General features: G+C 39.1%; 34 protein-coding genes. 18 read left to right on the forward strand and 16 right to left on the reverse strand.

The annotated features are described in order from the left end of the window. Positions 1-233: 233 nt before the first annotated feature. Entirely contained in the window at positions 234-2,885 is a 2,652-nt protein-coding gene (gene adhE, locus PVK62_RS14390) for a bifunctional acetaldehyde-CoA/alcohol dehydrogenase (RefSeq protein WP_274443389.1), read from the reverse strand. Between the two features lie 585 nt (positions 2,886-3,470). Here adhE and PVK62_RS14395 point away from each other — a divergent pair. Further along, a complete protein-coding gene (locus PVK62_RS14395) occupies positions 3,471-4,316 on the forward strand; it encodes an ion transporter (RefSeq protein WP_274443390.1) in 846 nt (281 codons plus the stop codon). Between the two features lie 23 nt (positions 4,317-4,339). Here PVK62_RS14395 and PVK62_RS14400 read toward each other — a convergent pair whose 3' ends face one another. Together PVK62_RS14400 and PVK62_RS14405 are read right to left on the reverse strand one after the other, a co-directional pair. Next, entirely contained in the window at positions 4,340-4,489 is a 150-nt protein-coding gene (locus PVK62_RS14400) for a hypothetical protein (protein ID WP_162922532.1), read from the reverse strand. A gap of 138 nt (positions 4,490-4,627) precedes the next feature. Then, a complete protein-coding gene (locus tag PVK62_RS14405) occupies positions 4,628-4,906 on the reverse strand; it encodes a YeaC family protein (RefSeq protein WP_274443391.1) in 279 nt (92 codons plus the stop codon). A gap of 119 nt (positions 4,907-5,025) precedes the next feature. Between PVK62_RS14405 and PVK62_RS14410 the strand changes: the two genes are divergently transcribed. After that, a complete protein-coding gene (locus PVK62_RS14410) occupies positions 5,026-5,862 on the forward strand; it encodes a DUF2989 domain-containing protein (RefSeq protein WP_274443393.1) in 837 nt (278 codons plus the stop codon). Between the two features lie 90 nt (positions 5,863-5,952). Here PVK62_RS14410 and msrB read toward each other — a convergent pair whose 3' ends face one another. Next, the gene (msrB, locus tag PVK62_RS14415) at positions 5,953-6,360 is read right to left on the reverse strand and encodes a peptide-methionine (R)-S-oxide reductase MsrB (protein ID WP_274443395.1); all 408 of its coding nucleotides are present in this window, start codon (positions 6,358-6,360) and stop codon (positions 5,953-5,955) included. A 335-nt stretch (positions 6,361-6,695) separates the two neighbouring features. Here msrB and gap point away from each other — a divergent pair, with 335 nt between their 5' ends. Next, complete coding sequence (gap, locus tag PVK62_RS14420) at positions 6,696-7,688, forward strand: type I glyceraldehyde-3-phosphate dehydrogenase (RefSeq protein ID WP_274443397.1); 993 nt, start codon at positions 6,696-6,698, stop codon at positions 7,686-7,688. Between the two features lie 194 nt (positions 7,689-7,882). Further along, entirely contained in the window at positions 7,883-8,758 is an 876-nt protein-coding gene (locus tag PVK62_RS14425; RefSeq protein ID WP_274443398.1) for a D-hexose-6-phosphate mutarotase, read from the forward strand. 76 nt (positions 8,759-8,834) lie between these two features. Here PVK62_RS14425 and PVK62_RS14430 read toward each other — a convergent pair whose 3' ends face one another. Then, positions 8,835-10,139, reverse strand: a complete 1,305-nt coding sequence (locus PVK62_RS14430) for an inosine/guanosine kinase (protein ID WP_274443399.1) — start codon at positions 10,137-10,139, stop codon at positions 8,835-8,837. A 183-nt stretch (positions 10,140-10,322) separates the two neighbouring features. On the opposite strand from PVK62_RS14430, the gene PVK62_RS14435 reads away from it, so the two are divergent. Together PVK62_RS14435 and trxC are read left to right on the forward strand one after the other, a co-directional pair. After that, positions 10,323-10,646: an HI1450 family dsDNA-mimic protein gene (locus PVK62_RS14435; protein ID WP_274443400.1), complete on the forward strand. Its 324-nt coding sequence runs from the start codon at positions 10,323-10,325 to the stop codon at positions 10,644-10,646. 144 nt (positions 10,647-10,790) lie between these two features. Further along, on the forward strand, positions 10,791-11,225 hold the full coding sequence (trxC, locus tag PVK62_RS14440; RefSeq protein ID WP_274443401.1) for a thioredoxin TrxC: 435 nt from the start codon (positions 10,791-10,793) through the stop codon (positions 11,223-11,225). 249 nt (positions 11,226-11,474) lie between these two features. Here trxC and serS read toward each other — a convergent pair whose 3' ends face one another. The 5 genes from serS to lrp all read right to left on the reverse strand — a co-directional run bounded on the left by serS (position 11,475) and on the right by lrp (position 19,022). Continuing rightward, positions 11,475-12,782, reverse strand: coding sequence for a serine--tRNA ligase (gene serS / locus PVK62_RS14445; protein WP_274443402.1), 1,308 nt, complete (start codon positions 12,780-12,782; stop codon positions 11,475-11,477). A 121-nt stretch (positions 12,783-12,903) separates the two neighbouring features. Beyond that, positions 12,904-14,250 (reverse strand): replication-associated recombination protein A, encoded by a 1,347-nt coding sequence (locus PVK62_RS14450; RefSeq protein ID WP_274443404.1) that lies wholly within the window; start codon positions 14,248-14,250, stop codon positions 12,904-12,906. A 19-nt stretch (positions 14,251-14,269) separates the two neighbouring features. Continuing rightward, positions 14,270-14,881: an outer membrane lipoprotein chaperone LolA gene (lolA, locus tag PVK62_RS14455; RefSeq protein ID WP_274443406.1), complete on the reverse strand. Its 612-nt coding sequence runs from the start codon at positions 14,879-14,881 to the stop codon at positions 14,270-14,272. Between the two features lie 41 nt (positions 14,882-14,922). Beyond that, positions 14,923-18,249, reverse strand: coding sequence for a DNA translocase FtsK 4TM domain-containing protein (locus tag PVK62_RS14460; protein ID WP_443111778.1), 3,327 nt, complete (start codon positions 18,247-18,249; stop codon positions 14,923-14,925). Positions 18,250-18,530: 281 nt separating this feature from the next. Continuing rightward, positions 18,531-19,022 carry a leucine-responsive transcriptional regulator Lrp gene (gene lrp / locus PVK62_RS14465; protein WP_045101653.1) on the reverse strand — a complete coding sequence of 164 codons (492 nt, stop codon included), beginning with the start codon at positions 19,020-19,022 and terminating at the stop codon, positions 18,531-18,533. A 156-nt stretch (positions 19,023-19,178) separates the two neighbouring features. On the opposite strand from lrp, the gene ald reads away from it, so the two are divergent. The 4 genes from ald to cydC all read left to right on the forward strand — a co-directional run bounded on the left by ald (position 19,179) and on the right by cydC (position 25,061). Further along, positions 19,179-20,297 carry an alanine dehydrogenase gene (ald, locus tag PVK62_RS14470; RefSeq protein WP_274443409.1) on the forward strand — a complete coding sequence of 373 codons (1,119 nt, stop codon included), beginning with the start codon at positions 19,179-19,181 and terminating at the stop codon, positions 20,295-20,297. Positions 20,298-20,457: 160 nt separating this feature from the next. After that, positions 20,458-21,423, forward strand: a complete 966-nt coding sequence (trxB, locus tag PVK62_RS14475; RefSeq protein WP_274443410.1) for a thioredoxin-disulfide reductase — start codon at positions 20,458-20,460, stop codon at positions 21,421-21,423. A gap of 151 nt (positions 21,424-21,574) precedes the next feature. Then, a complete protein-coding gene (gene cydD / locus PVK62_RS14480; protein WP_274443412.1) occupies positions 21,575-23,347 on the forward strand; it encodes a heme ABC transporter permease/ATP-binding protein CydD in 1,773 nt (590 codons plus the stop codon). Beyond that, entirely contained in the window at positions 23,340-25,061 is a 1,722-nt protein-coding gene (cydC, locus tag PVK62_RS14485; protein ID WP_274443413.1) for a heme ABC transporter ATP-binding protein/permease CydC, read from the forward strand. Before cydD ends, cydC begins: the two co-directional genes overlap by 8 nt. Positions 25,062-25,189: 128 nt before the next feature. On the opposite strand, the gene serC is transcribed toward cydC, so the two are convergent. Both serC and PVK62_RS14495 read right to left on the reverse strand, forming a co-directional pair. Continuing rightward, entirely contained in the window at positions 25,190-26,272 is a 1,083-nt protein-coding gene (serC, locus tag PVK62_RS14490; protein WP_274443415.1) for a 3-phosphoserine/phosphohydroxythreonine transaminase, read from the reverse strand. A gap of 182 nt (positions 26,273-26,454) precedes the next feature. Beyond that, positions 26,455-27,756, reverse strand: a complete 1,302-nt coding sequence (locus tag PVK62_RS14495) for a DUF945 family protein (protein WP_274443416.1) — start codon at positions 27,754-27,756, stop codon at positions 26,455-26,457. A gap of 279 nt (positions 27,757-28,035) precedes the next feature. Between PVK62_RS14495 and PVK62_RS14500 the strand changes: the two genes are divergently transcribed. Next, complete coding sequence (locus PVK62_RS14500) at positions 28,036-28,584, forward strand: hypothetical protein (protein ID WP_274443432.1); 549 nt, start codon at positions 28,036-28,038, stop codon at positions 28,582-28,584. Positions 28,585-28,682: 98 nt separating this feature from the next. Here PVK62_RS14500 and PVK62_RS14505 read toward each other — a convergent pair whose 3' ends face one another. Beyond that, a complete protein-coding gene (locus tag PVK62_RS14505; protein ID WP_274443417.1) occupies positions 28,683-29,312 on the reverse strand; it encodes a TfoX/Sxy family DNA transformation protein in 630 nt (209 codons plus the stop codon). A gap of 383 nt (positions 29,313-29,695) precedes the next feature. Here PVK62_RS14505 and PVK62_RS14510 point away from each other — a divergent pair, with 383 nt between their 5' ends. The 7 genes from PVK62_RS14510 to PVK62_RS14540 all read left to right on the forward strand — a co-directional run bounded on the left by PVK62_RS14510 (position 29,696) and on the right by PVK62_RS14540 (position 37,553). Beyond that, positions 29,696-30,622 carry an HDOD domain-containing protein gene (locus tag PVK62_RS14510; RefSeq protein WP_274443418.1) on the forward strand — a complete coding sequence of 309 codons (927 nt, stop codon included), beginning with the start codon at positions 29,696-29,698 and terminating at the stop codon, positions 30,620-30,622. Between the two features lie 87 nt (positions 30,623-30,709). After that, positions 30,710-31,609: a lysine exporter LysO family protein gene (locus tag PVK62_RS14515; protein ID WP_274443433.1), complete on the forward strand. Its 900-nt coding sequence runs from the start codon at positions 30,710-30,712 to the stop codon at positions 31,607-31,609. 122 nt (positions 31,610-31,731) lie between these two features. Beyond that, positions 31,732-32,244, forward strand: a complete 513-nt coding sequence (locus tag PVK62_RS14520) for a hypothetical protein (protein ID WP_274443419.1) — start codon at positions 31,732-31,734, stop codon at positions 32,242-32,244. 162 nt (positions 32,245-32,406) lie between these two features. Continuing rightward, entirely contained in the window at positions 32,407-34,050 is a 1,644-nt protein-coding gene (panP, locus tag PVK62_RS14525) for a pyridoxal-dependent aspartate 1-decarboxylase PanP (RefSeq protein ID WP_274443420.1), read from the forward strand. A gap of 328 nt (positions 34,051-34,378) precedes the next feature. Beyond that, complete coding sequence (locus tag PVK62_RS14530) at positions 34,379-35,233, forward strand: MurR/RpiR family transcriptional regulator (RefSeq protein WP_274443421.1); 855 nt, start codon at positions 34,379-34,381, stop codon at positions 35,231-35,233. A 228-nt stretch (positions 35,234-35,461) separates the two neighbouring features. Beyond that, positions 35,462-35,725, forward strand: a complete 264-nt coding sequence (locus PVK62_RS14535; protein ID WP_122035525.1) for a GrxA family glutaredoxin — start codon at positions 35,462-35,464, stop codon at positions 35,723-35,725. Between the two features lie 145 nt (positions 35,726-35,870). Then, entirely contained in the window at positions 35,871-37,553 is a 1,683-nt protein-coding gene (locus PVK62_RS14540) for an aspartate:alanine antiporter (RefSeq protein ID WP_274443422.1), read from the forward strand. A gap of 112 nt (positions 37,554-37,665) precedes the next feature. Here PVK62_RS14540 and fabV read toward each other — a convergent pair whose 3' ends face one another. The 3 genes from fabV to PVK62_RS14555 all read right to left on the reverse strand — a co-directional run. Next, positions 37,666-38,868: an enoyl-ACP reductase FabV gene (gene fabV / locus PVK62_RS14545; RefSeq protein ID WP_274443423.1), complete on the reverse strand. Its 1,203-nt coding sequence runs from the start codon at positions 38,866-38,868 to the stop codon at positions 37,666-37,668. A gap of 577 nt (positions 38,869-39,445) precedes the next feature. Beyond that, positions 39,446-40,603 (reverse strand): Na+/H+ antiporter NhaA, encoded by a 1,158-nt coding sequence (gene nhaA / locus PVK62_RS14550; RefSeq protein WP_274443424.1) that lies wholly within the window; start codon positions 40,601-40,603, stop codon positions 39,446-39,448. Positions 40,604-40,768: 165 nt separating this feature from the next. After that, positions 40,769-41,132, reverse strand: a 364-nt coding sequence (locus PVK62_RS14555) for a lipocalin family protein (protein WP_274443425.1), incomplete at its 5' end; no start/stop codon positions are given.

Here is a 41,132-nt window from a genome sequence, read left to right on the forward strand (position 1 = left end):
ATACATACTAAAGAATGACTATTTCAATGGCCGTATTATTGAGGCCACAGCGTAATACCTATCAAACACAACCTTGTGATATCTCTTCTTTTCATTTGGCTTATACCAACCACGGTCAGTAGTCGTGTTCAGAAATATCGCAGGCATAAAAAAACCACCTTGAGTAAGGTGGTTTTTATTGTTCTCATATTTTCAAAATACTAGTGAAAATACTTTAGCTTGTTAGCTTCGAATTATTTCTTTGCTTTTTTCGCTTTTACTTCTGCTTTCACTTCTGGTGCGTCGATTACGTCAGCGTAAGCCGTGCCATAGTAAGAAGCGATTAATACTTCTTTAAGCTCTTTGATCAATGGGTAACGTGGGTTAGCACCTGTACATTGGTCATCAAACGCATCTTCAGCAATTGAATCCACTTTTGCCATGAATTCAGCTTCGTTAACGCCAGCTGCTTGAATTGACATTGGAATATCCAGTGCAATTTTAAGCTCTTCTAACCAACCAAGTAATGCATTAACTTTCGTTTCAGTATTACCTTCACGGTAACCTAAATGCTCTGCAATTTCAGCGTAACGAGCACGTGCTTTAGGACGGTCGTACTGAGAGAACGCAGCTTGTTTAGTTGGGTTGTTAGTTGCATTAAAACGTACTGTGTTAGCAATTAATAACGCGTTAGCAAGACCGTGTGGAATGTGGAATTCTGCGCCTAATTTATGCGCCATTGAGTGACACACACCTAGGAAAGACTGCGCAAAAGACATACCAGCGATTGTTGCTGCATTGTGTACTTTCTCACGAGCGATTGGATCTTTCTTACCATTAGCGTAAGAGCTTGGTAAGTACTCTTTAAGCATCTTAAGTGATTGCAGAGCGTGACCGTCTGAGTATTCGTTTGCAAGAACAGAAACGTAAGCTTCTAATGCGTGAGTTACTGCATCGTAACCACCGAATGCACATAAAGACTTAGGCATATCCATTACAAGGTTAGCATCAACAACAGCCATGTTTGGCGTTAGTTCGTAATCAGCTAATGGGTATTTTTGACCCGTTTTTTCATCTGTTACAACAGCGAATGGTGTAACTTCAGAACCGGTACCAGAAGTCGTTGTGATACATACTAGTTCAGCTTTTTGACCCATTTTAGGGAACTTGTAAATACGTTTACGGATATCCATAAAGCGCATAGATAGGTCTTCGAAATCAGTTTCTGGGTGCTCGTACATAACCCACATGATTTTCGCAGCATCCATTGGTGAACCACCACCAACCGCTAAAATAACATCAGGTTGGTAGCTTGCACATGCTTCAGCACCAGCTTTAACTACTGCTAATGTTGGATCGGCTTCTACTTCATGGAACACTTCAACTTCCATGCCTTTCTCTTTTAAGATTGAGCGTAGGTCATCGATGTAACCGTTGTTGAATAAGAAACGGTCAGTAACGATTAATGCACGTTTTTTACCTTCAAGGTCAGTCATTGCAATTGGTAAACAACCGCGACGGAAGTAGATAGATTTTGGTAGTTTATGCCACAACATATTTTCTGCTCGCTTAGCTACAATTTTCTTGTTGATAAGGTGCTTAGGACCTACGTTTTCAGAGATAGCGTTACCACCCCAAGAACCACAACCTAACGTTAGTGAAGGTGCTAATTCAAAGTTGTAAAGGTCACCGATACCACCTTGAGATGCAGGTGTATTCACAAGAATACGAGCAGTTTTCATTTTGTCACCGAAGTACGCGATACGCTCTTCGTTGTTATCTTGGTCAGTGTAAAGTACTGAAGTATGACCTACACCACCTATGTCTAATACGATGCCCGCTTGACGTACTGCATCTTCAAAGTCTTTCGCTTTGAATAGACCTAATGTTGGAGATAATTTCTCATGAGCAAATTCGTCATCCCATGAAGCTTCTAAGCCTTCACCGATAAGAATTTTAGTCGACGTCGGTACTTTAACATTTGCTAACTCTGCAATTTTGTATGCTGGTTGGCCAACGATGTTAGCGTTAAGTGCGCCATCAATAAGCAGTACTTTACGTACTTTATTTGCGTCTTCTTTGTTTAGAACAACCGCGCCGTATTTAGCGAAACGAGCTTTAACTTCATCGTAAATAGATTCAACAACAATTGCCGCTTGCTCAGAAGCACAAATAACACCGTTATCGAATGTTTTAGACATTAGGATAGAAGAAACAGCACGTTTAATATCAGCAGTTTCGTCGATAACTACAGGTGTATTACCCGCGCCAACACCGATTGCAGGTTTACCTGAAGAGTAAGCCGCTTTAACCATGCCTGGACCGCCAGTAGCAAGGATCATGTTGATGTCGTCATGTTTCATTAATGTATTTGACAATTCAACAGATGGTTGGTCAATCCAACCAATGATGTCTTTTGGTGCACCCGCTTTAATTGCGGCATCTAATACGACTTTAGCAGCGTAGTTAGTTGCATTTTTAGCGCGTGGGTGTGGTGAGAAGATACAGCCATTACGAGTTTTAAGACAGATTAACGCTTTAAAGATTGCTGTTGAAGTAGGGTTTGTCGTTGGAACGATTGCACAAACAATACCTAGAGGTTCAGCAATAGTGATCGTGCCGCCTTCATCGTTGCGGTCGATGATGCCACACGTTAACTCGTCTTTGTATTTATTATAAATAAACTCAGAAGCAAAGTGGTTTTTGATAACTTTATCTTCCATGATACCCATGCCAGATTCAGTTGCTGCCATTTTTGCTAGTTCAATACGAGCTGTTGAAGCAGCTAGAGACGCTGCACGGAAGATTTCATCAACTTTCTCTTGTGGAAAGTTCGCAAATTCTTTTTGCGCCGCTTTAACGCGTGCTACTAGAGCATCAAGTTCAGCTAAATTAGTTACAGGCATATTGTTTCTCCTAAAAATAAAAACTATAAAATTCATTAAAAACTATTTAGTAAGGATTCTGCTTTTTCATCCTTTTTTAGCAGTTAAGCTCAACCAATTTTCTGGTAATCCTGCTTTAACTTCTTAGTAAATTGCTTTCAAAACTGATTATATTCTTTCACAATTTGAAAAGTATTGATTCAGATCAGTTATGAGAATTTATTTACCACTTTCGTCTTACCTCTTACGGGTATCTCACAATAAAGGTGATTTATATCACACACTTACAACCAACAAAGACATAGATCACAATCATAAATAATAATAAAACTATTAATATCAAGAAATTAAGTTGTAATAAAGTTACATAATAACGGCCAAAAATGACAAATTATGGTGAATTCTCCGTGCCACTAAAGAGTGTCATAACTCGTATTAAATTCACATCTTTTATCCGCTTAATAACTTGAGCTGGATCACTATATTATTAATATTCTTACTACTTAAGAGGGATAGCGCACGGAGCCCTATAAAGTTAAGGTGGAGAGTCACTATTTTTTTCATTATTCTTATCCAAGAGCAATGACTTGGACACTAACTACATTTATGAAAACGAAACGACTGAAGCACTATTTATATACCATCATTTTTGGTACTCATACTAAAGGAGGGAAAAGATTTGATATCGCCTTAATTGTGTTGATCCTGACTTCTCAAGCAACACTAATCTTAGACTCTATTAGTTCAGTCAACGCTGTCTATGGAGAACTACTGTGGCGTTTGGAATATATTTTTACCGTAATATTCACTCTCGAATATATTGTACGATTATATTGCTCTCCAAAACCAAGTTCATATGTGAAAAGTTTTTATGGGGTTATTGATTTACTCGCTATTTTACCTACGTATCTAGCCCTCTTCTTTCCAAGTGCTAGTTACATTGCAATCATCCGACTATTGCGAGTAATGAGGATCTTCAGAGTATTAAAACTTGTTCGCTACTTACAAGACTCAAATATGCTTCTACGTTCACTACTAATGGCAAAGCGAAAAATATTTATTTTCTTTAGTACCGTCGCTATTTTAGTCGCTGTATTTGGCTCGCTAATGTTTGTGATAGAAGGGCCTGAAAATGGTTTCACCAGTATTCCACAAAGTATTTATTGGGCAATTGTGACGATCACAACGGTGGGTTATGGTGATCTAGTGCCTCATACCGCATTAGGTAAAGCTATTGCTTCAATAACAATGTTACTTGGTTACTCAATTCTAGCTGTACCTACAGGGATAATTACCGCGGAATTAAATCAAGAGATGAATACTCATCGAGATCTAGTTCGGTGTCCGAACTGTATAAAGGGAGGGCATGAATCTGATGCAATGCATTGTAAGCACTGTGGTAGCGAACTTCCAGAACCTCATGAAAGAATCGTAATTACAAACTCACGTTAATTTTCTAACACACTGAAACTATTTTATTCAGTGTAAAGCGTTAATGAGCCTTGAGCTGTATTGCTTACAGGCTCATTACCTAAGAATTTTGGCGCAGCAATAACTGCAAGTAATATGAACACTGCAGTAATCGCAGCAAATTTAGTTAAAACCTGTCCTTTTGTTTTTTTCATCGTACTTGTTCTTCAACTTTATTGATATTGCCGACAACTTACGCGAGTAAACTCTTATCAACAATTTTATAGATTCTTTTTGGGACCAATGTGGCATTAGTATTCCTTACGATGAGACATTAAGCCAAAAAATCATTATTACGATACATTAACCCGAACAATATCTTGTTGTCCTTTTGAAAATTGCTTTTCTAATTCTGCTTTGGACTTAAGTTTGATTTCGCCACCTTGAGCGACCGTCATGTGTTGCGCTTCTTTATTATGTTTTGATTGGTACAACATCATCGCCTGCATACTAGTGCTTCTTTGCTCTGCCGATAATGCCGTTCCATTGTGCCACTTGCCAGTCTCTACTGCATATTGTAGATTTTTAAATACTTCCGGTGTCATCGACTCTAATAATTTATTAATATCCATTATTTACTCTCTAATATGAACAGCAAGTAAACCATATCTTTTAGTTAATGTTAGTCAATAAGCTGCCGATAAATTGGTGTAATGGATCACGTTTCCTTTTTTATTTCTACAGGATTATCATGTTTTTAACTATTCGACGATTCGCTCTGCTTATTCCCACTGCATTTTTATTATCAGCTTGCTTTGCTTCTAAGCCGACAACTGAACAACTGTGTGAAGATCATGAGGCTTTACAATGTGCTCAATTGAATATGAATGACGGTCAATGTCGCTCCCAACGTGATGATCTTATCCTAAATCGATTTGATGTATTAAAAAGTAATAATGACTTAGATAAGTTAAAAACGCTCAAAGCAACTCACCAATATCAGATTTGTTTAACATCAGCAGCACAAATAGAACCTATTACTGCCAAAGAAGTAAAATCAAAACGAACTGAAGCCTTACTAGATACGTATGACGCAATTGATGCTCTCACTGTAGAGCTAAAAGACTCAAAAGAACCAAAAGTACTTTTTTATCGTTGGATAACTGGTGATAAAGATGCCTTACGCTCTTTCTTACAGTTAGAAGGTACTAATGCACTTGAAACAACAGAGTTACAATATGCACTTGCGACCTTTTATACATTACGAAATGGTAATAAGACCATCCTGATACTTAATCATGCGTTAGAATTACTGACTGAACAAGATTATGACAATAATCAACATACGATTATTATTAAATCACTCGCTAGTATTAACCATAAAGAAAATAACAAAGATCACGCCTATGTTTGGGCACTTGTTGGAAAAGGGTATGAATTACAGGTCGCCTCTGAACAACAACTTGATTTGTTATATCAATTTACTGACGCTGAAAAAGAGAGACTGAAACAAGTGAGTGAGTTAATAAAAGAGAATATAGATAACTTAGCCTTTAAAGCTTCTTTATTACCCGCTGAAAATAAATAGTCACTTAAAAACTAAATAAAGGAGCACATTGCTCCTTTATTTATCTTCAATTAGTTCTAACTTACGCTTAAATTGAACAATAGAAACTAATTACTCTTTCTCACCGAAAAATAAAGAAACTGAATTGACACAAAAACGCTCGCCTGTTGTTTTTGGCCCATCATTAAAAACATGACCTAAATGACTGTCGCACTGACGACAACGGATCTCTGTTCTTTGCATACCATGACTATTATCTTCTATATATAAAATAGCCTGATCATTCACTGGTGCATCAAAACTTGGCCAACCACACCCTGAGTCATATTTGTTTTCAGAAGAAAATAGCACAGCCTGACAACAGGTACATGCATAAATACCTGTCGATTTATTATGCAATAACTTGCCAGAAAAAGGGGCTTCAGTCCCTTGCTTTCTACAAATGTCAAACTCGTCTTGAGTCAATTTATCTCGCCAATCTGCCTCTGTCATATCTGAAAACGATTTTAATTTGTCCATCAGTCTACCTACCCCCTAATACTTATTTAAATTAAACCTTGCTTATAATCACCTTTGTAGCACATAATTTGCTGAGGTAATTTTACAGCAACCCAGCAAAATGACATTAACAGTTATGTCACTATTTTTCATAACATGTCGCCAAGGTTATTAAACAACCAGATTTCTTATAAATTACGTAAGAATTTTTCTTTATGTTAACAGAATATGGTCTTTTTTTTGATTTTAAACAAGATAAATGGCATTTTCGCTTGCAGGTTGGCTCAGGATTTTGTAATTTTACTACCAGTTAATTTAAACCTGAAAATCAAATTTACGTTGTGGAGCAACATATAATGACTATCAAAGTAGGTATTAACGGTTTTGGCCGTATTGGACGTTTTGTTTTCCGTGCATCTGTAGAGCGCAATGACATCGAAGTTGTTGGTATTAACGATCTTATCGACGTTGAATACATGGCTTACATGCTTAAATACGATTCAACTCACGGCCGTTTCAACGGTACTGTTGAAGTAGTTGACGGTAACCTAGTAGTTAACGGCAAAACTGTACGTGTTACAGCTGAACGTAACCCAGAAGAACTTAAGTGGGATGCAATCAACGTTGACGTTGTTGCTGAAGCTACTGGTCTTTTCCTTACTGACGAGACTGCTCGTAAACACATCACAGCTGGCGCTAAGAAAGTAGTTCTTACTGGCCCTTCTGGTGACGTTCCAATGTTCGTTATGGGCGTTAACGCTGCAGATTACGCTGGTCAAGATATCGTTTCTAACGCTTCTTGTACTACTAACTGTCTTGCGCCAATGGCTAAAGTACTTAACGACAAGTGGGGCATCGAATCTGGTCTTATGACTACAGTTCACGCAACTACAGCAACTCAAAAAACTGTAGATGGTCCTTCAGCGAAAGACTGGCGTGGTGGCCGTGGTGCTTCTCAAAACATCATCCCATCTTCAACTGGTGCAGCTAAAGCAGTAGGTAAAGTAATTCCTGAGCTTAACGGCCTTCTAACTGGTATGGCTTTCCGCGTACCAACTGCAAACGTTTCTGTTGTTGACCTTACAGTTAACCTAAAAACTGCTGCAACTTACGAAGAAATCTGTGCTGAAATGAAGCGTGCTTCTGAAAACGAATACGCTGGCGTTCTAGGTTACACAGACGAAGCTGTTGTTTCTCAAGACTTCATCGGCGAAACACAAACTTCAGTATTTGATGCTGCAGCTGGTGTTGCTCTAACTGACAAATTCGTTAAGCTTGTATCTTGGTACGACAACGAAATCGGTTACTCAAACAAAGTTCTTGACCTAATCGCTCACGTTTCTAAATAAGCATTAGTTTAAACTTTCTTTGAAAGCTAACTTAAAAGGTTTTAGTATCTTTTAAGAATGAAAGGCGACTTAATTGTCGCCTTTTTTGTATCTGTAATTTAATGCCAATATAATAAGTACTTATTCTTTTTCTAGCCCAATTCAACCATTGCTATTTAAAAAAGAATACGTATTTACTATTTTAGGAGTCACCTATGAATCTTACTCACCTTCCAACCATCAGTGTGTTATCTGATTGCGTTACCATTGCTCAATTAGACGATGTAAAAGTGGTTCGTGTACTTCATGAGAAAGCAGAAGCTGCCATTTCATTACACGGTGGTCATGTATTATCTTTCACTCCAAAAGGGCAAGACGACCTGATTTGGATGAGCAAAGACGCCATTTTTAACCCTGATAACGCAATTCGTGGGGGCGTACCTGTATGTTGGCCTTGGTTTGGCCGTATCGCAAATCCTGCTCACGGTTTTGCTCGCAATAGCTCTTGGTCGCTAATTGAGCATCGTGAAAATGATAACGGCGTTATTGTGGTTCTTGGTTTAAAAGCATCAGAAGAAACCAAAGCTATTTGGCCTTTTGAGTTTGAAGCTCGCTTAACAGTAGAAATTGGCGATGAGTTACTTATTACTCTTGATGTAAAAAACACAGATGATAAAGCGTGGAACTGCTCAGGAGCATTACACTCATACCTAAATATTTCTGATATTAGCACCACAACAATTACGGGTATGGGTTCAAGCTATATTGATGGCTTACTGGAAGGGAAAGTAGGTTCGGGCAGTGATACATTATCGATTGATGCCGCGGTTGATCGTGTTTACACTCAGCCAGAAAATACCGTCCTAATCTCTGATACACAACGTACATTGTCTGTTACTAATTCAGGGCACAATGCCGCGGTGATTTGGAATCCGTGGGTTGAGGGCGCTGAATCTATGGGTGACATGAACAATGATGGTTATCAAACTATGGTGTGTGTTGAATCAACCTATCATGCAGCAAGTCTAGAAGCCGCTAAAGTAATTCGACCTAATGAGTCGTTTGTACTAGCAACTAGCATCAAGGCTTAATTACAAAGTTTAGAGACCAAAAAATAAAAACGGAAGCATCTCTGCTTCCGTTTTTTATTTCATAAAAGACAAAAAATTATCTTTCCCAGTACGACTCTTCTAACGAATCTTCACGCTCTGGTAAACCACGAGATAAACGTGGTGAATGTTGTGCTAACACTTCAAAGCTTACACGGTTTGAATACTTACATACTTGAGAGAACGAAGAGTACGTTAAGTATGAGTGCTGGTGCTTACTTGAGTTAGGTACATTATTACGGTGATAATGGTTTGCTGCCATATCGTGTAATAAAGCCGATAAAGCGCCATCACCCGCTCCATTGGTATTCTTGATTTTTTCTGGTCCACCCATGTACGGTGAAATATGAGAATACACCTTTATTGGGTTTTCACAGCTGTCTTTAATTGCAGGACGACTAAATTCATATTGGTTAAATTCGGCAATAGTACCAGGAAGTAATGGCAAAGACGTTTCACGCTTTGCTTCATTTTCCGTATAACCTGCCATGTAAAGCCCTACAGGACCCGCAGTACACAATACAAGATCAACCCACTCAAGAGCCTTATCTGCTGCTTCTAGAGGGTCTGAAGCACCGGTAAGCGCTTCTCCTTCCTCTTCATTCATAGCAACCACTGATACATGATCCTTTAGGAAGTCACGCCAGTATTGTGGGTCATCTTGAACAACAAACTTGGTACCCATGGTTAATACTACTGGTACATCATATTTTTTTGCATACTCAATCGCTTTCATTGTCGCTTCTGGCATTGGATCGCCATCTTTACAACGAACTAGATAAGCAGTCAGTACTAATGCAGACGCATTTTTAAAGATTTTCTCTGGAATACTTTCAGCACGAAGCTGGTTCATATCGCCTTCACTGATCGCAAACGTACGTTCACCATCTTGGCTAATAAGCGCAAAACAGCGGCCAATTGCACCAGGAACAGGTTGAAGGTAGTTTAAATCCATTCGGCTAGATGTATTGCATAGGTAGCGGTATGAGTAGCTACCAATATGAATGTCTTCACTCATCACTCCTAGCAGAGTTGATTTATCATCAGCTAATACTGAATAGTTGTGAAGTGTATTACCGATCGTACCACCAGCGAACTCGTTGGTGATCATATTGTTATCTTTAAGCTCGTTATAAAGCATTTCCGCTTTATCATTATCGATAACCAGTGAGTGTCCTTTACTCAAGCCATACTTTTCAATAAAAGCATCATCAATTCGAGCTTCAATATCCACTAACGTTTGATCAATACCTACAATGTGCGTGCGCGACATTTTTTTGGTTTCTTGAGCTTGGCTAACTAATGGATCACGAGCGTGAACTGGAAAATAATGCTTGGATTTACGCTGACCTGGAAATTTCATAAAATAATCATTCAACTGGCTAATGGAAGAAGTGCGAAGTTTAGCCGCTCAGTAACTCTGCCGCAACTACTGATATTAGCCTCAACCAAAGGCAAACGATTGCTCTCTCTATTTGTTTATACTTCTAGCCTTACTAAGGCCATTCATGATAATTTATCAGCGTATTTTTTAAAGGTAACCACCATGACAACTGAACTAATTAGCTACGATGACGTAATCGAAGTCGCTTACGATATTTTCCTTGAAATGGCTCAAGACAACCTTGAACCAGCTGATGTTGCATTATTTACTCTACAATTTGATGATCGCGGCGCTGCTGAAGTTGTTGATACTCGTGATGATTGGGCAGAACACGTTGGCTTTGATGTTGATGGCGAAATCTACGCTGAAGTTCTCATTGGCTTAGTCAATGAAGAATCTGATGTTTTAGATGATGTCTTTGCTCGTATGCTAGTAAGCCGTGATCCTGAACACAAGTTCTGCCACATGTTATGGAAGCGTGATTAATTTCACCAGCCTTACCATTTCATACTAAGGAGCATCTATTTGCTCCTTTTTTATTGCTCTTTCTAATTGAATATCTCACTTAGCACCCCCATTATTTCTTTATGCTCACAAACTGCTTATTGCAGAAAATAATAAAGGAATACCATGTCTCAATTTCAGTCTCGATGCCCATCGTGTAATGGACTCAACCGCCTTCCTATTGAACGCATTAATGACACGGCTATGTGTGGTCGTTGTAAAGAACAACTATTAGATGGAAAGCCACTAGAGGGAACCTCTGATAATCTTGCCGCTTTAATGAATAGCGATACACCTATTGTTATCGACTTTTGGGCCCCGTGGTGTAATCCATGTGTTGGCTTTTCTCCCGTATTTGAAGACGTTGCTGCTGAACGTAATGGCCAAGTTCGTTGTATAAAAATAAATACGGAAGTTCAACAACAAATTGCTGCACAATATCAGATCCGCTCTATCCCTACGATTATGGTATTTAAGAACGGCCAGCGTGTAGATATGATTAATGGTGCATTACCAAAAGGTCAATTTGATCAATGGTTAAATCAAGCACTGCTTAAATAATACCATTCTGGATAAGCAGTTGTTCAGATAATTGCGTAGGAAAAATCGATTAGAGCAAGGCATAAATTACAGTAACTAGTGGTTCTAATTACAAAATTTATAACACAGATATAATCGATTTTAACAAGCAAGAATGATCAAATACTTATGTAGATTGGTATAATGTAAATAGCAGACAAACAAAAGCCGCTTTATGACTTAACATAAAGCGGCTTTTTAGTGTTTATCTAGTCTATGTTATAGAACAGATTAACCGATGAATTCTACACCGTTCATGTACTTACGTAGTACTTCAGGGATAGCAATCTTACCATCAGCTTGTTGGAAGTTCTCAAGGATAGCAACCATTGTACGACCTACTGCAAGACCTGAACCATTCAGTGTGTGAACTAATTCTGGTTTCTTCTCGCCTTGACGACGGAAACGCGCTTGCATACGACGAGCTTGGAAATCCCACATGTTTGAACAAGAAGAGATCTCACGGTACGTTTCTTGTGCAGGAACCCATACTTCTAAATCGTAAGTTTTACGAGAACCGAAGCCCATATCACCAGTACAAAGTACTACTTTACGGTATGGAAGCTCTAGTAGTTGAAGTACTTTTTCAGCATGCCCTGTTAGCTCTTCAAGAGCAGCCATTGAATCTTCTGGTTTCGTAATTTGAACTAATTCAACTTTGTCGAATTGGTGCATACGAATAAGACCACGAGTATCACGACCGTAAGAACCCGCTTCAGAACGGAAACATGGTGTATGAGCCGTCATTTTCAGAGGTAAATCAGCTTCTTCCGTAATTGTGTCACGAACCATGTTTGTAACTGGAACTTCAGCTGTTGGGATAAGTGATAGCATCTTAAGAGGAACATCACTCACTTGCTCTGTTAATGGGCTTGTGTGGAATAGATCTTCACCAAATTTTGGCAATTGACCTGTACCGTATAAGCTATCGTGGTTAACTAAGTAAGGAACGTACATTTCCATGTAGCCGTGTTCTTCTGTATGAAGATCAAGCATGAATTGCGATAATGCACGGTGTAGGCGTGCAAATTGGCCTTTCATTACAATGAAACGAGAACCAGAGATTTTAACTGCGCTAGCAAAATCAAGGCCGTCAGCCATCTCACCAAGTTCTACATGATCTTTAACTTCAAAGTCATACGCTAGAGGGTTACCCCAACGTAATACTTCTACGTTTTCTTCTTCATCTTTACCGTAAGGTACAGAATCATCAGGAAGGTTTGGTACAGATAAAGCGATAGTTTCGATTTGTTGTTGAAGATCTGCAAGTGCTACTTTTGCTTCATCTAATTCAGAGCCTAGATTTGCAACGTCAGCCATGATGCGATCGGCTTCTTCGTGATCGCCCTTCGCTTTTGCTTGACCAATGGACTTCGAACGGGAATTACGCTGCGCTTGAAGCTCTTCAGTTTTAACTTGAAGGGACTTACGTTGTTCTTCAAGGTTGCGAAGTGTCTCTACGTCTAGCTTAAAGCCACGACGTGCCAGTTTCTCTGCTGTTTCATCCAGCTCTGTACGAAGTAATTTTGAATCAAGCATTTGTAATCCTATGCCTTATGGTCATTGTGTATTCAAATAATACAGAACACACTGAGTAATAAAATTTTGTGCAATTTTCAGTTCCAAATTGCGATTTCAATAAGATACCGAAAATGATCTTTTATTGGTAGCGTTTTAAGGTGCTGTTTTGATCTAATTGGGCTAAATATTCTAGCTTTTCGCTAATTTTGGTTTCTAAGCCACGTTTTGTTGGAAAGTAGTACTTACGATCTTGCATTTCCGGTGGAAAATAATTCTCACCAGAGGCATACGCGTTTGGTTCATCGTGAGCATAACGATAGTCTGCGCCATACCCCATATCTTTCATTAATGATGTAGGTGCGTTGCGTAAATGGTTTGGTACGTCGTAATCTGGTGAGTTAATCGCGTCCATTTGTGCTTGTTTCCACGCGGTATAAACAGCATTACTTTTAGGAGCACATGCCAAATAAACCACCGCTTGAGCAATCGCTCTTTCCCCTTCAGCAGGGCCAATACGAGTAAAGCAATCCCACGCATTCATCGCAATTTCCATCGCTCGTGGATCTGCATTGCCTATATCTTCAGAAGCAATCGCTAACAAACGACGCGCAACATACAGAGGATCACCACCGGCTGCAATAATACGTGCCGTCCAATACAACGCCGCATCAGGATTAGAGCCCCGAATTGATTTATGAACCGCTGAGATTAAGTCGTACCACATATCCCCTTTATTATCGAAACGCGCCAGTTTTTCACCCGCCACTTCCGCTAATAAAGGCAAGTCCACCACTTTCTTACCTTGATGATCTTCTTCTGCCATATCATGCAGAAGCTCAAGGTAATTGAGTGACATACGAGCATCACCCGACACCAAATCAGCCAGTTGTAATTTCACATCATCAGGAAGTATAAAATTATCATCATTTAAACCACGATCTTTATCTAAAAGCGCTTGGTCTATTACCTGAACGATATCTTGTTTTTCTAATGATTTTAATTTGTAGACTCGCGCTCGCGATAACAATGCGTTATTAAGCTCAAAAGAAGGATTTTCCGTTGTCGCACCAATAAACGTAATCGTGCCATCTTCTATGTGCGGCAGAAAAGCATCTTGCTGGCTTTTATTAAAGCGATGGACCTCATCCACAAACATAATGGTTCTGCGGCCTGTGGTTTGGTTCTCTTTCGCTTTTTCTATTGCAGCACGAATGTCTTTTACGCCAGAAGTGACCGCCGATACTCGTTCAACCTCTGCGTTGGTGTAGTTAGCAGCCACTTCCGCTAACGTTGTTTTACCGGTACCAGGAGGCCCCCATAAAATCATTGAGTGGATCTGTCCGGCTTCTAGCGCCCGACGCAACGGCTTACCAACACCTAATAGATGTTGCTGACCAATGTATTGTTCAATATTTTGAGGGCGCATTCTAGCAGCAAGGGGACGAAAATCGTCCCCTGCTGAAAAATCTAAACTGAAGTTACTCACGTTTATCCTTTATCTTTCATTAGCGTTGATCATCGATATCAACACCTGCTGGCACAGTAAAACTGAAATTACTTTGCGCTGGTTTTTTCGCTTCAAATTTCGTAAAGCTAAAGTCACTACGCTGTCCATCTTGCTCTACAACAGAGAATCCAGTGACATTACCTGATGACTGTATATTGACAATAAAGTCGCTTTTTACTGCTGAATCAGACTTTGGCGACACCGTAAACGCATCACCATTTTGTGTCACAGAATAATTATCCCAATCAGAAGACTTATTACGGGTTAATAATACAAATGGGGTCTGTGTTGTGGCTTTTTCAAGTCCCATTAAGGTAACTTGTTCAACAAATGGATTGTAATACCATAGTGTTTCGCCATCAGTGACTAATAAATTCTCATCGGGAGTCTGTGTATGCCAACGAAACAAATTAGGACGTAGAATTTTCACATCCCCTTCGCCTTGCATTAATACATCGCCTTCTGGGCTTACTACTTTTTGAGTAAATACCGCTTCAAAACCTGCATTTTGATTTAAACGCTCAGTCAACTCACTTTGAGGAGTCGCCAAAACTGCTGCACTAAATACACTAGAACTTAATAAACACAGAGAAACTAAAAACTTTTTCATCAATAATTTTCACTTATCTAATAAAAATAATACCAATTCAATTAATCGCGACTGCCTACTGGAGGTGGCGCAATCACTTCACGGTTACCGTTATGGCCCGGAGTACTAACAATACCATGCGCTTCTAATTGTTCGACGATACGAGCAGCACGGTTATAACCAATTCTAAATTGACGTTGAACCCCAGATACAGAGCCTCTTCGAGACGTCGTTACAAACTCAACTACTTGGTCGAACAATTGATCAAGCTCTTCTTCGCTGTCCGATTTTTCACCAGGCAGTAATGATTCAGCGCCTTGCTCACTCTTAGTAATCGCTTCAATGTAATTTGGACGACCACGCGCTTTCCAATCATTTACGACGGCATGTACATCATCATCCGATGCAAACGCACCGTGAACACGAACGGTATGGTTAGAGCCCGGTGCTAAGTAAAGCATGTCACCCATACCAAGTAGAGATTCAGCACCACCTTGGTCAAGGATAGTTCGAGAATCGGTTTTAGTTGATACCGTAAACGCAACACGTGTTGGAATGTTTGCTTTAATCAAACCAGTAATAACATCCACCGATGGACGTTGGGTTGCCAAGATTAAGTGAATACCTGCTGCACGGGCTTTTTGAGCCAAACGAGCAATCAGTTCTTCTACTTTTTTACCAACAACCATCATCAAATCAGCAAATTCATCAACAATAACAATGATAGACGGCAGTTTTTCTAGCAATGGTGGCATTTCATCCATGCTGTCACCCGGTTTCCATAATGGATCATGAATTGGGTGCCCTGCTGCTGCTGCCATTTTCAATTTATCATTAAAGCCTTGTAGGTTACGAACCCCTAACGCTGACATTAATTTATAACGACGCTCCATTTCACCAACACACCAACGCAATGCATTACCTGCGTCTTTCATGTCAGTCACAACTTCAGTCAATAGATGTGGGATTCCTTCATAGATAGAAAGTTCCAACATTTTTGGATCGATCATGATAAAACGTACATCTTCTGGAGTTGCTTTATACAGCACACTCAAAATCATGACGTTTACACCAACCGATTTACCAGAACCCGTTGTACCAGCAACCAGTACGTGAGGCATTTTTGCTAAATCAGCAATAACCGCTTCACCTGCAATATCAAGTCCCATAACGACGGTTGTTGGCGATTTTGCATTTTTAAATGTATCACTGCCAACCACATCAGAGAAAAACACGGTTTGACGATTAAAGTTAGGCAACTCTAAACCCACATAAGGCTTACCCGGAATAACTTCAACAACACGCACCGCCATCGCCGATAAAGAACGCGCTAGATCGGTTGCAAGGCCTGAGATACGGCTTACCTTAACACCAGGTGCTAAATCCAATTCAAAACGAGTAATCACAGGGCCAGGGAAAATATCCACCACTCGCGCTTTAATTTTGTAATCCGCCAGTTTTGCTTCAACCAAACGAGCGGTATGCTCTAGAGATTCACGAGACTCCATTTCTGCGCGAGAGTCTGGAGAATACAATAACTCCAAAGTCGGCATTGGTGACGTTGGTTTTGGTAAATTAGGTTCAGAGTTAACCAAAAACGGATTTTGTAATGCCGCTTGTGTCGCTTTCTCTTTTGCAACTAACGCTTGGAATGCCGCTATATCCGCATCTGAATGCTCAGGTTTTTCTTCAGGAAATACTTCTTCAATGACAACATCATGAAGTGTCTCTTCAACCGTTTGTTCAACAACTTCTTCAATCTCTGTTTCTTGAGCTGGTTGCTCTACGGCGCTAAATGAAGAAAATGACTCTTCTTCTACTGCTTGAGACTCTTCATGTGCTGAGAAATGAATATGGTCTTCAACGGTTTCATCTTGCTCTAGAGTAGCCGTAAACGTGTCTTCATGATTAGCTGAAGTCTCTTGATATTCATTCTGCCATTCATTTAATGTTTCAACGCTTTCTTGATCCTCTACTACCATAGGTTCAACAAATTCATCAGAGGCACTAGAGAAAGCACTGATCTCTTGATATTCAGCTTGTTCATTATCTTGAGTATTTAATGAATCAACGTAGTTGCTTTCAGGCGTGATATCAGAAAAAGGAGTCAATTCATCTTCAGTGAGTAAAGACTCATCAATAATAGCAACCTCTTCTGCACCAACCGCCATTGCTGTCGAGCTTAATACTGCCGCGCTAGCAATAGGATTAAAGGCTTTCTCAGCATCAACTTGACTTAATAGAGGATCTTGAACTAGAGCTTCATTATCTAACTCAGCAATTGTCGCGTTACTGCGCGTGGATAAATTCAATCCATCTTCTAAAATGTCAGGATACGTCGGTTCATTTTGTTCAGTAGAATACAATGATGCTGCGACTGCACTATTCTCAAGAACACTATCCTCAATAACGTTATCTTCAACCGGCTCTATTTCTGTTAATGACGCATCAACTTGATGAACTACTGACTCAGAAGCATAATCGATTGGTGTCGAGAATAGAGGGTCATCTGAATAGCTACTATCTCTTTCAAACAGTTCTGCACGGTCCTCTTGAATTCCTTCAGAATAGCTTGCAAACATTGATACTTCACGAGCAGAAATTTTAGGTGTTTCAAATGGGTCAACATCTGTATTTTCGACAGCAGAAGAAATAGATGGTGCAGAGGTAAATGAATGAGACAACGTTGTATTAGTTACTTCTTGCTTATAATCATTCTCACTTTCGACTTCATACGTTTCGTCTTCCGTCTTTCTCATTTTATTTACAATCATCCTAACGCCTTCCAGCGCCATGAAACCAAGGTTATCAACAATCGTTAACCAAGAAACTCCCGTAAATAATGTTAAGCCCGCCCCCCACAAGAACATGAAAATAAGCGTTGAACCAAGCAAATTCAAAATAGGGGTGGTTAGGCTAGTAAGTACATCGCCAACCACGCCGCCAGATGAGAAATACCATAAGTCATCAAAACTAGTATCGGCTAAAGCACAACTGGTTAAAAATAGAATTAAAAGACCTAAGATGCGAGTACCTATCATCATTAGATCCAGCTCATGCGCTTCTTGCTCTTGATTCTTTTTACGAAAAATAATCCAAGTACACCCTAAAAGAATGACCGGTAATAGATAAGCTAAAGATCCAAAGGCAAAGAAAAGCGTATCCGCAATCCATGCACCAAATGAGCCGCCTGCATTTTCGACATTGCCATCCCACGCAGTTTGAGACCATGAAGGATCTGCGGGGTTAAAGCTGAATAAGGAGATGGCAATAAAAATAGTCGCAAGTAGACCGACAATAAATAGAGCTTCTTGCAAACGTTGGTTGCCATTTAATCGTTCTTTTTCTGGTTCGGCTACGGTTTCAACTTTTAAGGTTGTCAGCTGAATTTTTCTCTCAGAAATTTTTTCTTTAATCTTTGTAAACAAAATACTATCCAATATTACAGTGCTTAGATTTAGTCATCCCTCTTTAATGTGTAAATGCATTCGAAGAGAAAAAAGCAAGGATCACTAAATCTGTAGAAATTAAAAACAAGTCGAGCGGCATAACGCCGCTCGCCATTACTCAAAGGCATCTTAGGTAGAATATACCTAATAGCCTTTAAGCTCTTCAAGGTTTTGTAAATTAAAGAACAAAAAAATCTCTAAAATTTAGAACCTTGACTCCATTAGCGAGTTTTAATCACTAAATGGTTAGTCTGTTTTACCTCTTCCATGACTACGTAAGTACGCGTGTCATTTACTCCAGGAAGACGCAACAGTGTATCACCAAGTAATCGGCGATAAGCACTCATATCTGATACTCGAGTCTTTAAAAGATAATCAAAATCACCAGAAACAAGGTGACACTCTTGAATATCGTCTAATAACTGTACCGCTGTATTAAATTGTTCAAATACATCGGGTGCACCACGGTTCAGTGTGATCTCAACAAATACTAATAATGATGCATCTAAATATTGTGGATTCAACAAGGCAGTATAGCCATTGATGTACCCTTGACGCTCTAAACGACGAACACGCTCTAAACACGGAGTTGGTGATAAACCTACTCTCTTAGATAATTCAACATTTGAAATTCGTCCATCTTTTTGGAGTTCATTTAAAATATTGCGATCGATACGATCCAGTTCCTTGGACGGTTTCTTATTATCTACCATTTTTTATTCCACCTTATTACTTCCTTGCAAAAAAATATACTACAACTTTTTAATATTTAGCGTCAAATTTTGCCAATTACAATCTATACTAGTTTAACATTCGAAACAAAAACCCTACAAGCAGTCATAATAACCATAACATAAAAGGAAATCAGGATGATCATTGGCGTACCTAAGGAAATAAAAAATCATGAATACCGCGTTGGCATGATCCCAGCGAGTGTTCGAGAATTAATATCTCATGGCCATGACGTTTTTGTCGAAACAAAAGCAGGCTCTGGCATTGGTTTCACCGACGATGATTATATCGCGGTAGGCGCATCCATTCTTCCTACAGCTGAAAACATTTTTGCTCAAGCTGACATGATTGTTAAAGTTAAAGAGCCACAAGCGATTGAACGTACAATGCTACGTGAAGGGCAAATATTATTCACGTATTTACATCTTGCACCAGATTTTCCACAAACAGAAGACTTAATTAAAAGTAAAGCTGTCTGCATCGCATATGAGACTGTAACAGATTATATGGGTAGACTGCCACTATTAGCACCAATGTCTGAAGTTGCAGGACGAATGTCTATTCAAGCAGGCGCTCAAACTCTTGAAAAATCAAACGGCGGTCGTGGTCTACTTCTGGGTGGCGTACCTGGTGTTGAACCAGCAAAAGTGGTTATTGTTGGCGGCGGAGTTGTTGGAGCAAACGCAGCTCGTATGGCTGTTGGTATGCGTGCTGATGTGACTATTTTAGACCGTAACATCGATACACTTCGTGCTCTAGATGAAGAGTTCCAAGGGCGTGCTAAAGTGGTTTACTCAACCGTTAATGCTATTGAGAAGCACGTACTAGAAGCTGACCTTGTCATTGGTGCTGTTCTTATTCCTGGCGCTGCGGCACCTAAACTGGTTACCGCTGACCATATTAAGCGTATGAAGCCAGGCGCAGCGGTTGTTGATGTTGCGATTGACCAAGGTGGTTGTTTCGAGACCTCTCATGCAACAACACATGCAGACCCTACTTACATCGTAGATGACGTGGTTCACTACTGTGTTGCTAACATGCCAGGCGCCGTTGCTCGTACGTCTACTTTTGCGCTTAATAATGCAACCCTTCCATACATTATTAAATTAGCAGATAAAGGCTATAAAGCAGCACTTCTTGAAGATAAAGGCTTCTTAGATGGCTTAAACGTTATCCACGGTAAAGTCACATGCAAAGAAGTCGCAGAGAGCTTTGATTTAGAATATGTCTCTCCAGAAACAGCTCTTACCACTTAAAAGACATATCCTATAACAAAATCATTTGAGGGCACCTACTATGGCGCCCTTTCTTTACGCCAATAAATTCCATACAATCATCTGATAGTAAAGGATGATGAACACCTCTGTGCTCCCTACCCTTATTTTCTGTTTTCATTGATTTTAGCTCGGAGATCTTATGAGCAACGTAAAGCATTCTAAATTATTGATCCTTGGTTCTGGCCCTGCAGGCTACACTGCCGCAGTTTATGCCGCTCGAGCAAACCTTAATCCTGTGATGATCACAGGCATGCAGCAAGGTGGACAATTAACTACAACGACAGAAGTTGAAAACTGGCCAGGCGGCGCTGCTGATATGACGGGCCCAGGTTTAATGGAAGAGATGAAAGCTCACGCTGAACGCTTCAATACTGAAATGATTTTTGATCATATTAACGAAACTGATTTCAGCCAGCGTCCTTTCCGTTTAAAAGGCGATTCTGCTGAATATACGTGTGATGCTTTAATCATCTCAACAGGCGCTTCAGCTAAATACCTAGGCTTAGAATCTGAAGAAGCATTTAAAGGCCGTGGCGTTTCAGCTTGTGCTACGTGTGATGGTTTCTTCTACCGTAACCAAAAAGTAGCGGTTGTTGGTGGCGGTAATACCGCTGTTGAAGAAGCATTATACTTATCAAATATTGCGGCTGAAGTTCACCTAATTCATCGTCGTGATTCATTCCGCTCTGAGAAAATCCTAATTGACCGCTTAATGGATAAAGTTGAAAACGGAAATATCATTCTTCATACCGACCGTACATTAGAAGAAGTACTCGGTGATGATATGGGTGTAACTGGCGTAAGATTAAAAGACACAAAATCAGACGCGACTGAAGACTTAGAAGTAATGGGTGCATTCATTGCTATCGGTCATCAACCAAATACTGCTATTTTCAATGGCCAACTTGATATGGTGAACGGCTACATTAAGGTGAAATCAGGCCTTGACGGTAATGCAACTCAAACCAGTATTGAAGGTATCTTCGCTGCAGGAGACGTTATGGACCATAATTATCGTCAAGCAATTACCTCTGCAGGTACAGGTTGTATGGCCGCATTAGATGCAGAGCGCTTTTTAGATGCGTTAGAAGCAAAAGAAAGTTAAACTATCCAAGTTAACGTTAAACCCGAAGTGAATTCTTCGGGTTTCTTTTGCTCATCTTATTTTACTGATGTACATATGGTTTCTTATATTCTAATTATTAAAATAGATACTGTACGTATGTAAAATAATACAAAACGTAAGCCTTCATATTATGGATAAAAATCAACAGCGCGAGTTAGGACAATGGCTTAAAGGTCAGAGTAAACTTGCAAAAAAATGGCTAACCCTCTCTATTGGGCTTGGCTTTATTTCTAGTCTTTTTCTCATAGCACAAGCGGCATTACTTGCTGACATCTTGCATCAACTGATCATTGAACAAGTTGATAAATATGAACTTATCCCCCACTTTGTAGCCATTCTTGCTATTGTTGCAATTCGTGCAGCCTGCAGTTGGGGTCGTGAAGTCGCAGGTTATCGTTGTGGTGAGTATATCCGTGTTCATATTCGCCAATTGGTAATGAATAAACTTCAAGAGTTAGGTCCTGCCTATATAAAAGGCAAGCCCGCAGGTACATGGGCAACCTTATTACTCGAACAAGTCGAAGACATGCAAGATTTCTTCTCTCGCTATCTACCACAAATGTCTTTATCCGTATTAATTCCCTTTGCCATCTTGATTGTCGTCTTCCCACAAAACTGGGCTGCAGGTTTAGTGTTCTTATTAACCGCGCCATTAGTTCCCTTATTTATGGCTCTGGTTGGTATGGGAGCGGCTGATGCTAACCGCCGTAACTTTAAAGCGCTACAACGCTTGTCAGGCCATTTTTATGATCGCCTACAGTCGATGACGACCATTCGTTTATTCAATAAAACCGCTCAAGAAACAGAACATTTACATGGCGCTTCTGAAATATTTCGTAAACGCACGATGGAAGTACTAAGACTGGCTTTCTTATCCTCTGCAGTATTAGAGTTTTTCACTTCTATTTCTATTGCTATCGTTGCAGTCTACTTTGGTTTTACCTTTATTGGTGAGTTAGATTTTGGCCATTATGGAACCACTGTAACCTTATTTACTGGTTTATTTATCCTTATTCTTGCCCCTGAGTTTTATCAACCACTGCGAGATTTAGGGACTTTTTACCACGCAAAAGCACAAGCTGTCGGCGCTGCTGAATCTCTGGTTGAGTTTTTAAATACTGACACTAATGCTCAAACTAAAGGCACTAAAAAAGTGTCTGATTCAACCACGCTTGATATTCAAGTTACCGATCTGGTTGTAACTACACACGATGATAAAACGTTATTAGGCCCTATCAGCTTTCATCTTTTGGAAGGTTCTCAAACGGCCTTAGTCGGTCCAAGTGGCGCAGGTAAAACTAGCTTAATTAATGCCATATTGGGTTTCTTACCTTATCAAGGCAGCATTAAGATTAATGGCATAGAGCTATCTGAATTAGATAAAAAACGGTGGTATCAAGACATTAATTGGGTTGGACAAAACCCTACCTTAGTTCATGGCACCATCGAAGAAAACATCACCTTAGGTAAACAAGAGATCACAAAAGAACAACTTGATTCAGCAAGCAAACAAGCCTTTGCTAATGAATTTATTGATGATCTTGGTTATCAGCACGCAATTTCAGATCGCTCTGGTGGTTTATCTGTTGGGCAAGCTCAACGTTTAGCGTTAGCTCGTGCGCTGTTACAACAAGGTCGCTTATGGATTTTAGATGAGCCAACCGCTAGTCTTGATGCCAAAAGTGAACGTCTGGTAATGAAGAGCTTAAATGAAGCGACTCAAGGGCTAACCACCTTAATGATCAGCCATCGTTTAGATCAACTTCATGCGATGAACACCATTTTAGTGATGGATAAAGGTCAAGTGGTTCAATCAGGTTCATTTGATGAAATTAAAGACTCCGGCTTATTTGCAACCATGCTTGCCGCAAAACAACCAAAGCAAGGTGATCTTGATGCGTGATTTACTGCCTTACATTAAATTATACAAAAAACATTGGTTCGGCCTAACACTAGGTATGTTACTTAGCTTTGCAACCTTATTTGCATCTATCGGCTTATTAACGATTTCAGGCTGGTTTATTTCAGCCTCAGCTCTTGCTGGTTTAACCATTGCTCGTGAAACGTTTAACTATATGCTTCCTGCAGGAGCAGTACGTGGTTTCTCTATCGGCCGAACTGCTGGTCGTTGGGGAGAACGAGTCGTTAGCCACAATGCTACCTTTAAATTACTGACTGAATTACGTATTTTCTTCTTTAAAAAATTAATACCGTTAATTCCTGGTCGCTTTTCAAAGCTACGTGATGCCGATTTATTAAACCGTCTTGTCGCTGATGTCGATGCGATGGACCATGTCTATCTGCGTCTTATTAGTCCAATTATTGTGGGTACATTAGGCATTATCGGACTAACTGCTTTTCTTGCGTGGTTTGATCTTACTATCGGTCTGACTCTTGGCGCGATTCTATTTTCGCTACTGTTTATCTGGCCAACGCTTTTCTATCAGTTAGGTAAGAAAAATGGCGCAGATCTTACTCAAAATAAAGCCACATTGAGAATTAAAACCTTAGATTGGCTTCAAGGTAATGCTGAACTGCGTATCTTTGGTGCAGAAGAGCAATATCACCAACGAATTCTTGATGCTCAAGTCGCACTATTATCTAATCAACGTCACATGGCAACATTGACCGGCTTAGCTAATGGCTTGCTGCTTTTAGCTAATGGCTGGACGCTGCTGTTAATGCTGTGGATCTCTGCCGATGGTATTGCAGGCATGACACCGGATCCAATGGTGGCAATGGTGGCCTTTGCGACAATGGCAAGTTTTGAGTTATTAATGCCAATTGCAGGCGCTTTCCAATATTTAGGCCAGACATTAAGCTCTGCTCGTCGCTTAAATGAAATCATCACAGCTGAACCAGACACTGTCTTTGATGAAAATGGCGTGACTCAAGAGGTAAAAGGTAACTTAACAATCTCTAATGTAAGTTATCAATATCTTGATGCAGATACCGATGCGATCACACACGTCTCACTCGATCTGCTTGCAGGTCAAAAAATGGCGATTGTAGGTCAAACAGGCTCAGGTAAATCAACCTTGTTGCAATTGTTAACTCGTCAATGGGATCCTAAATCTGGCTCTATTGCCATTGATGGTGTCCAACTGCCTAAGTGGAAAGAATCAAGCCTACGCTGCGCAATGTCGGTTGTTAGTCAGCGTGTTGATATTCTCAATGGCTCGTTAAGGGATAACCTCTTACTCGCAAACGATGACGCAAATGATGAGTTATTAGCCCAAACACTAAATAAGGTCGGCCTAGGCGATCTTACTGCTGATGAGGGCTTAAATACCTGGCTAGGAGATGGCGGACGTCAACTTTCTGGTGGGGAGCGCCGCCGTATTGGTATTGCACGCGCTTTATTACACAATGCTCCTATTGTGCTACTCGATGAACCAACCGAAGGCTTAGATCAAAAAACAGAGCAACAAATAATGTCTGTATTAAATGATCATATTAAAGATAAAACCGTGGTATTTATTACCCACCGCTTGGTTAATTTAGAAAACATGGACCACATTTGCCTTATGGATCACGGTGAAATAACGGAACAAGGCACACATGAGAGCTTGCTAGCACTCAATGGTGCTTACCATCAGTTATGGCAACGTTTTTAAATAAAACATTAGCTCGTTAATCACCCGCTTATTCTCAAACCATAAAAAAGCCGATGCTGTTTATTCAGTATCGGCTTTTTTATTTACTCGATATTTAGCTCATCTAGTTACTAGATAAAACCAGAATCTTACGCGTATTTAGTTTCAAATTCTTTCATAAATTCAACTAACGCTTGAACACCTTCTAATGGCATTGCGTTATAAATCGATGCTCGCATACCACCAACCGCTCTATGGCCTTTTAAGGCTTTTAGACCTGCATCATCTGCTAATGATAAGAATGTATCATCCAGTTCAGGATTAGCTAATTGAAATGGAACATTCATTAAAGATCGGTTATTCGCATGAACATCATTACGATAGAAATCAGAGTGATCAATATAATCGTATAGTACCGCTGCTTTCTTACGGTTATGCGCCTCCATAGCTTCAATGCCACCATGCGCTTTTAGCCATTTGAAAACTAAACCCGAAAGATACCAAGCGTATGTTGGTGGGGTATTGAACATTGACTCTTTATCGGCCAATACACCATAGCTTAATACACTAGGAAGTGCCTCTGCTGCTAGCTCAAGTAAATCATCACGTACAATAACAATGGTTAGGCCCGCTGGGCCAATGTTCTTTTGCGCACCGGCATAAATGACACCATATTTTGATACGTCAATTTGACGCGATAAGATCGTAGACGACATATCAGCGACAATTGGTTTATCTGTGACAGGTAAATCATTAATTTCGATACCGTCAATGGTTTCATTTGGACAAAAATGCACATAAGCCGCATCATCACTTAATGCCCATTCAACAGCAGGCTGAACGGCTTTTTTGCCATCGACAGTAATAATGGTTTCAATCACATTCGGCGTACAATATTTTTTTGCTTCAGTCACCGCACTTTGAGCCCAATAACCCGCATCCACATAATCCGCTTTAGTGTTTCCACCAAGTAGATTCAATGGAACCGCTGCAAATTGTGCTCGTGCGCCACCTTGGCAAAACAAGACTTTATAATTCTCAGGAATTGATAATAAATCACGCAGATCTTGCTCAGAGTCTTCCGCAACTTTAATGAACTCTTTACTACGGTGGCTAATCTCCATCACTGAAGTGCCTAAACCGTTCCAATTCACCAATTCCTTTTGAGCTTGGGCTAGAACGTCTACTGGCAGCATTGCTGGACCAGCACAAAAGTTAAATACTTTTTCCATGTTTCTCAAAGGCTCCTGCTATTTTATAAAAGATGTTTACATAACATAATGTATAGAAATTAATACCACCTTTTCTCTCACAAGGAAATCAGAAAGTGATCTAATTCACTAAATCACTCAAATATTATCTCTAGATAAAAAATAGCCCACCTAGTGAGCTATTTCGATTCAATAAAAGACGGTTAACGTAAATAGCTTAAAAAGCCTAATAGCATAAACAACGGCATTTTTTGCCCATTAAGCAACTCAATTTGACCATTTGCAATCGTTGCAGATAAACGGTAACTATCACCCTCTTCTACAGCAAACTCATTAATCAATAATTCATCCATTTGCATACGTAATTCTGGTGTCTCATCAACTAATTTCTTTGCAATAACTAATTCCGTTTTCCCATCTAGCGTTTGAACTAATTTATCTGCATTTTGAGACGCTCTTGCCGTACCAGCAGGTAGCGCTAATTTAATGCTACTATCAACTTTACTGCCAAGGACTTCAGCACTGAATTGATTGATATTAACTTTAAAACCTTTGGCTGCTAACAAATCAAATGCCAACATAAGTTGTTGGATTTTATCATTGTCCAACTCTTGATCTTGAAGCAGCGGAACCAGTTTAATTAACGCGTCGTAATTTAGGTCTTCAAAACTAATATCAAAAGTACCATCTTTAAGCACTCCAGCGTCGGTATTCACTTCTGCTAACGTCAGTACATTTCGAGAGGTAAAGGTATTGTCTTCGGCCTTATCTTTTACTTCAGTTAAGTGATTACTGCTTGTATATTTAAGTCCTCTTACCTCATTATTAATTTGGCTTTCAATATCATTTAATAACATTTTCTCAATGCTAACATTCGCTTCGCCAATGAAAATATCGCCAAGGTAATGACCAGCGCTTTGACCCGCAACATTATCAATAATCATTTCAGACTGATTATCTAAGCGTATTTCAGTTTTAGGTAATTGATATGACACATTGAACTGACCATCTTTTTCAATAACAGCGGAAACTTGACTTGCCGCCAAGAAAAGCGTTTCAACCCCTTGAGCTTGAAGATCTTCTGTTATGAAATTCGTGTCTTTACTTGATAGCAGTAATTCTGTCGTTCCTGTTAGCTGGCTCTCTGTGGTTAATGTTAATCCTTTAATAAACTCTGATGTTTCACTCGTTGTATCAAACGTTGACACTGAAGATACGGAGAATAGTCCATGAGAAATATCATGATTAATAATCACTTCTGTTGGGTAACCCGCGTGCTCTAGCTCTTCACTCAATCCCTTATCAATAACATGAACTCGGCTTTGTGCTGTTGAGCTTAAATAACCGCGATCATAAGAAACAGATTCAACCTCAATGATCGAATTATGATAAGAAGCAATCCCATCTTTAAAAATAGCTTCACCAATCTTCCCTGTGGCAAATGGCCAGCAAGCGATAATTGCAACCGCGCCACCAATTGCAGCGTACTTTCTTAATTCGTTCATATTGTTATCCAATTTTATCCATTTTTGTCAGTTTACCTAAGTCACTCACTGCAATACAACTCTATTTATAAGATAAACTTTCATTCCAATCAGTAAAATAACTTGTCTTGGCTTATATTTTGCTTATTTAAAACAAAACAAATACATGTTAATTTTTTGACTAACTTGCAGTAACTCTAAATTTTATAGACTCCCATCTAGCAAAAATACCCATTTCTGTTAGTATCTAGAGCATATTTTTAATTACAGCACTCAATTTGATAGGTTTCAAATATCATGATCCGTAAGACACTTTTAGCTTCAAGCCTAATGTTTATTTCAGCAACATCAATGGCAGCAGATAATGATCCAAACAATTCAATCATGAGCAACTTCAGCTATGACTATGTTGAAGCTCGTATTGGATTTAGCCCTTCAACATTCGGTGCTGGTTTTAGTAAATCAATTCACCCTAATGCACACGCTATTGTTTCAATTGATTCTGAATTGGATCGTGATTACGATTTAGCTGCGGGTTTAGGTTTTCATGCTCCAGTAAATAACTGGGCTGATATTACTGGTGAAATGCTATTTCGCGTAGTTGATGACAACCATCATTACAAGAATGACACTGGTATGGAACTTAACTTAGGCGTACGCCAATGGTTAGGTCCTCAACTTGAAGTTGGTGGTAAAGTTGGTTACCTATCAATTGAAGATCACGACGATACGTTGTTCTCAGTTTACGGCCGATTCCACTCTACAGAGCTATTCTCAATCGGTGCTGAAGGTCGATTCAATGGTATCTACGGCGATCAAGTACTACTAACTGCACGCTTTAAATACTAAGTCTTTAATAACTAAGCTTAGTTATTAACGTTTAGAGCAAAAAAACCTCGTTATACCTATAAATCAAAAGGAATAACGAGGTTTTTTTATTGGTATACTCACACTTGTTGTAATAACGCTTTTTTTGTTGGCTCTTGCAATAATGTCCAGTGCACACCTGACTCTGCACCGGCAAACTTCCAAAGCAATTTCACATCAACATCACCACCATATGTGGTATTTACTTTCCTAAATACATCAACAGCGCCAGTATTCAAAAAAGCATTAACATCTGGAATACCTGCTTTCTTTACCATTCTTTCTAATGTTAATTGCATATTCGGTAAATCACGTAATCGACGGTTCTCTTTTGACTTCTTGAACTCTCGCTCTACTCGTGAGTTTTCCATCGCTTCTTTAATGATATTTAAAAGTAACGTAGGCTTTTTATCAAATAACTCACTGATATCAAAATAATTAACTGTCGCTATTGTTGTTTTCTTTACATGCTTAAAACGTTCACAACCTAGCTTTTCAAATTGCTCATCAACTAACCCACCACCTCGAACATACAATCGTCCCTCAGTTACGAGCGAAAACATCGCGTCTTCAGTAAATAATCCAACGCCACCAAACATCGAGCGTTTATTAAATCGACCCAGTTTTTTTACAAAATTAAAAAAGCGTTCCTCTAGATGACTCATTTCGATCTCCTTGATCTTAAACTCAGTGACCCCCGTCCCTGTCATAAATTTGACATCAAGCAATTGAATAATAAACGTACAACTTGTTATTTTCTATTATTTTTATATTAAGCATTGAATCTACAGCAAATTATTTAACTTCGATCACAATTCTTCATGTTAATTTGTGTTGGTAAGTAAGTAATTTTGCCGACTTAGCTATCATTATAGTCTCATAGGAGTGCCTATTAATTCATTGATGTACTTCACAAGAATACATAACACCACCAATAAAATGACTCTTATTTATTTCTTCGTAATAACTTTTCAACGTATAACCCATTTAAATAACACTCTTTTTGGTAAGCCGTCTCATTTTCTTTAGTTTTTTTGGGGATATCATAAAAATACTGTATGATTCATTAATCACTTAAAAGTATGAATTTATAATGGACCATTTATCGTTTTTTTGGTTACCTCACGATAAAGAAAAAGTACTAGCTGCATTAAGAAGTGAGTTTAGCGATTTAGCTTCTCAGAGTATCGCATCAGGTAATATCCAGTTACCTCCTATTCCTGATGTCGTACTTAAAATTCAAAAACTATGTACTCTTGAGGGAACATTAATTAAAGATGTCTCTGATGCTTTATTAGAGGATCCAAGTCTCACTGCTATCGTCATTCGTATGGCTAATTCTGTTGTTTTCAATCGTCGTAATATTACTTGTACTGATGTCTTAACTGCCGTTTCACGTCTTGGTATTTTCCGTGTTCGAGACATCGTTACCGCTCAAGCTATTGAGCAACTAAAACATTCTTGCGATTTAAATAAAGAATGTAATGCTTTACTTCGTAAAAGTGCCACTCGCTCTCGTGAGTTTTCTGCAGTCATGACCATGGTTTGTCAGGAAATGATGGCGGCATCTGACGATAATTCTCTCGCTTATTTAGAGCCAGAAAAAGCATTACTTACCGGATTACTTGCGGATATTGGGTTATTTTGCCTCGTTAACGAGTATTATGATTATCTTGAGAAAGGTAATTATTTAGAACTAGATTTGGCTCTTTATATCTTTGATAAAGAGTGTAACGATACTAGCTATCATGTACTTAATCACTGGCAATTTGATAGTGACTTTTTAGCGGTTGCCACAAACACCAAACAGTCGCCAAAAACGAATTGCGAGGTAAGTTATTTAAATATTGCTCGTATTGCTAATCATATATTATTGTTTAGAAATAAAGATGACAGCCTTGATGAACATGAAATTGAAATTACGCTAGAAGGGGCAGAGGCCCTCTATACGCTCAGTAATCTCACAGACACTCAGTTCAAGAATCGCATTAAAGAAACATTAAAAAACAGTGGTTTATAATTTAACCACTAAAAATAGATAACTTATATTGATGTCATGAATAAGCCTTGATATTCTCAAGGCTTATTCATGGATGAGATCAAAACTATGCTTTCTGGAATGCTCTTCGTTTTTTTACCGCTGCTATTTGGTTATCTAATACCTCTTCATAAAAAGAAGCCTCTTCAGCACATTAACGCCGTAACCAGTCATTTAGTTACTGCCATACTTGCTTTAATGGGGCTCAGTCTCGCCGCGCTTGATAATTTAGCTCAAAACCTAAATCAAATAGTGACAATTACTGCTGTGTTTTTCATCTCTATCAGCGTGTGTAATTTAGCCATTCTTCCCATCATGGATAAAATTTTCCCTCTTAATTCAGAAGGGAATAAAAACACACTCCCATTATTCAAAATGATCCTTGAGTCCGCGAAATTATTACTTGCTGTGGCTGGTGGTTTATTGGTGGGTTTATTAAGTGGCATTGACCTTTCATGGGTTGAAAAAGCCAGTGAGTTAATTTTATTATTATTACTTTTCCTTATCGGTATTCAACTAAGAAATAGTGGTCTATCTCTTCGTCAAATTTTACTTAATAAGCATGGAATTATTATTGCTGCGGTGATCATATCAACATCACTTATCGGTGGCCTAATCGCAGCTCTATTTTTAGATATTCCTTTACAGCATGGTTTAGCAATGGCCTCTGGCTTTGGATGGTATTCACTTGCCGGGATCTTAATCGGCGATGCCCTTGGCCCTGTTTATGGTGGCGCAGCTTTCTTAAACGAACTCATGCGTGAACTGGTTGCTCTGTTATTAATTCCAACACTAATTCATCGCTATCCTGTGACTTCAATTGGTTACGCAGGCGCAACAGCAATGGACTTTACCCTACCTGTTATTCAAAACTGTGGCGGTATTCGTTGTGTTCCAATTGCCATTGTTAGTGGCTTTATCCTAAGTTTGTCTGTGCCGTTCTTAATGCTATTTTTTGTTTCCCTCTAATATTAATTTTCCAATCGTAAATTAAGAGGGAAGCATCACACTGTGAGTTGTTTCAATTGCATTTAGCAATACGATGCCTACAATCACAGCCAATAATAATGATTCATTTATAAGGATTTGTAATGAAACTTGCTGCTCTTATTTTACCATTTGCTTTATTAACAACGTCTACTCAGGCTGCTGATACTGAATGCTTAAGCAATAAATATAGCCAATACGTTGATGCATCGCTAACTTGGTATAAAGATCTAATTGCGATTACAGTTCAAAAAAATCCAAAATTAGATAGCGTGGGTGAATGGTTCCTTGAAGGTCGTGAGCATCACTTTGACTTAAATCGTGCTGCGGTTGATTTTTATCTAAAAAATGATCCATCAAAAGTCAAAACTAACCAATCAATTGAATCTTGGTTACAGCTAGAACAAAAAGAAATTAAAGCATTAGCAACAAATAAAGATGAACTTGGCAAAATAGCAAAAGTAACTTTTGATGATCGCCAATCTCAGCCCCATAAGCAAAACTATGAATTGCGTTCTGCTTTTGCTGATATTTTAAGTCACCCAAAAGACGTTGAAGCCCCATTGAATGCTTATAATCAAAAAATAACCGAGATTAGCAAAATCAGCTGCCAATAAGTTGTCGGTTATTTAATCAAGCAAATCGATTTATCCCCTTCAGACGCCTGAGTTGCACATTTGGACAAGACTTTTTACTCATTTTGATCTAAATTGTGCTCTCAGAGCCAGTAAAGAGAACCTATCTTTACTTTTCAATCATCAACAAATAGAACAGATACCATGGTAACAGACAACAAAACAGCAGATGCCAATTTAGAAAGCATGCTGCGAATTTTTACTGTTCCGGAAGCGCCCGATTCTACTCTTGGTAAAATTGAGCAAGAACTTTCTCAAAATCTAAATAAGTTCTTACGAGAGCATATTGTGGCAGAGGAAAAATCTCTGACTGAAATAGAGAAAGATTTTACGGATTCCTCAATGCCTGAATCGCCTACGTATGTTTCTGAACATACTGAGCATTTATTGAATACGTTAGTTTCTCAATCTGTTCATACTTCAGCTCCAAGCTTTATTGGTCACATGACATCGGCATTGCCTTACTTTTTAATGCCGCTGTCTAAGATCATGATCGCCTTGAATCAAAATCTAGTCAAAATTGAAACATCAAAAGCATTTACCCCATTAGAGCGACAAGTTTTGGGTATTTTGCATCGCCTTATTTATGGTGAGAAAGACGGTTTTTACCATCACTGGATGCACAGCGCCGATCACTCTCTGGGGGCTTTTTGCTCTGGTGGTACTGTTGCTAATATCACTGCGCTATGGGTTGCAAGAAACCGTTTATTAAAACCTGAAGGTAATTTTGAAGGCATTGCTAAACAAGGTCTATTTGCGGCCTTAACTCATTATAAATGCAGCGGGCTTGCTATATTTGTTTCTGAGCGTGGTCACTATTCAGTAAAAAAAGCCGCTGATGTATTAGGGATCGGTCAAGATGGTGTCGTTGCTGTAAAAACAGATAACAACAACCGGATCTGTTTAGCTGATCTAGAATTAAAAATCGCAGCCGCTAAAGAAAATAATATTAAGCCATTAGCCATTATTGGTGTTGCAGGTACAACTGAAACAGGAAGCATTGACCCATTACGCCAACTAGCAGAAGTCGCTCAACGTGAAAACTGTCATTTTCATGTCGATGCTGCTTGGGGTGGTGCGACTTTAATGTCTAATACTTATCGCCACCTTTTAGATGGGATTGATTTAGCCGATTCTGTCACTATTGATGCACATAAGCAGCTTTATGTCCCTATGGGGGCAGGTATGGTGATATTTAAAGATCCTGAACTTATGTCGTCTATTCAGCATCACGCTGAGTATATTTTACGCAAAGGCTCAAAAGATCTCGGTCGACATACACTCGAAGGGTCTCGTAGTGGTATGGCAATGCTATTGTACTCTTGCTTTAATGTTATTAGCCGTCCAGGTTATGAACTACTGATCAATCAAAGCATTGAGAAAGCTAAGTATTTTTCTGAATTAATCCAACAACAAGATGATTTTGAATTAATATCAGCGCCAGAGCTTTGCCTGCTTACTTATCGCTATGTGCCAAAACGAGTAAAAGAAGCCTTGAAATTAGCAACACCAGAGCAAACCGTTGAAATCTATGATCACTTGGATAATCTCACTAAATATATCCAAAAAACTCAACGTGAAACGGGGAAATCATTTGTTTCTCGAACGCGCTTAACGCCGGAAGCTTACCAATCTCAACCAACGATTGTTTTCCGTGTGGTACTTGCTAATCCTTTAACAACAAAAGATATCTTAGAAAATGTCTTAATCGAGCAAAGATGCCTTGCAAAAAGTAGTGAGATCTCTCTTCCACAACTCACCATGCTAACAGATTCAATTCTAAATTAATTTTTAGAATACCTCATACAGGTTATTTTATCTCCATATAAAGTAACCTGTATTTCGTAATTATTTTCCTGAAAGTCTGAAATTTAATCACAAGATCACACCAATATTTACAATAAAGCTCAATTTAATCATTAAAAACACCTTCTAAATTGAAAGTATTTTTAGAGTTCTGTCATATTATTGTTATAAAAATACACTCAAGATCGTCATTTGTTAGAGCCACACCCTACAAACGTATATACTGGCTCTCATCAAATATTTATAGCGTTAACCAAAGTAGGTTATTCTGGCTAGGGTTATACTAAGAGCAGAATGTAGAAGAGTGCATATGAATACAATTGAAAGAATACAAAATAATTTAGATAATTTCAGTAAGTCAGAACGTAAAGTTGCTGAAGTAATCATGGCCTCACCACAAACAGCCATTCACTCTAGTATCGCTACATTAGCAAAAATGGCTGATGTTAGTGAACCAACGGTTAACCGTTTTTGCCGCCGTTTAGATACGAAAGGCTTTCCTGATTTTAAACTTCACTTAGCACAAAGCTTAGCGAACGGTACACCTTATGTGAACCGTAACGTTGAAGAAAATGATGGCCCAGACGCCTATACACACAAAATTTTCGAATCAACAATGGCATGCCTAGATGTTGCTAAAAATAGCCTTGACCCAATGCAAATTAATCGTGCTGTCGATTTATTAACTCAAGCGAAAAAGATCTCTTTTTTTGGTCTTGGCGCATCGGCTTCTGTTGCACACGATGCCATGAATAAGTTCTTCCGCTTTAATATTCCGATCACGTGCTTTGATGATATAGTAATGCAGCGTATGAGTTGCATCAACTGTACTGAAAACGACGTTGTCGTATTAATCTCTCATACTGGCCGGACAAAGAGTTTGGTTGAGATTGCAGAGCTTGCTAAATTAAATGGTGCAACGGTCATTGCTATTACAGCGAAAGACTCTCCACTAGAGAAGATATCTTCTTTAGCTATTTGCTTAGACGTTCCAGAAGATACTGACGTTTATATGCCAATGGCAAGCCGTGTTGTACAAATGACCGTTATCGATGTATTAGCAACAGGCTTTACCTTACGTCGTGGTGCAGGATTTAGAGACAATTTGAAACGTGTAAAAGATGCGTTAAAAGACTCTCGCTATGAAAAAGACAACACTCACTAACTTTTTCAGTACAAAAAAACATTTAAGAACCCACTTTAGTTAAGTCGGTTCTTTTTTATAAGCCTTATTGATTCTATTTAAAATCTCTTCTTTTTATTACCTTTTTATCCATAGGTTTTACCTATTGGATGGAGAGGTAAAATCATCTTTACTTTGCAGATGACCGTAGGCATAGTATCTCTATTGATTGCGGTAATACGCATCCCTTACTATTTTGGAGTTAACACTATGTTTGTAGTTATTTTTGGTCGTCCTGGTTGCCCATTTTGTGTTCGTGCAAAAGAACATGCTGATACGCTAAAAGAAAAACGTGAAGATTTTAACTATCGTTATGTTGATATTCATGCGGAAGGGATCTCAAAAGCAGATCTAGAAAAAACAGTCGGTAAGCCTGTAGATACAGTACCTCAAATTTTTGTAGACCAAGAGCACATTGGCGGCTGCACAGAATTTGAAGCATATGCTAAAGAGAACCTAGGTCTTTTTGATTAATCTATAGCCCACACCAATGTATTTTGAATCACCGCCCTAGAGCGGTGATTTTTTTTTGTTTTCTTTATAAATATGGTTATACAATCACCATTTTTAAGTTAGACTTGCATCACACTTTCTTATTCCATATTTCAGGCAAAATACAGTGAACATTGATGTTGCTACTTTGTTAGCGCAAAACGATATCTTACTTATATTCGTTGTTCTCTCTCTTGGCTTATTCATAGCCAAAATTAGAATTGGCAGTTTCCAATTAGGCAGCTCTATTGGCGTACTCATCACAGCCCTCTTTATGGGTAGTATTGGTTATACTTTTAGTGCCGATTCTCTCAATATCGGGTTCATGCTATTTATTTTTTGCGTAGGCATTGAAGCAGGACCAAACTTTTTTGGTATCTTCCTACGTGATGGTAAACACTACCTATTATTAGTATTGGTTGTATTAACCTCTGCTGTCGGGCTCAGTTTTTTAACGGGTCATTACTTCAAACTGGATTACGGTCTTTCAACAGGTATGATGGCAGGAGCGCTTACAGCAACCCCAGTATTAGTGGGCGCTAAAGATGCGTTGAATTCTGGTTTAGCCTCGCTTCCTGAAGGCGTAGAGTTCAGTAAAGTAATTGATAACCTAAGTGTTGGTTATGCTTTCTCTTATTTGATCGGTTTAACCAGCTTAATTTTATTGGCTCGTTTACTGCCTCAATTGCAAAAACAAAATCTGCAAGACAGCGCAATGCAAATCGCCCAAGAGCGTGGCATTGGCAGTGCAGGTCAACGTAAAGTTTACCTTCCTATCATTCGAGCTTACCGTGTGGGTCAAGAGCTCATCGACTGGACAGATGGTAAAAACTTACGTGAACTAGGCATTCACCGCCAAACAGGCTGTCACATTGAGCGTATTCGTCGTAATGGTATTCTTGCAAGCCCTGATGGCGACTATATCCTGCAACAAAGTGATGAAATAGCATTGGTGGGTTACCCTGATAGCCATGCTCGTCTAGATCCTAGCTTCAGAAATGGTAAAGAAGTCTTTGATCGCAACCTATTAGATTTGCGTATTGCTGAAGAAGAGATCGTGGTAAAAAATGACAATATTGCGGGCAAGCGTTTATCTGAATTGAATCTGTCTGAATATGGATGTTTCTTAAATCGAGTTGTTCGTGCACAGATTGAAATGCCAATTGAGCATGATATCGTCCTTGCAAAAGGTGACATCCTTCAGGTAAGTGGTGAGAAAAGTAAGGTTCACCATATCGCAGACAAAATTGGCTTTATCTCCATCCATAGTCAGGTATCAGATCTGCTAGCGTTCTGTAGCTTTTTTATACTTGGGATCATGTTTGGTATGATCACCATGAGCTTTGGTCAAGTTACCTTTGGGCTTGGTAATGCCGTTGGTCTACTAATCTCAGGGATTACATTAGGCTTCTTAAGAGCAAACCACCCAACTTTTGGCTATGTTCCTCAAGGGGCACTAAACATGACCAAAAACCTTGGCCTGCTTGTTTTCATGGTTGGTATTGGACTCAGCGCGGGTAGTAATATTATTGAATACTTCTCAGAAGATGGTCTTAAAGTATTAGCCGCGGCATTAATAGTCAGTGTTATTCCCGTAATTCTTGCGTACCTTGTTGGGGCTTATATCCTGAACATGAACCGTGCCTTATTGATTGGTGCCATTATTGGTGCTCGTACTTGTGGCCCGGCAATGGATGTGGTGAATGAACACGCTCGTAGTACCATTCCAGCATTAGGCTATGCTGGTACTTACGCTATTGCAAATATCTTAATGACGGTAGCTGGTACCATTATGATCCTACTCGCTTAAACAGATTGATTATATATTTACTTCTACGTTAAATGAGAGGCAATAAAAAACCCCAGAATGTGAAACACTCTGGGGTTTTATTTTATCTGCTATTAATCCTCAAAAGAATTAATTAGATATCAGCAACATCAAACTCAACCATTGGGTTCACGTCTGCGTCATAATCAACACCATCAACGCCAAAACCAAACAGTTTTAAGAACTCTTCTTTGTATTCAACGTAATCCGTTAAATCTTTTAGGTTCTCAGTCGTTACTTGTGGCCATAGCTCACGACAATGTTTTTGAATGTCTTCACGTAGTTCCCAGTCATCTAGACGTAGACGGTTGTTGTCGTCTACCTCTGGTGCAGAACCATCTTCTTTATATAGACGTTGGCTAAACATACGTAGGATTTGCTCTTGGCAACCTTCGTGTACGCCTTCTTCACGCATTTTCTTAAATACCATTGCGATATAAAGAGGCATAACCGGAATTGCAGAGCTTGCTTGAGTCACAACAGATTTAAGAACCGCTACGTTTGCAGTGCCGCCTGTCGCTGACAGTTTCTCGTTTAGCGCTGTTGCTGCACGATCTAAATCCATTTTAGCTTTACCTAGCGCGCCATCCCAGTAGATAGGCCAAGTCAGCTCAGTACCGATATAGCTATAAGCCACCGTTTTACAACCATCAGCTAGAACGCCAGCATCAGATAATGCATTGATCCAAAGTTCCCAATCTTCGCCACCCATTACAGTAACCGTGTCTTGGATCTCTTGCTCTGTTGCTGGTTCAACCGACGCTTCAATGATTGCATCTTTATTGGTATCAACAGCGGTTGCTGTATATGTATCACCAATTGGCTTTAATGAAGAACGGATCACTTCACCTGTTTCAGGCATTTTACGTACTGGAGAGGCCAGAGAGTAAACAACCATATCGATCTGACCTAAATCTTCTTTGATTAGATCGATTGTTTTTTGTTTTGCTTCATTAGAAAAAGCATCACCATTTAAACTCTTAGAGTATAGGCCTTCTTCTTTAGCAAACTTATCAAACGCTGCTGAATTATACCAACCTGCGGTACCTGGTTTTTTCTCAGTCGCTGCTTTTTCAAAGAAAACACCAATCGTTGACGCTCCGCCACCGAATGCAGCAGTAATACGAGAAGAAAGACCGTAGCCACTTGAAGAACCAACAACCAATACACGTTTTGGTGCATTAACAATGGGACCTTGTGCTTTAGTCAGAGCAATTTGTTCTTTAACGTTGTGCTCACAACCAACTGGGTGAGTGGTTGTACAAATGAATCCACGAATTCTAGGTTTGATGATCATGTTCAACTTTCCTTTTAATAATTGCCTCTAGGATAAAAGGTTCTTATCCAGTTCGCATCCCATTTATGACAATTTTTGTCAAAATAGTGAGTGGTTGGAGGTGTGAAGCACCTTTTTATTATAAAAATGGCATTATCTTCGCTTTTTTTGAACTATCTTAAAAATACGAAGTCTGATGTTATGTTCATAATTCCACTGCTTTTTCTTGATTGATTCAAGTAACCCACTATTTAGCCTCTTGGCTTTTATCGATAGTGGGTTTTTCTTTACCTGTTATTTATCTTACCCCCCTCTCCAAAAAAGCTAGCATCCAAAAAAATAATAAAAAATGAATCTTTGTTGAACTAAATGAAATATGGCTAGTCTGAATTAGTACCCGTTGATAAAGAGCGACTAAAATTTAGCAGGCCGCCAAATTTGATCTTATTCAACTGCATTGCTTTTTCATAATTCCTTATATTCCTTTGCCCATTCAATCTTTGTTTGGGCTTTTTTTTGTCTGGAATTAAGTTTACTCATCAGATAAAAAAACACCCCGTATCAAACGAGGTGTTTTATATTTAACTCAATGTTTTATTTAAGCTTCAGCATTTGCTTTCTTTGGAAGAGATATTCTCAATAGTAAGTAGCCCATCACGGCTGCTAATGTCGAGCCCATCAAAATACCAAGGCGGGCTAACTTATCAAATTCAGGGTATACACTACCAAAGGCAAGTGATGAGATGAAAATTGACATGGTAAAACCAATACCACATAACACCGATACCGCGAAGATATGGACCATATTGACCCCCTTCGGTAGTTTAGCTACTCCTAATTTAACTGCAATATAACTGAAGCTAAAGATACCTAGTGGTTTACCAATAAACAGACCAAATGCAACCCCTAGTGGTAACGTTGTTGTTAAGCTATCTAATGAGACGCCTTCTAATGAAATACCCGCATTGGCAAAAGCAAATATTGGTAAAATCAAGAACGCTACATAAGGATGAAGTGCATGTTCCATATGTTTCAGTGGAGAACGCTCACCTTTATTACCTTTTAATGGAATCGCAAATCCAAGCACAACACCTGCTAATGTAGCGTGAACACCAGATTGAAGAACGCTGAACCATAAGATAAAGCCAACCAATAAGTACCAACGGATCTTAGAGACGTGCTTCGCATTTAATAAGAACAGAACCCCTGTCATAATAAAACCAATGACAAGCGCTAAGATTGATAAATCACTCGTGTAGAAGAAGGCAATAATTACAACAACACCAAGGTCATCAATAATTGCTAGAGCAAGTAAGAATACTTTTAAGCTTACAGGAACACGGTTGCCAAGTAATGCCATAATACCCAGAGCAAAAGCAATATCGGTAGCAGCAGGAATAGCCCAACCGGATAGTGCTTCTGGATCGCCCAGATTAAACGCAACGTAAACAAGTGCAGGAGCAAGCATACCACCAACCGCAGCAATTGCTGGGAAAATTGCGGTTTCTTTAGACTTTAAAGCTCCTTCAAGTAACTCTCTTTTTACCTCTAAACCAATTAAGAAGAAAAAGACAGCCATTAAACCGTCATTAATCCAATGAGAGACAGACATACCACCAATATAAGTATGCAAAAATGTATTATACATTGGTGCCAAAGAAGAGTTAGCAACCACCATTGCGATTGCTGCTGCAATCACGAGTAGAATCCCACCGGCAGACTCTAGTTTAAAAAAATTCTTAATAACATCACTCATTAGATGCCCTTTATTTATTATAATAATTTACAGAAAAACGAATAAGAAAAGTCTACTCGTTGTTCTCGATCAAGAATAATCGCTTGTTCAGAGCTAATACATCGGAAAAACCGAACTATTAACCCTTCCCCTCTGCTTTATTCGCATCGAAATACCTATTTAATACTAGTATCCCGTTAATTGCATAAAACCTGTTACTTGATGGGAGCCTGTCGTTGTTATTGGACCTTGCCAATATGGAATGAGAGTATCCAACCATTGTTCATTTCGGACAACTTGTGTTGTTAAATTTATATTATACTTAGGTACATTAATGATCCACTGGAGAGGCAATTTCCGTCCATTTTTTAACTGGCGAGCAGGAAGTGTCTGCAGAGTAAAATCATCTTCACCTAATGAGATAAATCCTCCATGATTATCTAAAAGAACACCATATCTATACGGTGTTTGATCTTTATATCTATATTGAGTCACAAGCAGTTTTCTACTACGACTCAAATTAATAATAAACCAATCCCACCCTTGCTGA

The organism is Aliivibrio sp. S3MY1, assembly GCF_028765575.1.
Lineage (GTDB): Bacteria > Pseudomonadota > Gammaproteobacteria > Enterobacterales > Vibrionaceae > Aliivibrio.

Bases quoted from the DNA above. Each gene is read 5' to 3' on its own strand.
- adhE (WP_274443389.1), bottom strand. From the start codon at position 2,885: ATGCCTGTAACTAATTTAGCTGAACTTGATGCTCTAGTAGCACGCGTT.
- PVK62_RS14395 (WP_274443390.1), top strand. From the start codon at position 3,471: ATGAAAACGAAACGACTGAAGCACTATTTATATACCATCATTTTTGGT.
- PVK62_RS14400 (WP_162922532.1), bottom strand. From the start codon at position 4,489: ATGAAAAAAACAAAAGGACAGGTTTTAACTAAATTTGCTGCGATTACT.
- PVK62_RS14405 (WP_274443391.1), bottom strand. From the start codon at position 4,906: ATGGATATTAATAAATTATTAGAGTCGATGACACCGGAAGTATTTAAA.
- PVK62_RS14410 (WP_274443393.1), top strand. From the start codon at position 5,026: ATGTTTTTAACTATTCGACGATTCGCTCTGCTTATTCCCACTGCATTT.
- msrB (WP_274443395.1), bottom strand. From the start codon at position 6,360: ATGGACAAATTAAAATCGTTTTCAGATATGACAGAGGCAGATTGGCGA.
- gap (WP_274443397.1), top strand. From the start codon at position 6,696: ATGACTATCAAAGTAGGTATTAACGGTTTTGGCCGTATTGGACGTTTT.
- PVK62_RS14425 (WP_274443398.1), top strand. From the start codon at position 7,883: ATGAATCTTACTCACCTTCCAACCATCAGTGTGTTATCTGATTGCGTT.
- PVK62_RS14430 (WP_274443399.1), bottom strand. From the start codon at position 10,139: ATGAAATTTCCAGGTCAGCGTAAATCCAAGCATTATTTTCCAGTTCAC.
- PVK62_RS14435 (WP_274443400.1), top strand. From the start codon at position 10,323: ATGACAACTGAACTAATTAGCTACGATGACGTAATCGAAGTCGCTTAC.
- trxC (WP_274443401.1), top strand. From the start codon at position 10,791: ATGTCTCAATTTCAGTCTCGATGCCCATCGTGTAATGGACTCAACCGC.
- serS (WP_274443402.1), bottom strand. From the start codon at position 12,782: ATGCTTGATTCAAAATTACTTCGTACAGAGCTGGATGAAACAGCAGAG.
- lolA (WP_274443406.1), bottom strand. From the start codon at position 14,881: ATGAAAAAGTTTTTAGTTTCTCTGTGTTTATTAAGTTCTAGTGTATTT.
- lrp (WP_045101653.1), bottom strand. From the start codon at position 19,022: ATGGTAGATAATAAGAAACCGTCCAAGGAACTGGATCGTATCGATCGC.
- ald (WP_274443409.1), top strand. From the start codon at position 19,179: ATGATCATTGGCGTACCTAAGGAAATAAAAAATCATGAATACCGCGTT.
- trxB (WP_274443410.1), top strand. From the start codon at position 20,458: ATGAGCAACGTAAAGCATTCTAAATTATTGATCCTTGGTTCTGGCCCT.
- cydD (WP_274443412.1), top strand. From the start codon at position 21,575: ATGGATAAAAATCAACAGCGCGAGTTAGGACAATGGCTTAAAGGTCAG.
- cydC (WP_274443413.1), top strand. From the start codon at position 23,340: ATGCGTGATTTACTGCCTTACATTAAATTATACAAAAAACATTGGTTC.
- serC (WP_274443415.1), bottom strand. From the start codon at position 26,272: ATGGAAAAAGTATTTAACTTTTGTGCTGGTCCAGCAATGCTGCCAGTA.
- PVK62_RS14495 (WP_274443416.1), bottom strand. From the start codon at position 27,756: ATGAACGAATTAAGAAAGTACGCTGCAATTGGTGGCGCGGTTGCAATT.
- PVK62_RS14505 (WP_274443417.1), bottom strand. From the start codon at position 29,312: ATGACAGGGACGGGGGTCACTGAGTTTAAGATCAAGGAGATCGAAATG.
- PVK62_RS14510 (WP_274443418.1), top strand. From the start codon at position 29,696: ATGGACCATTTATCGTTTTTTTGGTTACCTCACGATAAAGAAAAAGTA.
- PVK62_RS14515 (WP_274443433.1), top strand. From the start codon at position 30,710: ATGCTTTCTGGAATGCTCTTCGTTTTTTTACCGCTGCTATTTGGTTAT.
- PVK62_RS14520 (WP_274443419.1), top strand. From the start codon at position 31,732: ATGAAACTTGCTGCTCTTATTTTACCATTTGCTTTATTAACAACGTCT.
- panP (WP_274443420.1), top strand. From the start codon at position 32,407: ATGGTAACAGACAACAAAACAGCAGATGCCAATTTAGAAAGCATGCTG.
- PVK62_RS14530 (WP_274443421.1), top strand. From the start codon at position 34,379: ATGAATACAATTGAAAGAATACAAAATAATTTAGATAATTTCAGTAAG.
- PVK62_RS14535 (WP_122035525.1), top strand. From the start codon at position 35,462: ATGTTTGTAGTTATTTTTGGTCGTCCTGGTTGCCCATTTTGTGTTCGT.
- fabV (WP_274443423.1), bottom strand. From the start codon at position 38,868: ATGATCATCAAACCTAGAATTCGTGGATTCATTTGTACAACCACTCAC.
- nhaA (WP_274443424.1), bottom strand. From the start codon at position 40,603: ATGAGTGATGTTATTAAGAATTTTTTTAAACTAGAGTCTGCCGGTGGG.